The organism is Mycobacterium sp. 852014-50255_SCH5639931 (assembly GCF_001665605.1).
GTDB lineage: Bacteria > Actinomycetota > Actinomycetes > Mycobacteriales > Mycobacteriaceae > Mycobacterium > Mycobacterium paraffinicum.
This window is the reverse complement of record NZ_LZSV01000029.1, coordinates 1-57671: the sequence shown is the minus strand read 5'-3', so window position 1 is coordinate 57671 and position 57671 is coordinate 1. Positions and strand designations below refer to the sequence as shown.

44 protein-coding genes and 1 pseudogene (1 of these 45 running past the window's edge) are annotated in these 57671 nt (G+C 68.5%); 23 read left to right on the top strand and 22 right to left on the bottom strand.

Annotated features, from left to right (window positions below; all coding sequences use genetic code 11):
• The 11 genes from A5758_RS16770 to A5758_RS16720 form a co-directional block, all read left to right on the top strand.
• A protein-coding gene (locus tag A5758_RS16770; protein ID WP_067742129.1) for an FAD-binding oxidoreductase crosses the window boundary here: on the top strand, positions 1 to 1357 show its 3' portion. Its footprint begins 35 nt before the window's first position; 1357 of the gene's 1392 nt are visible here — the last part of the coding sequence; the start codon falls outside the window, past its left edge; the stop codon is at positions 1355 to 1357.
• A 10-nt stretch (positions 1358 to 1367) separates the two neighbouring features.
• A complete protein-coding gene (locus A5758_RS16765) occupies positions 1368 to 2132 on the top strand; it encodes a decaprenylphospho-beta-D-erythro-pentofuranosid-2-ulose 2-reductase (RefSeq protein WP_067742126.1) in 765 nt (254 codons plus the stop codon).
• Positions 2133 to 2134: 2 nt separating this feature from the next.
• Positions 2135 to 4015, top strand: coding sequence for a galactan 5-O-arabinofuranosyltransferase (locus A5758_RS16760; RefSeq protein WP_067742123.1), 1881 nt, complete (start codon positions 2135 to 2137; stop codon positions 4013 to 4015).
• On the top strand, positions 4012 to 7290 hold the full coding sequence (locus A5758_RS16755; protein WP_067742120.1) for an arabinosyltransferase domain-containing protein: 3279 nt from the start codon (positions 4012 to 4014) through the stop codon (positions 7288 to 7290). Before A5758_RS16760 ends, A5758_RS16755 begins: the two co-directional genes overlap by 4 nt.
• Positions 7291 to 7306: 16 nt before the next feature.
• Positions 7307 to 7930 carry a maleylpyruvate isomerase family mycothiol-dependent enzyme gene (locus A5758_RS16750; RefSeq protein WP_067742117.1) on the top strand — a complete coding sequence of 208 codons (624 nt, stop codon included), beginning with the start codon at positions 7307 to 7309 and terminating at the stop codon, positions 7928 to 7930.
• A gap of 67 nt (positions 7931 to 7997) precedes the next feature.
• Complete coding sequence (locus tag A5758_RS16745) at positions 7998 to 11324, top strand: arabinosyltransferase domain-containing protein (protein ID WP_067742114.1); 3327 nt, start codon at positions 7998 to 8000, stop codon at positions 11322 to 11324.
• Complete coding sequence (locus A5758_RS16740; protein WP_067742111.1) at positions 11321 to 14518, top strand: arabinosyltransferase domain-containing protein; 3198 nt, start codon at positions 11321 to 11323, stop codon at positions 14516 to 14518. The genes A5758_RS16745 and A5758_RS16740 overlap by 4 nt, the downstream gene beginning before the upstream one ends.
• A 156-nt stretch (positions 14519 to 14674) precedes the next feature.
• On the top strand, positions 14675 to 15181 hold the full coding sequence (locus tag A5758_RS16735) for a hypothetical protein (RefSeq protein WP_067202673.1): 507 nt from the start codon (positions 14675 to 14677) through the stop codon (positions 15179 to 15181).
• A 107-nt stretch (positions 15182 to 15288) separates the two neighbouring features.
• Positions 15289 to 15756, top strand: a complete 468-nt coding sequence (locus tag A5758_RS16730) for a hypothetical protein (RefSeq protein WP_067742107.1) — start codon at positions 15289 to 15291, stop codon at positions 15754 to 15756.
• Positions 15753 to 16199: an FHA domain-containing protein gene (locus A5758_RS16725; protein ID WP_067742104.1), complete on the top strand. Its 447-nt coding sequence runs from the start codon at positions 15753 to 15755 to the stop codon at positions 16197 to 16199. Before A5758_RS16730 ends, A5758_RS16725 begins: the two co-directional genes overlap by 4 nt.
• A gap of 10 nt (positions 16200 to 16209) precedes the next feature.
• Positions 16210 to 17982, top strand: a complete 1773-nt coding sequence (locus A5758_RS16720) for an acyl-CoA dehydrogenase family protein (protein WP_067742101.1) — start codon at positions 16210 to 16212, stop codon at positions 17980 to 17982.
• 38 nt (positions 17983 to 18020) lie between these two features.
• Here A5758_RS16720 and A5758_RS16715 read toward each other — a convergent pair whose 3' ends face one another.
• From A5758_RS16715 to glf, 11 genes are all read right to left on the bottom strand, one after another.
• Positions 18021 to 19592: an acyl-CoA carboxylase subunit beta gene (locus A5758_RS16715; RefSeq protein WP_067742091.1), complete on the bottom strand. Its 1572-nt coding sequence runs from the start codon at positions 19590 to 19592 to the stop codon at positions 18021 to 18023.
• Positions 19592 to 24934: a polyketide synthase Pks13 gene (pks13, locus tag A5758_RS16710; RefSeq protein ID WP_067742088.1), complete on the bottom strand. Its 5343-nt coding sequence runs from the start codon at positions 24932 to 24934 to the stop codon at positions 19592 to 19594. The genes A5758_RS16715 and pks13 overlap by 1 nt, the downstream gene beginning before the upstream one ends.
• A gap of 13 nt (positions 24935 to 24947) precedes the next feature.
• Positions 24948 to 26846: a long-chain-fatty-acid--AMP ligase FadD32 gene (gene fadD32 / locus A5758_RS16705; protein WP_067202694.1), complete on the bottom strand. Its 1899-nt coding sequence runs from the start codon at positions 26844 to 26846 to the stop codon at positions 24948 to 24950.
• A gap of 288 nt (positions 26847 to 27134) precedes the next feature.
• Positions 27135 to 28145: a cutinase family protein gene (locus tag A5758_RS16700; protein ID WP_067742084.1), complete on the bottom strand. Its 1011-nt coding sequence runs from the start codon at positions 28143 to 28145 to the stop codon at positions 27135 to 27137.
• A 176-nt stretch (positions 28146 to 28321) separates the two neighbouring features.
• Positions 28322 to 29224, bottom strand: a complete 903-nt coding sequence (locus A5758_RS16695) for an esterase family protein (protein ID WP_067742405.1) — start codon at positions 29222 to 29224, stop codon at positions 28322 to 28324.
• A gap of 157 nt (positions 29225 to 29381) precedes the next feature.
• The gene (locus A5758_RS16690) at positions 29382 to 30434 is read right to left on the bottom strand and encodes an esterase family protein (protein WP_067207837.1); all 1053 of its coding nucleotides are present in this window, start codon (positions 30432 to 30434) and stop codon (positions 29382 to 29384) included.
• Between the two features lie 327 nt (positions 30435 to 30761).
• Positions 30762 to 32732 (bottom strand): terminal beta-(1->2)-arabinofuranosyltransferase, encoded by a 1971-nt coding sequence (gene aftB, locus A5758_RS16685; RefSeq protein WP_304441257.1) that lies wholly within the window; start codon positions 32730 to 32732, stop codon positions 30762 to 30764.
• The gene (locus A5758_RS16680; RefSeq protein WP_066953453.1) at positions 32719 to 33636 is read right to left on the bottom strand and encodes a decaprenyl-phosphate phosphoribosyltransferase; all 918 of its coding nucleotides are present in this window, start codon (positions 33634 to 33636) and stop codon (positions 32719 to 32721) included. Before A5758_RS16680 ends, aftB begins: the two co-directional genes overlap by 14 nt.
• On the bottom strand, positions 33629 to 34168 hold the full coding sequence (locus tag A5758_RS16675; protein WP_067207843.1) for a phosphatase PAP2 family protein: 540 nt from the start codon (positions 34166 to 34168) through the stop codon (positions 33629 to 33631). Before A5758_RS16675 ends, A5758_RS16680 begins: the two co-directional genes overlap by 8 nt.
• Positions 34161 to 36056 carry a glycosyltransferase gene (locus tag A5758_RS16670; RefSeq protein WP_067742078.1) on the bottom strand — a complete coding sequence of 632 codons (1896 nt, stop codon included), beginning with the start codon at positions 36054 to 36056 and terminating at the stop codon, positions 34161 to 34163. The genes A5758_RS16675 and A5758_RS16670 overlap by 8 nt, the downstream gene beginning before the upstream one ends.
• Positions 36056 to 37300, bottom strand: a complete 1245-nt coding sequence (glf, locus tag A5758_RS16665; protein WP_067742075.1) for a UDP-galactopyranose mutase — start codon at positions 37298 to 37300, stop codon at positions 36056 to 36058. The genes A5758_RS16670 and glf overlap by 1 nt, the downstream gene beginning before the upstream one ends.
• A 266-nt stretch (positions 37301 to 37566) precedes the next feature.
• On the opposite strand from glf, the gene A5758_RS16660 reads away from it, so the two are divergent.
• Entirely contained in the window at positions 37567 to 38634 is a 1068-nt protein-coding gene (locus A5758_RS16660) for a PirG (RefSeq protein WP_197503964.1), read from the top strand.
• A gap of 119 nt (positions 38635 to 38753) precedes the next feature.
• Complete coding sequence (locus A5758_RS16655; RefSeq protein WP_369816454.1) at positions 38754 to 40391, top strand: N-acetylmuramoyl-L-alanine amidase; 1638 nt, start codon at positions 38754 to 38756, stop codon at positions 40389 to 40391.
• Positions 40392 to 40404: 13 nt separating this feature from the next.
• Here the strand turns inward: A5758_RS16655 and A5758_RS16650 are convergent, their stop codons facing one another.
• The 4 genes from A5758_RS16650 to A5758_RS16635 are packed head-to-tail and all read right to left on the bottom strand — an operon-like array spanning position 40405 to position 43584.
• Complete coding sequence (locus tag A5758_RS16650) at positions 40405 to 41220, bottom strand: Cof-type HAD-IIB family hydrolase (RefSeq protein WP_067742066.1); 816 nt, start codon at positions 41218 to 41220, stop codon at positions 40405 to 40407.
• Positions 41221 to 41254: 34 nt separating this feature from the next.
• The gene (locus tag A5758_RS16645; RefSeq protein ID WP_067742063.1) at positions 41255 to 42040 is read right to left on the bottom strand and encodes a 1-acyl-sn-glycerol-3-phosphate acyltransferase; all 786 of its coding nucleotides are present in this window, start codon (positions 42038 to 42040) and stop codon (positions 41255 to 41257) included.
• A 14-nt stretch (positions 42041 to 42054) separates the two neighbouring features.
• Positions 42055 to 42810 carry a 1-acyl-sn-glycerol-3-phosphate acyltransferase gene (locus A5758_RS16640; protein WP_067742061.1) on the bottom strand — a complete coding sequence of 252 codons (756 nt, stop codon included), beginning with the start codon at positions 42808 to 42810 and terminating at the stop codon, positions 42055 to 42057.
• A gap of 6 nt (positions 42811 to 42816) precedes the next feature.
• Positions 42817 to 43584, bottom strand: coding sequence for a 1-acyl-sn-glycerol-3-phosphate acyltransferase (locus tag A5758_RS16635; RefSeq protein WP_067213312.1), 768 nt, complete (start codon positions 43582 to 43584; stop codon positions 42817 to 42819).
• 145 nt (positions 43585 to 43729) lie between these two features.
• On the opposite strand from A5758_RS16635, the gene A5758_RS16630 reads away from it, so the two are divergent.
• The 3 genes from A5758_RS16630 (at position 43730) to A5758_RS16620 (ending at position 46737) form a co-directional block, all read left to right on the top strand.
• Positions 43730 to 45280, top strand: a complete 1551-nt coding sequence (locus A5758_RS16630; RefSeq protein ID WP_067742402.1) for an MBL fold metallo-hydrolase — start codon at positions 43730 to 43732, stop codon at positions 45278 to 45280.
• Entirely contained in the window at positions 45277 to 45621 is a 345-nt protein-coding gene (locus A5758_RS16625) for a hypothetical protein (protein ID WP_067742058.1), read from the top strand. The genes A5758_RS16630 and A5758_RS16625 overlap by 4 nt, the downstream gene beginning before the upstream one ends.
• Before the next feature lie 387 nt (positions 45622 to 46008).
• Positions 46009 to 46737 (top strand): GAP family protein, encoded by a 729-nt coding sequence (locus A5758_RS16620; protein WP_067742048.1) that lies wholly within the window; start codon positions 46009 to 46011, stop codon positions 46735 to 46737.
• A 58-nt stretch (positions 46738 to 46795) separates the two neighbouring features.
• On the opposite strand, the gene A5758_RS16615 is transcribed toward A5758_RS16620, so the two are convergent.
• Both A5758_RS16615 and A5758_RS16610 read right to left on the bottom strand, forming a co-directional pair.
• The gene (locus A5758_RS16615; protein WP_067742045.1) at positions 46796 to 48358 is read right to left on the bottom strand and encodes an NAD(P)/FAD-dependent oxidoreductase; all 1563 of its coding nucleotides are present in this window, start codon (positions 48356 to 48358) and stop codon (positions 46796 to 46798) included.
• Positions 48359 to 48421: 63 nt separating this feature from the next.
• Positions 48422 to 49042: a TetR/AcrR family transcriptional regulator gene (locus A5758_RS16610; RefSeq protein ID WP_067742042.1), complete on the bottom strand. Its 621-nt coding sequence runs from the start codon at positions 49040 to 49042 to the stop codon at positions 48422 to 48424.
• Between the two features lie 70 nt (positions 49043 to 49112).
• Here A5758_RS16610 and A5758_RS16605 point away from each other — a divergent pair, with 70 nt between their 5' ends.
• Positions 49113 to 49598, top strand: a complete 486-nt coding sequence (locus A5758_RS16605) for a DUF2834 domain-containing protein (protein ID WP_067742039.1) — start codon at positions 49113 to 49115, stop codon at positions 49596 to 49598.
• On the opposite strand, the gene A5758_RS16600 is transcribed toward A5758_RS16605, so the two are convergent.
• Complete coding sequence (locus tag A5758_RS16600; protein WP_067742028.1) at positions 49595 to 49864, bottom strand: helix-turn-helix domain-containing protein; 270 nt, start codon at positions 49862 to 49864, stop codon at positions 49595 to 49597. The two genes, A5758_RS16605 and A5758_RS16600, sit on opposite strands and share 4 nt — an antisense overlap.
• A gap of 91 nt (positions 49865 to 49955) precedes the next feature.
• On the opposite strand from A5758_RS16600, the gene A5758_RS16595 reads away from it, so the two are divergent.
• Positions 49956 to 50531 carry a carboxymuconolactone decarboxylase family protein gene (locus A5758_RS16595; protein WP_067213333.1) on the top strand — a complete coding sequence of 192 codons (576 nt, stop codon included), beginning with the start codon at positions 49956 to 49958 and terminating at the stop codon, positions 50529 to 50531.
• On the opposite strand, the gene A5758_RS16590 is transcribed toward A5758_RS16595, so the two are convergent.
• Positions 50518 to 51087: a class I SAM-dependent methyltransferase gene (locus A5758_RS16590; protein WP_067742025.1), complete on the bottom strand. Its 570-nt coding sequence runs from the start codon at positions 51085 to 51087 to the stop codon at positions 50518 to 50520. The two genes, A5758_RS16595 and A5758_RS16590, sit on opposite strands and share 14 nt — an antisense overlap.
• 55 nt (positions 51088 to 51142) lie before the next feature.
• Here A5758_RS16590 and A5758_RS16585 point away from each other — a divergent pair, with 55 nt between their 5' ends.
• Positions 51143 to 51889 carry a helix-turn-helix transcriptional regulator gene (locus A5758_RS16585; RefSeq protein WP_067742022.1) on the top strand — a complete coding sequence of 249 codons (747 nt, stop codon included), beginning with the start codon at positions 51143 to 51145 and terminating at the stop codon, positions 51887 to 51889.
• Here the strand turns inward: A5758_RS16585 and serS are convergent, their stop codons facing one another.
• Positions 51890 to 53149 (bottom strand): serine--tRNA ligase, encoded by a 1260-nt coding sequence (serS, locus tag A5758_RS16580; RefSeq protein ID WP_067742019.1) that lies wholly within the window; start codon positions 53147 to 53149, stop codon positions 51890 to 51892.
• A 112-nt stretch (positions 53150 to 53261) separates the two neighbouring features.
• Between serS and A5758_RS16575 the strand changes: the two genes are divergently transcribed.
• The 3 genes and pseudogenes from A5758_RS16575 (at position 53262) to A5758_RS16565 (ending at position 55255) form a co-directional block, all read left to right on the top strand.
• Positions 53262 to 54635 carry a septum formation family protein gene (locus A5758_RS16575; RefSeq protein ID WP_067742016.1) on the top strand — a complete coding sequence of 458 codons (1374 nt, stop codon included), beginning with the start codon at positions 53262 to 53264 and terminating at the stop codon, positions 54633 to 54635.
• A gap of 4 nt (positions 54636 to 54639) precedes the next feature.
• Positions 54640 to 55067, top strand: a pseudogene (locus A5758_RS16570) (metallopeptidase family protein).
• On the top strand, positions 55064 to 55255 hold the full coding sequence (locus A5758_RS16565) for a hypothetical protein (RefSeq protein WP_066953499.1): 192 nt from the start codon (positions 55064 to 55066) through the stop codon (positions 55253 to 55255). Before A5758_RS16570 ends, A5758_RS16565 begins: the two are co-directional and overlap by 4 nt.
• Before the next feature lie 7 nt (positions 55256 to 55262).
• On the opposite strand, the gene A5758_RS16560 is transcribed toward A5758_RS16565, so the two are convergent.
• Together A5758_RS16560 and pheA are read right to left on the bottom strand one after the other, a co-directional pair.
• Complete coding sequence (locus tag A5758_RS16560; protein ID WP_067742013.1) at positions 55263 to 55949, bottom strand: histidine phosphatase family protein; 687 nt, start codon at positions 55947 to 55949, stop codon at positions 55263 to 55265.
• Positions 55946 to 56896, bottom strand: coding sequence for a prephenate dehydratase (gene pheA / locus A5758_RS16555; RefSeq protein ID WP_067742010.1), 951 nt, complete (start codon positions 56894 to 56896; stop codon positions 55946 to 55948). The genes A5758_RS16560 and pheA overlap by 4 nt, the downstream gene beginning before the upstream one ends.
• Before the next feature lie 90 nt (positions 56897 to 56986).
• Here pheA and A5758_RS16550 point away from each other — a divergent pair.
• On the top strand, positions 56987 to 57671 hold a 685-nt coding region (locus A5758_RS16550), incomplete at its 3' end, for a DUF2470 domain-containing protein (RefSeq protein WP_067742007.1).

The following is a 57671-nucleotide window of genomic DNA, read 5'->3' as shown; positions in this document are numbered from 1 at the left end:
GCTGACCGGCTTCGGCCGCACCGCGCCGTCGGTGGCCGAGGTGCTTTCGACCCGCGACCCCGAGGTGATCGCCAAGGCCGTCGCCCGGGTAGCCGAATCGGGCGGCCCCAACGGCCGGGGCGTCATCGCGCGCGGGCTGGGCCGGTCCTACGGCGACAATGCCCAAAACGGCGGCGGCCTGGTGATCGACATGACGGGCCTCAACCGGATCCACTCGATCAGCGCCGACACCCGGCTGGTCGACGTCGACGCGGGCGTCAGCCTGGACCAGCTGATGAAGGCGGCGCTCCCGTTCGGGCTGTGGGTTCCGGTGCTGCCGGGCACCCGTCAGGTCACCGTCGGCGGCGCGATCGCCTGCGACATCCACGGCAAGAACCATCACAGCGCGGGCAGCTTCGGCAACCACGTGCGCTCGATGGACCTGCTCATGGCCGACGGCACCGTGCGCACCCTCACCCCCGACGGTGACGACGCCGAGCTGTTCTGGGTCACTGTGGGCGGCAACGGCCTGACCGGGATCGTCCTGCGCGCGACCATCGAGATGACGCCCACCGAGACGGCCTATTTCGTCGCCGACGGGGTGGCCACCAAGGACCTCGACGAAACGGTCGCCGTGCACCTCGACGGCAGCGAGGCCAATTACACCTACTCCAGCGCCTGGTTCGACCTGATCAGTCCGCCCCCCAAGCTCGGCCGGGCCGCCGTCAGCCGCGGCAGCCTGGCGAAGCTGGACCAACTGCCCGAGAAGCTTGCCAGGAACCCGCTGAAATTCGATGCGCCACAACTGTTGACGGTGCCGAACGTATTTCCCGTCAGCGCGATGAACAAGCTGTCCTTCATGGCGATCGGCGAGGTGTACTACCGGCTGGGCGGCAACTACACCGGCAAGATCATGAACCTGTCGCAGTTCTACCACATGCTCGACCTGGTCAGTGGTTGGAACAACGCCTACGGCCCAATGGGTTTCGCGCAACACCAGTTCCTCGTCCCACCGGACGCGATGGACGAGTTCAAGGCCATCATCCGCTGGATCCAGACCCGCGGCCACTACTCGGCACTGAACGTGTTCAAACTGTTCGGGCCGGGCAACCGCGCGCCGCTGAGTTTCCCGATGGCCGGCTGGAACGTCGCGATGGACTTCCCCAACAAGCCGGGTATCAACGAGTTCCTCAACGAACTCGATCGGCGCGTACTGGAATTCGGCGGCCGGGTTTACACCGCCAAGGATTCCCGCGCGAGCGCCGAGACCTTCCACGCCATGTACCCGCGCATCGACGAGTGGATCGCGGTGCGCCGCAAGGTGGATCCCGCCGGGGTGTTCGCCTCGGACATGGCCCGACGTTTGGAGTTGTTGTAATGGTGCGCCAATGGTTTTAGATGCCGTGGGAAATCCGCAGACCATCCTGCTGCTCGGCGGGACCTCCGAGATCGGGCTGGCCATCTGTGAGCGCTACCTGCAGAACGCGCATGCCCGCATCGTGCTGGCCGCCATGCCCGATGACCCGGGCCGCGACGCCGCCGTCGCCCAGATGAAGGCGGCGGGCGCGCGGTCGGTGGAGATGATCGACTTCGAAGCCACCGACCCCGACAGTCATCCGAAGACGATCGAGGCGGCCTTCGCCCACGGTGACGTCGACGTGGCGATCGTCGCCTTCGGCATCCTCGGTGACGCCGAAGAGCTGTGGCAGGACCAGCGCAAGGCCGTCTTGGCCGCCGAAATCAATTACACCGCCGCCGTTTCGGTGGGCGTACTGCTCGGCGAGAAGATGCGTGCCCAGGGCTTCGGCCAGATCATCGCGATGAGCTCGGCCGCCGGGGAAAGGGTGCGGCGATCCAACTTCGTCTACGGCTCCACCAAGGCGGGGTTGGACGGCTTCTATCTGGGGCTCGGAGAAGCGTTGCGCGAGTACGGCGTTCGCGTCCTGGTTATCCGCCCGGGTCAGGTTCGTACCCGGATGAGCGCGCACGTCAAGGAAGCGCCGCTGACCGTGGACAAGGAGTATGTCGCCAACCTCGCCGTGACCGCCGCCGCAAAAGGTAAGGAATTGGTTTGGGCGCCAGCAGCATTCCGCTACGTGATGATGGTGTTGCGACACATCCCGCGGAGCGTCTTCCGCAAGCTGCCAATCTGATCATGCGCAACGCGCTGGCCAGCCTGGGCCAGATGGCGGTCGCGGTGGCGGTGGCCGTCGCGATCGCGGTGGTCTCGCTGGCCGCCATCTCCCGCGTGCAGTGGCCGGCCTTCCCGTCGTCCAACCAGCTGCACGCGCTGACCACCGTGGGGCAGGTCGGCTGCCTGGCCGGTCTGGTCGCCGTGGGCTGGGCATGGGGGCGCTCCGGCAGGTTTCGGTGGCTCGCGCAGCTGGGCGGGCTGGTGTTCGTGTCCGCGTTCACCGTCGTGACGTTGGGCATGCCGCTGGGCGCGACCAAGCTGTACCTGTTCGGCATCTCCGTCGACCAGCAGTTCCGCACCGAATACCTGACCCGGCTCGCCGACAGCCCCGCCCTGCGCGACATGACCTACATCGGGCTGCCGCCGTTCTACCCCCCGGGCTGGTTCTGGATCGGCGGGCGCGCCGCGGCGCTGAGCGGCACACCGGCCTGGGAGGTCTACAAGCCGTGGGCCGTCACCTCGATCACGATCGCGGTGGCCGTCGCCCTGGTGCTGTGGTGGCGGATGGTCCGCTTCGAGTACGCGCTGATCGTCACCACCGCGACGGCGGCGGCGACGCTCGCCTACGGCTCGCCCGAGCCCTACGCGGCCATGATCACCGTGCTGCTGCCGCCGGTGCTGGTGCTGACCTGGTCGGGTCTGCGCGGCGGCGAGCGCAACGGCGGCTGGGCCGCCGTGGTTGGTGCGGGCCTATTCCTCGGCTGGACGGCCACCTGGTACTCGCTGCTGCTGGCCTTCAGCGCGTTCACGGTGTTGCTCATGGCGCTACTGCTGACCGGTGCGCGCTGGCGGCGCGGCGGCTTCGGGGCCGCGCTCGACCCGCTGCGCCGGCTGGCCCTCATCGCGGTCATCGCCGCGGCGATCGCGAGCACCACGTGGCTGCCGTTCCTGTTGCGGGCGCTCCGCAGCCCGGTCAGCAATTCCGGCAGCGCCTTTCACTACCTACCGGCCGACGGCGCCGTGCTGACCTTCCCCATGCTGCAGTTCTCCCTGCTCGGCGCGGTCTGCCTGCTGGGCGCGCTCTGGTTGGTGGTGCGGGCCGGTTCCTCGGTGCGGGCGGGGGCCCTCGCCATCGGGGTGCTGGCGGTCTATTTGTGGTCGCTGCTGTCGATGCTGACCACGCTGGCGCGCACCACGCTGCTGTCCTTCCGGCTGCAGCCGACGTTGACCGTGCTGTTGGTGGCCGCCGGGGCGTTCGGCTTCGTCGAGGCCGTCGGGGCGCTGTCCGCGCGCGGGCGGGCCGTCCTGCCCGTCGCCGGCGCCGTGGGCCTGGCCGCCGCGATCGCGTTCAGCCAGGACATCCCCGACGTGCTGCGCCCGGATCTCACCATCGCCTACACCGACACCGACGGCAACGGCCAGCGCGGCGACCGCCGGCCGCCGAGTTCGGAGAAGTTCTACCCCGACATCGACCACGCCATCGCGACCGTGACCGGCAGGCCCCGCGACCAGACCGTCGTGATGACCGCCGACTACAGCTTCCTGTCCTTCTATCCCTATTGGGGATTCCAGGGGTTGACGTCGCACTACGCCAACCCGCTCGCGCAGTTCGATCTGCGGGCAGCCCAGATCAACAAGTGGTCCAAGCTCAAGTCGGCCGACGACCTCATCCACGCGCTCGACACCTGCCCCTGGCCACCGCCCACGGTGTTTCTCATGCGCCGCGGCGCGAACGGCAACTACACGCTGCGGCTCGCCGAGGACGTGTATCCCAACCAGCCCAACGTCCGTCGCTACACCGTCGACCTGCGGGCGGCCCTCTTCGACAGCCCGCAGTTCGTCGTGCACAGCGTCGGCCCGTTCGTGGTGGCCATCCGCAAGCCCCCGACAAGCCGCTCATGAGCACCGACACCTCGCCGCCCAGCGTCGAAGAACTAGCATCTACCACCGTGACCGACACGGGAGCGAACCACCGGATCACTCGGTTGGTTGCCACCGTCGCCGGGCTGCTCGGGGCCCTGCTGGCCATCGCCACCCCGCTGCTGCCGGTCAACCAGACCACCGCACAGCTCAACTGGCCGCAGAACGGCAACTTCGAGAGTGTCGACGCGCCGCTGATCGGCTACGTCGCCACCGACCTCAACGTGACCGTGCCGTGCCAGGCCGCCGCCGGGCTGGCCGGCCCGGCGAATACGGCGAAGACGGTGCTGTTGTCGACGGTGCCCAAGCAGGCCCCCAAGGCCGTCGACCGCGGGCTGCTGATCCAACGCGCCAACGACTACCTGGTGGTGGTGGTGCGCAACGTCGCGGTGGTGACCGCCCCGATGAACCAGGTGCTCAGCCCCGCCTGCCAGCGGTTGACCTTCACCGCGCACGCCGACCGCGTCACCGCCGAGTTCGTCGGGCTCACCCAGGGACCCAACACCGAGCATCCCGGCTCGCCGCTGCGCGGGGAGAAGAGCGGCTATGACTTCCGGCCCCAAATCGTCGGCGTCTTCACCGATCTGGCGGGGCCGGCGCCGCCGGGCCTGAGCTTCTCGGCAACCGTAGACACCCGCTACAGCAGCAGCCCCACCCAGCTCAAGATGGCCGCGATGATCCTCGGGGTCGTCCTGACCGCCGCCGCCCTGGTCGCGCTGCACCGGCTCGACACCGCCTTCGAAACCGCTGGGGCCACCCGGCATCGCCGCTTCCTGCCGTCGCGGTGGTGGTCGGTCGGCGGCCTGGACGCCCTGGTGATCGCCGTGCTGGTGTGGTGGCAGTTCGTCGGGGCCAATACGTCCGACGACGGCTACATCCTGACCATGGCCCGGGTTTCCGAGCACGCCGGCTACATGGCCAACTACTACCGTTGGTTCGGCACGCCGGAGGCCCCCTTCGGCTGGTACTACGACCTGCTGGCGTTGTGGGCCCACGTCAGCACCGCCAGCATCTGGATGCGGTTGCCCACCTTGGCCATGGCGCTGACGTGCTGGTGGGTCATCAGCCGAGAAGTCATGCCGCGCCTGGGTCACGCCGTGAAGCTGAACCGCGGTGCGGCGTGGACGGCCGCCGGCATGTTCCTGGCGGTGTGGCTGCCGCTCAACAACGGCCTGCGGCCCGAGCCGATCATCGCGTTGGGCATCCTGCTGACCTGGTGCTCGGTGGAACGCGCGGTGGCCACCAGCCGCCTGCTGCCGGTGGCGGTCGCCTGCATCATCGGTGCGCTGACGCTGTTTTCCGGGCCGACGGGTATCGCCTCGATCGGTGCGCTGCTCGTCGCGATCGGGCCGCTGCGGACCATCCTGCATCGCCGGTCCAAGCGGTTCGGCGCGCTGCCGCTGGTGGCGCCCCTGTTCGCCGCGGTCACCGTCACCGCCATCCTGATCTTCCGCGACCAGACCCTGGCCGGCGAGGTTCAGGCCAGCATGCTCAAGCGCGCCGTCGGGCCCAGCCTGAGCTGGTTCGACGAACACATCCGCTACGAGCGGCTGTTCATGGCCAGTCCCGATGGGTCGGTCGCCCGCCGCTTCGCCGTGCTGGCGCTGGTTTTGGCGCTCGGGATCACGGTCGCCATGTCGTTGCGCAAGGGCCGGATTCCGGGCACCGCCGCAGGGCCGAGCCGCCGCATCCTCGGGATCACCATCATCTCGTTCATCGCGATGATGTTCACTCCCACCAAGTGGACGCACCACTTCGGGGTGTTCGCCGGGCTGGCCGGGCCGCTGGGCGCGCTGGCCGCGATCGCCGTGACCTCCGTGGCGATGCGATCCCGGCGCAACCGCACCATGTTCGCCGCCGTCGTGCTGTTCCTGGTGGCCTTGTCCTTCGCCAGCGTCAACGGCTGGTGGTACGTGTCCAACTTCGGTGTGCCATGGTCGAATTCGTTCCCGGCGTGGCACTATGCCTTCGCCACCGCGCTGCTCGGGCTGACCGTCGTGGTGCTGCTGCTGGCGGCCTGGTTCCACTTCGTCTCGCTGAACGACGGGCCGCCCAAGACCCGGTACGGGGCGCGCATGGCCGGAATCGTCCAGTCCCCGTTGGCAATTGCGACGTGGGTGCTGGTGATGTTCGAGGTTGCGTCGCTGACCCTGGCGATGACCGACCAATACCCCGCGTGGACGGTCGGCCGCTCCAACCTCGAGGCGCTGACCGGCAAATCCTGCGGACTGGCCGAGGACGTGCTGGTGGAACAGGATCCCAACGCCGGCACCCTGTCGCCGGTGAGCGCCACCGCGGGCGACGCCCTGGGCGCGGGACTCTCGGAAGCCTTCACGCCCAACGGGATTCCCGCGGACGTCCGCGCCGACCCAGTGATGGAGCGTCCGGGTGACCGCAGCTTCATCAACGACGACAAGCTGGTCACCGGCGCCGAGGCCGGCACCGAGGGCGGCACCACTCCGGCGCCGGGAATCAACGGTTCGGTTGCCCAGCTGCCCTACAACCTCGATCCGTCGCGCACCCCCGTCCTGGGCAGCTGGCGTCCCGGCATCCAGGTGCCCGCCCACCTCCGATCAGGCTGGTACCGACTGCCCAGCCGCGACCAGGCACGGCCGCTGTTGGTGGTCAGCGCGGCCGGGCGCTTCGACCCCCGCGAGGTCCAGGTCCAGTGGGCCACCGATGACGAAGCGGCGCACGGACACCCCGGTGGGTCGTTCCAGCTCGCCGATGTGGGGGCCTCCCCGGCCTGGCGCAACTTGCGGTTGCCGTTGTCGGCCATCCCCACCGGCGCCACCCAGATCCGGTTGGTCGCCGACGACGAAGACCTGGCGCCGCAGCACTGGATCGCGCTCACACCGCCGCGGATTCCCCAGCTGCGCACGCTGCAGGACGTGGTGGGGTCGCGGGACCCGGTGTTCCTGGACTGGCTGGTCGGGCTGGCGTTCCCCTGCCAGCGGCCGTTCGGCCATCAGAACGGCGTCGACGAGACCCCGAAATGGCGCATCCTGCCGGACCGTTTCGGCGCCGAGGCCAATTCGCCGGTGATGGACAACAACGGCGGCGGACCGCTCGGCGTCACCGAGCTGCTGGTAAAGGCGACCACCATGGCCACCTACCTGAAGGACGACTGGTCGCGCGACTGGGGCTCGCTGCAACGGCTGACGCCCTACTACCCCAACGCCCAGCCCGCCGAACTCCAGCTGGGGACGGCAACGCGCAGCGGCCTCTGGAATCCCGCGCCCCTGCGCAAGACCTAGACAGCGAGGGAGGGGAATGACGGCCACCCTGATGAGCATGGCCCACGACGAGCGGGCCGACCTGGCGGATTTCCTGTCCACCCTGACGCCGCAGCAATGGGACGCCCCCAGCCTGTGCTCGAAGTGGACCGTGAAAGACGTTGTCGCGCATGTGGTCAGCTACGAAGAGCTCGGCCCGCTGGGGCTGCTGAAGCGCTTCGCCAAGGGCTGGGTCGTCCGGGCCAACCAGGTGGGTGTCGACGAATTCGCCGACCTGAGCGCCCGACAACTGCTCGACTTTCTGCGCGCTCATCTCCAACCACGCGGGCTGACAGCAGGTTTCGGCGGAATGATCGCGCTCGTCGACGGCACCATCCATCACCAAGACATCCGCCGCGCGCTGGGCCGGCCGCGCAGCGTTCCTGCCGATCGGCTCGAGCGGGTCCTCGGCCTGGTGCCGGGCAACCCCAGGCTCGGCGCCGGCCGCCGGATCAGGGGCCTGCGCCTGCGCGCCACCGACGTCGACTGGGAACACGGCCACGGGCCGGAAGTCACCGGACCCGGTGAGGCGCTGCTGATGGCGATGTCCGGCCGCCCCGCGGCGCTCGCCGACCTCGCCGGCCCGGGCCTGGACACACTGGCCGCCCGGCTCCCCCGCTGAGGTCGCGCGGCCCCGCGCGGCCCCGCGTCCTCAGCGGACAAAGCAGCTTCGCTTACGATCGAGCCTCGTGCCCCACGACGATGATCAGCGTTCGCAGCGGATCCCTCGCTTGGTGGCAGTCGTCGCGGGCCTCGTGGGTCTGCTGTTGTGCGTGCTGGTCCCGTTGCTCCCGGTGAAACAGACCACCGCGACGGTGCTGTGGCCGCAGGGCACCGAGGACGGCCACGTCACCCAGATCACCGCGCCCCTGGTGTCCGGGGCGCCGCGCGCGCTGGACATCTCCATCCCGTGCGCGGCGATCGCCACCCTGCCCGCCGGCGGCGGCCTGGTGGTCTCCACCCTGCCCGCCGGCGGGATGGACGCCGGCAAGAACGGGCTGTTCGTGCGCGCGGACAAGGACCTGGTGGTCGTGGCCTTCCGCGACACCGTGGCCGCGGCGGCGCCGCGCCCGGCGGTCGCCGGCGGGGCCTGCAGCGTGCTGCACGCCTGGGCCGACGCGGGCGCCGCGGGCGCGGAGTTCGTCGGCATGCCCGGCGCCTCCGGGATACTGCCCTCGGAAAAGAAGCCTCAGGTCGGCGGGATCTTCACGGACCTGAAGGTGCTCGCCCAGCCCGGGCTGTCGGCCCGCGTCGACATCGACACCCGGTTCATCACGGCCCCGACCGCCCTCAAACAGCTCGCCATGGGCGTGGGCGCGCTGGCCGTCCTGACGGCCGTCATCGCGCTGGCCGCGCTCGACCGCCGCAGTCGGGGCGGCGGCACGCTGGTCAACTGGCGGTCCCCGATCGCCTGGCTCTCCCGGTACCGTCCCCGTGCGCGCTGGAATTCCTGGCGGCGCGTCGGCATCGCCACCTGGATCGCCGACGCCGGAGTGATCGCGACGCTGCTGCTCTGGCACGTCATCGGCGCCACCTCGTCCGACGACGGCTACAACCTGACCATCGCCCGCGTCGCCCCGAAGGCCGGCTACATCGCCGACTACTACCGCTACTTCGGCACGACTGACGCGCCGTTCGACTGGTACCTGGGCCTGCTGTCCAGGCTGGCGTCGGTGAGCACCGCCGGCGTGTGGATGCGGCTGCCCGCCACGCTGGCCGGCATAGCCTGCTGGCTGGTGATCAGCCACTTGATCCTGCGCAGGCTGGGTCCCGGCCGGGGCGGGCTGGCGGCCAACCGGGTGGCCGTCTTCACCGCGGGCGCGGTGTTCCTGGCCGCCTGGCTGCCGTTCAACAACGGTCTGCGGCCCGAGCCGCTGATCGCCCTCGGCGTGCTGATCACCTGGATCCTGGTCGAACGCGCGATTGCGCTGCAGCACCTGGCCCCGGCCGCCGTCGCCATCTTCGTCGCGCTGCTCACCGCGACGCTGGCGCCGCAGGGCCTGATCGCCGTCGCGGCGCTGCTGACCGGGGCGCGGGCCGTCGCCCAGACGATCCGGCGGCGCCGGGCGACCGACGGGCTGCTCGCTCCGCTGGCGGTGCTGGCGGCGGCGCTGTCGCTGATCACCGTCGTGGTGTTCCGCAGTCAGACGCTGGCGACCGTCGCCGAGTCGGCACGCATCAAATACAAGGTCGGGCCGACCATCGCCTGGTACCAGGACTGGCTTCGCTACTACTTCCTCACGGTGGAGTCCAACCCCGACGGCTCGATGGCGAGGCGATTCGCGGTCCTGGTGCTGTTGCTGTGCCTGTTCGGGATGCTGGTCATCCTGCTGCGCCGGGGCGGGGTGCCCGGGGTGGCCAGCGGCCCGGCCTGGCGGTTGATCGGCACCACGGCCGTCGGCCTGTTGCTGTTGACGTTCACCCCGACGAAGTGGGCGGTCCAGTTCGGCGCCTTCGCCGGACTGGCCGGGGCGCTGGGCGCGGTCACCGCGTTCGCCCTGGCGCGGATCGGCCTGCACAACCGCCGCAACCTGACGCTGTACGTCACGGCACTGCTGTTCGTGCTGGCGGTCGCGACCTCCGGCATCAACGGCTGGTTCTACGTCGGCAACTACGGGGTGCCGTGGTACGACATCCAGCCGGTCGTCGCCAGCCACCCCGTGACGTCGATGTTCTTGACGCTGTCCATCCTCACCGGCCTGCTGGCCGCCTGGCAGCACTTCCGCATGGACTACGCCGGGCACACCGAGGTCAAGGACAGCCGGCGCAACCGGGTGCTGGCGTCGACCCCGCTGCTGGTGGTCGCGACCATCATGGTGGTCGGCGAAGTCGCCTCGCTGACCAAGGGCGCGGTGTTTCGCTACCCCCTCTACACCACCGGCAAGGCCAACCTGGCCGCCATCAGTTCGGGGCTGTCGCCCGCCAGCTGCGCGATGGCCGACGACGTGCTGACCGAGCCCGACCCCAACGCCGGCATGCTGCAGCCGGCGCCCGGACAGACCTTCGGCCCGGACGGCCCGCTCGGCGGCGCCAACCCCGTCGGCTTCAAACCCGACGGCGTCGGCGATGACCTGAGGTCCTACCCGGTGGTCACCAAGCCGGGAGTGGTGAATTCCGACGCGTCACCGAACAAGCCGAACGCCGCCATGAGTGACTCCGCGGGCACCGCCGGCGGGAAGGGTCCCGCCGGTGTCAACGGCTCGCACGCGGCGCTGCCTTTCGGCCTCGACCCGGCCCGCACCCCGGTGATGGGCAGCTACGGCGAGAACTCGCTGGCCGCCACCGCGACCTCGGCCTGGTACCAGCTGCCTCCACGCACCCCGGACCGCCCGATCGTCGTGGTTTCGGCGTCGGGTGCCATCTGGTCGTACAAGGAGGACGGCACCTTCACCTACGGACAGTCGCTGAAGTTGCAGTGGGGCGTCGCCCGCCCCGACGGCAGCACCCAGCCGCTCGCGGAGGTGCAGCCGATCGACATCGGGCCCGAGCCGGCGTGGCGCAATCTGCGGTTCCCGCTGACCTGGGCGCCGCCCGAGGCGAACGTGGCGCGCATCGTCGCCTACGACCCGAACCTGAGTTCGGATCAGTGGTTCGCGTTCACGCCGCCGCGGGTCCCGGTGCTGCGGACCCTGCAGCAACTGATGGGATCGCGGACACCGGTGCTGATGGACATCGCGACCGCCGCGAATTTCCCGTGCCAGCGGCCGTTCTCCGAACACCTCGGCGTTGCCGAACTCCCGCAGTACCGCATCCTGCCCGACCACAAACAAACGGCGTCGTCGTCGAACGGGTGGCAGGCCGGTGAGGCCGGCGGACCGTTCCTGTTCCTGCAGACCATGCTGCGCACCTCGACGGTCGCGACGTATCTGCGGGGCGACTGGTACCGGGACTGGGGATCCGTGGAGCAGTACTTCCGGTTGGTGCCGGCTGATCAGGCGCCGGACGCCGTTATCGAACAGGGTGTGATGACAGTGCACGGCTGGAGCCGGCAGGGACCGATTCGGGCACTCCCATGACCGTCACGACCGTCAAGAATGTGCGGGTGACGCGCTGGGTGGCGACCATCGCCGGCCTGGTCGGCTTCGTGTTGTCGGTTGCCACCCCGCTGTTGCCCGTCGTGCAGACCACCGCGACCCTGAATTGGCCACAGAGCGGTCAACTGAATAGCGTTACCGCCCCGCTGATTTCGCTCACCCCGGTCGACGTGACGGCAACCGTGCCCTGTTCTGCGGTGCGTGCCCTGCCACCGGAGGGCGGGGTCGTGCTGAGTACGGCACCCAAAAAGGGCAAGGACGCCGCGCTGAACGCGTTGTTCGTTGTCGTCAACGGCAAGCGCGTGGACGTCACCGACCGCAATGTGGTGATCGCCAGCGCGCCCCGTGACCAGGTGGCATCCCCGCAATGTCAGCGCATCGAGATCACCTCGACAAAGGCGGGCGCCTACGCCACCTTCGTCGGACTGAACGATCCGGCGGGCAAACCCATCAGCGGCGGTTTCCCCGACCCGAACCTGCGGCCACAGATCGTGGGGGTGTTCACCGACCTGACCGGCCCCGCGCCGCCGGATCTGAACCTGTCGGCCACCATCGACACCCGGTTCTCCACCACCCCAACGACTTTGAAGCTGGTCGCGATGGTGGTGGCGATCGTGTCCACTATCGTTGCGCTGATCGCGCTATGGCGCCTCGACCAGCTGGACGGTCACCGGATGCGCCGGCTCATCCCCGCGAACTGGCGCACCTTCACCCTGGCCGACGTCACGGTGATCTCAGGTTTCGTGCTCTGGCACGTGATCGGGGCCAACTCGTCCGACGACGGCTACATCCTGGGGATGGCCCGGGTCGCGGACCGCGCCGGCTACATGTCGAACTACTTCCGCTGGTTCGGCAGTCCGGAGGACCCCTTCGGCTGGTACTACAACCTGCTGGCGCTGATGACCCACGTCAGCGACGCCAGCCTGTGGATGCGGTTGCCGGATCTGATCGCGGGAATCGTGTGCTGGCTGCTGCTTTCGCGTGAGGTGCTGCCCCGGTTGGGGCCCGCAGTCGCCCGCAGCAAGGCGGCGAACTGGGCGGCGGGCATGGTCCTGCTGACCGCATGGATGCCGTTCGACAACGGTTTGCGACCCGAGCCGATCATCGCCGTCGGGTCGCTGATCACCTATGTGCTGATCGAGCGCTCCATGCGCTACAGCCGGCTGACGCCCGCGGCGCTGGCGGTCGTCACCGCGGCCTTCACCCTCGGCGTCCAGCCCACCGGCCTGATCGCGGTGGCCGCGTTGATCGCCGGTGGACGCCCGATCCTGCGCATTCTGGTCCGCCGCCATCGCCTGGTCGGCACCTGGCCGCTGGTGGCACCCATGCTGGCCGCCGGCACGGTCATCCTGACCGTGGTGTTCGCCGACCAGACGCTGTCAACGGTGTTGGAAGCCACCAGGATTCGCACCGACATCGGCCCCAGCCAGGCCTGGTACACCGAGAACCTGCGCTACTACTACCTGATTCTGCCCACCGTCGACGGATCGCTCTCGCGCCGCTTCGGCTTCCTGATCACCGCGCTGTGCTTGTTCACGGCAGTGTTCATCATGTTGCGGCGCAAGCGAGTTCCCGGTGTGGCCCGCGGGCCGGCGTGGCGGCTGATGGGCGTCATCTTCGGCACCATGTTCTTCCTGATGTTCACGCCCACCAAGTGGGTGCACCACTTCGGGCTGTTCGCGGCGGTGGGCGCCGCGATGGCCGCGCTGACGACGGTGCTGGTGTCGCATGAGGTGCTGCGCTGGTCGCGCAACCGGATGGCGTTCCTGGCGGCGGTGCTTTTCATTTTGGCGCTGTGCTTCGCCACCACCAACGGCTGGTGGTACGTCTCCAGCTATGGCGTGCCGTTCAACAGCAGCATGCCGAAAATCGGCGGAATCACGATCAGCACAATCTTTTTCGCATTATTCGCGATCGCCGCGCTGTGGGCGATGTACCTGCACTTCGCATCCAGGAGCCGCGGCGAGGGACGGCTGGCGCGGCTGGTGACGGCGGCGCCCATCCCCGTCGCGGCGGGATTCATGGCGGTGGTGTTCATCGCGTCGATGACGGCCGGCATCGTGCGCCAGTACCCCACCTACTCCAACGCCTGGGACAACCTGCGGGAATTCAGCGGCGGTTGCGGGCTGGCCGACGACGTGCTCGTCGAGCCGGACAGCAACGCCGGCTTCATGGCTGCCCTGCCCGACAATTACGGCCCGCTGGGCCCGCTGGGTGGTGTCAACCCGACCGGGTTCACCCCCAACGGGGTACCGGATCGCACGCTCGCGGAGTCGGTCAAGGAGACGTCGGTGCCGCAGCCCGGAACCGACTACGACTGGGATGCGCCGACCAAGCTGAGCACGCCGGGCATCAACGGGTCGACGGTGCCGCTGCCGTACGGCCTCAACCCCGATCAGGTCCCGCTGGCGGGCAGCTACACCAGCGGCGCGCAACAGCAGAGCAAGCTGACCTCGGCGTGGTACCAGCTGCCGAAGCCCGACGCCGGACACCCGCTGGTGGTGGTGACCGCCGCCGGCACGATCGCCGGCAACAGCATCCTGCACCACCACACCAACGGGCAGACCGTGGAATTGGAATTCGGCAAGCCCGGTCCCGGCGGCGCCGTGCTTCCGGCCGGGCGCCTGGTGCCTTACGACCTGTACGGCGAGCAACCCAAGGTATGGCGGAACCTGCGCTTCGCGCGCTCCCAGATGCCCGCCGACGCCGTCGCGGTGCGGGTGGTCGCCGAGGACCTGTCCCTCACGCCGGACGACTGGATCGCCCTGACCCCGCCGCGCGTGCCGGAGCTGCGCTCGTTGCAGGAGTACATCGGCTCGACGCAGCCGGTGCTGATGGACTGGGCGGTCGGACTGGCCTTCCCTTGCCAGCAGCCGATGCTGCACGTCAACGGCGTCACCGAGATCCCCAAGTTCCGGATCACTCCGGACTACAACGCCAAGAAGCAGGACACCGACACCTGGCAGGACGGGGTCAACGGCGGTCTGCTGGGGATCACCGATCTGCTACTGCGTGCTCATGTGATGTCGACCTACCTGTCCCACGACTGGGGCCGCGACTGGGGATCGCTGCGCAAACTCGACACCATCGCCGATGCCCAACCCGCGCGGCTCGATCTCGGCACCGCGACCCGCAGCGGGTGGTGGTCCCCCGGGCCGATCCGCATTAAGCCTTAACCGCTTTATAAAGGCTTCGCCTTTAATTGGTCAGCCGCCAAATAGCTGCCCAAATTAACGGTCGAGTAATTGTCCGCAATGGGTTTAATTTCGCCGATTTCGGGTCAATACTTATTCCGCTGTGATCCACTTCACGCGGACAAAATAGGTGGCCCCATGCACGCGCTGACACGACTCGGAACATGTGCGGCGGTGATCACCGTGGTGATCACCCCGGCGGCGGCGTTCGAAATCACCAAGGCGGCCGCCGAGGGCGGCACCACGGTAGCCCTGGACAACTACTATCGGCGCTGCGATTTCAGCCGCGTCGGCGTCGCCCCCAAGGTGCCCCGCCCCGGGCTGGCCACCGGTTCGGCCCTGATCCATACCTCCGGGTCAAAAGCGGTCGCCGAGGTGCACCTGTACGACGAGCCCGAGCCGGGCACCCACTTCGACGTCGGACTCATCCAGATGCCGCGGCCGTCATCGAGTCCCTGCGGGCCGGGTGATCCGGGCACCGCCTTCTCCGGCATGGACATCGACCCGGCGGGCAATGGAACAGCGAGCGTGCAAGACACTATTCGGCCCGGCACCACGGGCGTGTGGGTGATTATCGAGCGAGCCAACCCGAACTCGCAGAATCCGGCGGAGTTTTACACGTCGGAGTTCGTGGCACCGGTATAAGCCTCCGTCCCTGCGAGGGAGTGCCATAAGTCCCTATCTCGACGCCGCGGTCAAGTGCTCCGATAAAGGGGATCGCCGAATGACCGGCGCCACATGAGAGGACGGCAATGAACGCTCCACAACAGCCGCAGACCACGACACGCTTCTTCGCCCGCGTGCTCGGTCCCTTCCTCGTCATTGTCGATGTGACGGCGGTGGCGCGCGCGTCCGACATGCAATCGCTGCTGTCGCAGTTCGAGGCGAACTCGATGTGGACCTTCGTCACCGGCGCCTTCATCTTGTTGCTCGGCCTGACCATTGTCGCCGCTCACCAGAGCTGGCGCGGCGCCGCGGCGGCCATCGTTTCCCTGCTCGGCTGGCTGATCGTGCTGCGCGGCCTGTTGCTGCTGGCCTTCCCCAAGTTCTTCGCCTCGCTGGCCAACGACATGATCGGCGCGCAAGCCTGGTGGATAGCGGCGTGCGTCGTCTTCGCCCTCGTCGGTGTGTACCTGACCTACGTCGGCTGGGCACCGGCACCGACGCGGCCGAAGTCGCAGGCCGCCGCGGCCAGCCCGGATCTGCCGCGAGCCGCGTGAGCGACACCGGGTCTACGCCGAACCGGCCGACGCAGCGCGAAGGCTCGGAGGAACTCACCGGCGACATCGGCACCGCGATACCGGCCGAGTTCGACGCGCCGGCAACCGCCGCCGCCGCGGCGCTCGAGGACACACCGACACTGAGCCCCGGCTCCGCGCTGCTCGTCGTCACGCGCGGGCCCAATGCCGGCTCGCGGTTCGCCTTGACCCAACCCGTCATGTCGGCGGGCCGACATCCGGAAAGCGACATCTACCTCGACGACATCACCGTCAGCCGTCGGCACGCCGAATTGCGTAGCGAGGGTGGCCAATTCCGCATCGTCGACGTGGGCAGCATGAACCGCACCTATCTCAACCGGGAGCCCGTCGACTCGGCGGTGCTGGCGAACGGTGACGAAATCCAGATCGGCAGGGTACGTCTGGTTTTCGTCACGGGCGCGTAGCGTCACTCCCATGAGCGACTACGCCGTAGAGGCGGTGGACAGGCTGCCCTTCTCCACCGAGGAGAAATCGCGGCGCTACCAAACCGAAAACTACCGCGGGGCCGTGGGTCTCAACTGGTATCGCACCGATCCCACCCTGCAGTTCACCATGGCCTACTACCTGCAGCCGGACGAACTGGCGGTCGTAGAGCCGCATCTGGTGCGCATGGGCGAGCTGATGGGCGGCCCGGTCGCGCGATGGGCGGAGGAGACCGACCACAACCCGCCCCGGCTGGAGCGGTACGACCGCTGGGGACACGACGTCAGCCAGGTCGTCATGCCGGCCTCCTTCACCCAGTCCAAGCGCGCGGTCCTGGATGCCCAGCAGGCCCTGCGCGACGACGCGCGCGCCGCCAAGGTGAGCTCGGGCCTGGGCCTGTTCGCGTCCAACTATCTGCTCAACCAGGCTGATATCGGGATGGGCTGCGCGCTGGGTACCGGCGGCGGCATGGTCCAGTCGCTGGTGTCCGCCTACGCGCCGGCCGACGTGCGTGAGCACGTGCTGGCCAAGTTCGCCTCGGGCGAGTGGGCGGGCGAGACGGCGCAACTGCTGACCGAGCGCACCGGCGGCTCTGACCTGGGCGCGCTCGAGACGACGGCGACCCGCGCTGGGGACGCGTGGATTCTCAACGGCTTCAAGTGGTTTGCGTCCAACTGCGGTGGCGAGGCGTTCGTCGTGATGGCCAAGCCGGAGGGCGCGCCCGACTCATCGCGGGGCATCGCCAACTTCCTGGTGCTGCGCACCCGCCGCGACGGGTCGCGCAACGGGGTGCGGGTGCGCCGCCTGAAGGACAAGCTCGGCACCCGATCGGTGGCCTCCGGCGAGGTGGAATTCGTTGACGCCGAGGCGTTTCTGCTGTCCGGGGAGCCCACCGGCGAGGCGGGACCGTCGGACGGCAAGGGGCTGGGCCGCATGATGGAGCTGACCAACGCCGCGCGCCTCGGCATCGCACTGTTCGGGCTCGGCAACGCGCGCCGCGCCCTGGTCGAGTCGCTGTGTTACGCCCGGCGGCGGCAGGCGTTCGGCGGCGGGCTCATCGACAAGCCGCTGATGCGGCGCAAGCTCGCCGAGCTGGTCGTCGACGTCGAAGCCGCGCAGGCGATGGTTTTCGACGGCACCGGCGCCACCAACCATCGCCAGCCCCGCAGCATGCGGCAGCGCATCGCCGTGCCGGTCACCAAGCTCAAGGTCTGCCGGCTCGGGATCACCGCCGCATCCGACGCGATCGAAATCCACGGCGGCAACGGCTATATCGAGACCTGGCCGGTGGCGCGGCTGCTGCGCGACGCGCAGGTGAACACCATCTGGGAGGGGCCCGACAACATCCTCTGCCTGGATGTGCGGCGCGGCATCGAGCAGACCCGGGCCCATGAGCCGTTGTTGGCGCGGCTGCGCGACGCGGTGTCGGTTTCCGATGACGACGACACCACCCGGCTGGTCGCGGGGCGCATCGAGGACCTGGACGCGGCGATCACGGCATGGTCCAAACTGGACCGCGACATTGCCGAGGCGCGGCTGTTCCCGCTAACCCAATTCATGGGCGACGTGTACGCCGCGGCGCTGCTCACCGAGCAGGCCGCCTGGGAGCGCGCCACCCGCGGCCGGGAGCGCAAGGCGCTGGTCGCCCAGCTCTACGCGCAGCGGTATCTCGCCGACCGCGGGGCGTTGCGCGGCATCGACGCCGACAGCGACGAGGCGTTGGAGCGGTTCGACGAACTGATCGACGGCGCGCTCACGGGCTAACAACCGCGCGAGCAGTCGCAAAATCGCTCGCGGTGAAACTAGACCGGGATCAGCCCGTGCTTACGCGCCGTGCGGAACCACAACTGCTTGTCCCGCAACAGCTTCAGCGACTTGCGCAGCAGCAGCCGCGTCTGGTGCGGGTCGATGACCGCGTCGATGAAGCCGCGTTCGGCGGCGGTCCACGGGATCGCCATGTTGAGGTTGTAGCCCTCGATGAAGTCCTTCTTGATCTGCTGCGCCTCGGGCGTCGTCGGGTCGGGGAACCGCTTCATCAGCAGCTGCGCGGCCCCCTCGGCGCCGATCACCGCGATGCGCGCGGTGGGCCAGGCGAAGTTGAAGTCGGACGTCAGCTGCCGGGATCCCATCACGGCGTAGGCGCCACCGTAGGACTTGCGCACGGTGATCGTCACCTTCGGCACGTCCGCCTCGACCACCGAGTAGAGGAACCGGCCGCCGCGCTTGATGATGCCCCTCTTCTCCTCCTCGGCGCCCGGCAGGAAGCCCGGGGTGTCCACCACGAACACCAGCGGGATGTTGAACGCGTCGCAGAACCGGATGAACCGCGCGGCCTTGTCGGAGGCCTCGTTGTCGATCGACCCGGCCAGGTACATGGGCTGGTTGGCGATGACGCCGACCGGGCGCCCGTCGACCCGGGCGTACCCGGTGATGATGGCCGGACCGTGCTGCGCGGCGACCTCGAGGAAGTCCCCGTCGTCGAAGATGCGCAGCAGGATCTCGTGCATGTCGTAGGCCGCATTGTCGGAGTCCGGCACGATCGCGTCGAGCTCCAGGTCGGTCGGCGTGACCTCCGGCTCCAGCCCGGGGTTGACGATCGGCGGATTGTCGAAGCAATTGGACGGCAGGAAGGACAGGAAGTCACGCACATACTGGAACGCTTCGGCCTCGGAATCCACCACCTGGTGGATGTTGCCGTAGCGGGCCTGCGCATCGGAGCCGCCCAGCTCGTCGAGGGTGACGTCCTCGCCGGTGACCTCCCTGATGACGTCGGGACCGGTGACGAAGAAGTAACCCTGGTCGCGCACCGAGACGAGCAGATCGTCTTGGATCGGCGAATACACCGCTCCCCCAGCGCATTTACCGAAGATGAGGGAGATCTGCGGCACCAGACCGGACAGCGCCTCGTGGCGGCGGCCCAGCTCGGCGTACCACGCCAGCGAGGTGACCGCGTCCTGAATCCGGGCGCCACCCGAGTCCTGGATGCCGACGATCGGGCATCCGACCATCGCGCACCACTCCATCAGCCGCGCGACCTTGCGGCCGAACATCTCGCCCACCGTGCCCTGAAACACCGTCTGGTCGTGGGAGAACACCCCGACCGGCCGGCCGTCGATCATGGCGTGCCCAGTGACGCAGCCGTCACCGTAGAGCGCGTTCGGGTCGTTCGGCGTCTTGGCCAGCGCCCCGACCTCGAGGAAGGTACCCGGATCGACCAGCGCGTGAATGCGGGCGCGGGCACTGGGAATGCCCTTCTTGTCGCGCTTGGCGACCGCCTTCTCACCGCCCGGCTCCTTGGCCAATTCCAGACGAACGTGCAGCTCGGCCAGTTTTTCGGCTGTCGTGTGAGCGCGAGAAGGCTCCGCACCGGTCACTACTTGCCCACCTCACTCGTCTGACTGGTTTCGGCCTCCACCTTATTCAGCACGTCGGAGAGGTGAGCACCGACCTTGCCGATGATCGGTTCGTCGATGGCCTGGATGTGCTCGCCGCCGATGGGTACCACCTCGAGGTCGGCCACGTACTCGCCCCAGCCGCCGTCGGGCTGGCGGACCGCATATCGCGGCTCGAACTCGATCACGTCGTCGTGGTAGCGATCGGCCATGTAGAGGGTCACGTGGCCGTCGTACGGCTCGATCTGTACGGTCTCGAGCGCCCGGTTGTCCAGGTAGGACGTCCGCTGGTGCTCGACGATGCCGCCCGGGATCTGCACGCCGCTCTGCTGGACGATGTCCAGCACGAACTTGACCTGGCCCTCGTCGTCGAGCTCTTCGAGCTGCTCGTAGGGGATCGCCGGAATCTCGACGTTGAAGGTGCGCTCGGCGAACTTCGCGTACCGGTCCCAGCGCTTGCGGGTCTCCTCCTGCGTCTGTGGAATCTCCTCGCCGGCGCGCACGGTGTCGATCATCCCGACGAAGCGCACGTCTTCGCCCGCGCGCTTCAAGCCGATCGCGCACGCGTACGCCAGCGCGCCGCCGAGCGACCAGCCGGCCAGGATGAACGGATTGCCCGCGTTCATCTCCAACAGCTTCGGCACGTACTGGGCGGCCCGCTCCTGGACGGTGCCCTCCACGCGCTCGAACCCGTACATCGGCGTGTCCGCGGGCAACCGGTTCAGCAGCGGCTCGTAGACCACCGTTGAACCGCCGGCGGGGTGGAACACGAACACCGCGGGTTTCGAGCTGCCCTCGGGGCGCGCCCGCAGGGTGCGGACGAAGCCGTCAATCTGGCCGGCCTCCAGGTACTGGCGGACCTTCTCGGCCAGCGCCTCGATGGTGTCCGACGTCAGGACGTCCTCGGCGCTGACGGCGCCGTCGGCGCGCTCGGAAAGCCGCTGCGCCATCTTGGCCGCGGTGTCCTCGTCGAGCTTGGGCAGCGGGTTGAAGATGCCGCCCGGCGACTTGCCCGTGACGATCGCCCAGGTGGCGAAGGTGACCCGCTCGGCCGCATCACGCGGCGGCACATCGGAATTCAGCGCCTTGGACACCGCCTCCTGGCTGAGCGCCCCCGCGAGATCGGGCTTCGCGCCGTTGGACGCCGCCCCCTTCGGGCCGGACGGATCCGTCGGCGGCGGCGGGATCGTCGCGTCCGACGCCGGCGGCGTCGGCTGCGTCTCCGGCTCCGCTTGCGGGTCCGGGGCGGGCGCGGCCACGGTGCTCGGCGTCGCGGCGCTGAGCAGCTGGGCCTGCTCTTTGGCGATCTCCTCAGGCGTAAGCGTCTTCTGGTGCTCGTGCAGCTCCTCGACCTCGTCGCGGTGCTCGACCGCGTACTTGATCAGCTCCTCGATGTTGTAGAGGTTGGCGTCGCGCACCGCGGCCAACTGGATCGGCGGCAGGTCGAAGTCGTACTCGACGCGGTTCTTGATCCGCACCGCCATCAGGGAGTCCAGGCCGAGCTCGATCAGCGGCACCTCCCACGGCAGGTCCTCGGGCTCGTAACCCATGGCCGAGCCGACGATCAGGCCCAGGCGCTCCGCGACGGTCTCGCCCGAGTCCGGCGACCACTTGCCCATGCTGGCCGAGAAGTACCGGTTGGTCAGGCTGTCCGTCAGGGTCTCGGCATCCGCCTCTTCGACGGGCGCCTCCGGCACGGCCGCTGCCCCGTTGGACCCGGCCGTGATCGCCGCTCCGGCGCCGACCGCGACCGGCAACGCGACGCCGGCTTCCCCGGCCCGGGTCACCAGGGCGTCGTAGACCAACGTGAAGGACTCCTCGATGCGGGCGTGCACCTGCACCGCGGCACCGCCGGGGTGCCGGGTCAGCGTCGTCACCAGGCGGGCGTCCTCGCCGGGGACCGCACGCTGTTCGGCGGCCGCGAGCTGCGCGTCCGGAAGCACCTCGGCCGCAGCGGTTTTCACCAGGGCGGCGAGATCCGTCACACCGCGGGGGTGGAACTCCCAGACGTGGCGGCCGTCGGGCAGCGCGACATGGTTACCCGGCATGAGCGCCGAGCTGCCGCCGTGCGCGAAGTGCACGTCCAGCCAGTGCTCCTTGCGCTTGAACCGGGTCGGCGGGATGTTCGCGTAGTCCGCCGGCCCGCCGGCGCGGGTGAACAGCGTCCAGATGTTGAGGTCGTGGCCGTAGACGTAGAGCTGCGCCATGGTCGAGATCATCGACTCGACCTCGTCCTGCTTGCGGGCCAGCGTCGGGATCAGCTGGGCGTCGTGCAGCCCCGCCGCAGCCGTCGTCAGGCCCACCTGCATCAGCGCCACCGGGTTGGGTGCCAGCTCCACGAAGGTGGTGTGGCCACTGTCGACGGCATTGCGGACGCCGTGCGTGAAGTAGACGCTGTGGCGCAGGCCCTTCTTCCAGTAGTCGACGTCGTGGATCGGCTCGCCGCCGGGCTTGATGTAGCTGCCCTCGTGCACCGTCGAGTAGATCCCGACCGTCGGGCTCGTCGGCTTGATGCCTTGCAGCTCCGCGGCGAGCTCGCCGAGCAGCGGGTCCATCTGCTGGGTGTGGCTGGCGCCCTTGGTCTGGAACTTGCGGGCGAACTTACCCTCGGATTCCGCGCGGGCGATGATCGCGTCCACCTGCTCGGGCGGACCGCCGATGACGGTCTGGGTGGGGGCGGCGTAGACGCACACCTCCAGGTCCGGGAAGTCGGAGAACACCGTCTTGATCTCGTCGGCGGAGTACTCCACCAGCGCCATCAGCCGAATGTATTCGCCGAACAGCATCGCCTCGCCCTCACCCATCAGGTGCGAGCGGGAGCAGATGGTCCGGGTGGCGTCGCGCAGCGACAAGCCGCCGGCGAAGTACGCCGAGGCGGCCTCGCCCAGGGACTGGCCAACCACCGCGGCGGGTTTGGCGCCGTGGTGCTTGAGCAGCTCGCCCAGCGCGATCTGGATCGCGAAGATGGTGACCTGGGTGGTCTCGATGCCGTAGTCCTGCGAGTCGTCGAGGATCAGCTCGAGCACCGAGTAGCCCAGCTCATCCTGGATCAGCGCGTCGACCTTCTCGATCCACTCGGCGAAGACCTCGTTGCGCAGGTACAGGCTCTTGCCCATCTTGCGGTGCTGCGCGCCAAAGCCCGCCAGCACCCACACCGGGCCGTTCGTCACCGGTCCGTCGACGCTGAACACGCCCGGCCGCTGCTTGCCCTCGGCCACCGCGCGCAGGCCCTTGATCGCCTCCTCGTGGTCGTGCGCCAGCACCACCGCGCGCGAACGGCCGTGGTTGCGCCGCGACAGCGCCCGCCCGATCGATTCCAGCGACGACGCCTGGCCCTCGGGGCTCTCCATCCAGTCCGCCAGCTCGGCGGCCGCGGCCTTCTTGCGCGAGGTCAAGAACGCGGACACGACGAGCGGGATCAGGGGATTGGTCGGCTCCGCGGCCTCCTGCGCCGCAAGCTCTTCCAGCGCGATCTCCTTGAGCCGCAACGCCTCGTCGGTGACGCCCGGCAGCTCGTACTCTTCCTCCTCGGCCGCCTCGACGTCCGGGATGATGTTGCCGAAGTCGTCGAACCGCAGCGCGTGGCCCTCCATGGTGGGGGCCTCAGCGGTCTCGGCGACAGCCTGCGGTTCGGGTTCGGGCTCACGCTCGATGACGTCACGCGGCAAGACCTCGCGCACCACCAGGTGCGCGTTGGCCCCGCCGAAGCCGAAGCTGGACACGCCAGCCAGCGCGTAGCCGCCGTAACGCGGCCAGTCGGTCGCCTGGTCGATCACCTTCAGGTGCATCGCGTCGAAATCGATGTAGGGGCTGGGCCCGGCGAAGTTGATCGACGGCGGCAGCTTGTCGTGCTGCAGGGCCAGCACCACTTTGGCCATGCTGGCCGCGCCGGCCGCCGACTCCAGGTGGCCCACATTGGTTTTCACCGCGCCCAGCAGCGCAGGGCGGTCGGCGGGACGGCCCCGGCCGACGACGCGGCCCAGCGCCTCGGCCTCGATCGGGTCGCCGAGCACGGTTCCGGTGCCGTGCGCCTCGATGTAGTCGACGTTGCGCGGGTCGATGCCGGCGTCCTTGTAGGCCCGGCGCAGCACGTCGGCCTGCGCGTCCTGATTGGGCGCGATCAGGCCGTTGGACCGGCCGTCGTGGTTGACCGCGCTGCCCGCGATCACGGCGAGGATCTGGTCACCGTCGCGGCGGGCGTCGTCCACCCGCTTGAGCACCAGCATCCCGCCACCCTCGGAGCGGGTGTAACCGTCGGCGTCCGAGGAGAACGACTTGATCCGGCCGTCGGGGGACAAGACCTGGCCGATCTCGTCGAAACCGAGCGTCACCACGGGCGTGATCAGCGCGTTGACGCCACCGGCGACCGCGACGTCGGCCTCGCCGTTGCGCAGGCCCTGCACTGCCTGGTGGATGGCCACCAGCGAGCTCGAGCACGCGGTGTCGACGGCGACCGACGGGCCGCGGAAGTCATAGAAATAGGAGACCCGGTTGGCGATGATCGACGTCGCGGTGCCGGTGATGGCGTAGGGGTGCGCGACGGTCGGGTCGGATACCGCCAGGAAGCTGTAGTCGTTGTTGGAGACGCCGACGTAAACGCCGACGGACCGTCCGCGCAGGCTCGATGCCGGGATGTGCGCCTGCTCGAGCGCCTCCCAGGTCAGCTCCAGCGCCATCCGCTGCTGCGGGTCGATGTTGTCGGCTTCGGTCTTGGCCACCGCGAAGAACTCGGAGTCGAAACCCTTGATGTCCTTCAGGTAGCCGCCGCGGGTGCGGGCCTTCGCCATCCGCTCGGCCAGCCGCGGCTCCTCCAGGAACTCCTCCCAGCGGCCCTCCGGCAGGTCGGTGATGGCGTCGCGGCCCTCCATCAGCGCTTGCCACGTCTCGTCGGGGGTGTTCATGTCGCCGGGCAACCGGGTCGACAGGCCCACGATCGCGATGTCGACACGTTCGGCCGGGCCGTTGCGCGTCCAGTCCGAAACGTCGTCGCCCGATGTGTCGATCTCGGGCTCGCCCTCGATGATCCGCGTGGCGAGCGACTCGATGGTCGGATGCTGGAACGCCACCGCGACCGACAGGGTGACACCGGTCATGTCCTCGATGTCGGCGGCCATCGCCACGGCGTCACGCGACGACAGGCCCAGCTCGACCATCGGCACCGACTCGTCGATGTCGTCCGGTGACTTCCCGACGGCCCTGCCCACCCAGTTGCGCAGCCATTCGCGCAACTCGGGGACCGTCATGTCGGTCTTCCGGGCGGGAACTACCCCCTCGGGGGACGGGTTGGTGTTCTCGGCGTTCTCGGAATGATCAGTATCAGCCATGGTTTTCGTGAATTCAGTCTGATGTGTTGGCGAAGGCGGTCGGCGAACCGACGCCGCTGCGCAGGCTGCCGTCGAGGTAGGCGGCACGGCACGCGCGGCGCCCGATCTTGCCGCTGGAGGTGCGCGGGATCGTCCCGGCCTGCACCAGCAGCAAGTCGCGGACGGTCACGCCGTGGCGTACGGCGATCGCGGCCCGGATGTCGTCGGCGATCGGCTGGTACTCCAGCTTGTGGCTGCCGGCGGCCCGCTCGGCGACGATCACCAGCTGCTCGGAGGAGTCCTCCGCGTCGTGCTTGAGGCCGGTGTGCGGGTTGTCGAACACCACCTGCGGCAGCTCGTTGGCCGGGACCGAGAACGCGGCCACGTAGCCGGTGCGCAGGGCCCGGCTGGCTTCCTGCGCCGAGTACTCGAGGTCCTGCGGGTAGTGGTTGCGGCCGTCGATGATGACCAGGTCCTTGATGCGGCCCGCAATATAGAGGTGCCCGTTGTGGTAGGTGCCGTAGTCGCCGGTGCGAACCCACAGCCCGTCGTCCTCGGCTCCCTCGGCGTGCGACTTGCTGATGCGCGATTTGAGGATGTTGCGGAAGGTCTCCTGGGTCTCCGCCTCCTTGCCCCAGTAGCCGAGACCCAGGTTCTTGCCGTGCAGCCAGATCTCGCCGATCTGCCCGTCCGGCAGCTCGCTGGCCGTGTCGGGGTCGACGATGACGGCCCACTCGTCGACGCCGATAACGCCCGCGGAAACCTGAGCGACGGCCTTCGGAGCGTCCGCAGCCACCTCGACGAAGCGTTGCTTGTTGAGCTCGTCGCGGTCCACGTAGATGACCGTCGGCGCCTCATCCATCGGCGTGGTGGAGACGAACAGCGTCGCCTCGGCCAGGCCGTAGGAAGGCTTGATCGCGGTCTCCCGCAGGCCGTACGGCGCGAACGCCTCGTAGAACTTGCGCATCGATGCCGGCGACACCGGTTCGCTGCCGTTGAGGATCCCCTTGACGTTGCTCAGGTCAAGTGGCGGCTCGCCTTCCTTGGGCACGCCGCGGATAGCGGCGTGCTCGAACGCGAAGTTGGGCGCGACGGTGAAAAGCTCGGAGCCCGGCTCGTCGTCGGGTTTACGCGCCATCTCGCGGATCCACCGGCCGGGGCGGCGCACGAACGCGGCCGGCGTCATGAAGGTGAAGTTGTGGCCCAGCACGGGTGACAGCAGCGCCGTGATCAGGCCCATGTCGTGGAAGAACGGCAGCCAGGACAGGCCGCGGTCACCCTCCTTGCCTTCCAGCCCGTTGAGCACCTGCAGCACGTTGGTGGGCAGATTCAGGTGGCTGATCTCCACGCCGGTCGGGGTGCGGGTCGAACCGGAGGTGTACTGCAGGTAGGCGATGGTGTTCTCGTCGGCGACCGGCTCCACCCAGGTGGAGGCCACCTCGGTCGGTACCGCGTCGACGGCGATCACCCGGGGCCGCTCCTTGGCCGACCGGGCTCGAATGAACTTGCGGACCCCTTCGGCGGCCTCGGTGGTGGTCAGGATCGTCGAGGGGGTGCAGTCGTCGAGCACCGCGTGCAGGCGGCCGACGTGGCCCGGCTCGCCCGGGTCGAACAGCGGCACCGCGATCCGGCCGGCGTAGAGCGCGCCGAAGAAGGCGATCAGGTAGTCCAGGCTCTGCGGGCACAGGATGGCGATGCGGTCACCGGGCTGGGTGACCTGCTGCAGCCTGGCCCCGACCGCGCGGTTGCGGGCGCTGAAGTCGCGCCAGATGATGTCGCGGTACACCCCGTCCCGTTCGGTGGAGTAGTCGATGAACCGGTAGGCCAGCTTGTCGCCACGAACCCTCGCCCATTTCTCAACGTGCTTGACCAGGTTGGTGTTGTCCGGGAACCTGATCTTTCCATTCACGATGAACGGGTTGTGGTACACCATTCCGGTCTCCTGTCACACCTGTTGAGGTCGGCGCTACGCCGACGTCTTGTCCTCTGGTCGGCGATGCCGACGGTTTCCTTCTGTACGCGGGCCAGCCCTCGCGCTGCGCCACGGGCGCCAGCCTCCTGCTCATCACAGGCCGGCATCTACCAGGACCGGGTCCGCGACAAAGTCTTCTAGCTCTTAAATTCCTCTTAATGTTAAGGGGCGGCCCGCAGCACACCAAATCACAAGGTACCGCTGATCTGCACCGGCAGCGGGCTCCTGGCTGCTGTGTCCCGCGGCCGGTCATCCATGTTTGGGGTGCGGCGCATTATTGATCAGTCCTTGAACCCAATTCAAGGTCCAATCCGTCGCCGCCTGCCCGTCAGCGTTCCAGAACTGCGCCGTCGCGTACAGGGCGTGGATGGGCTGCCCGCCATTCCCCGCCAGGGTGCTGAGCGTGTTGGGGAGGTTGGCCACGCTGAACGCCTCCTCCGGCGCGGCGCAGATGAGGTCGCCCGGCGCGCAGATCTCGTTGGTCTTGTCGTTGAGCGCGCCGAAACCACCGGGCCGGGCCCCGGTCATGGTCAACCCCAGCCCGGACAGCACCGGCACCTCGTGCAACGTGACCTCGGCGCCCTGACCCGGCGGGTTGGGCCCGACGTCGTTGCCCACCCCGGGCTGGCGGCGACCGTCGGCGATCAACGTCACACCGAGAACCAGGTCGTCGTCGACGGGACCGCGCCCGTTGCCGATGTCGCTGGCGATGTCACCGGCGATCACCGCGCCCTGGGAGAAACCCATCAGCACGTAACTGGTGAGCGGGCACTTGGCGTTCATGTCCGTCATCGCCTGGACCGTCGCGCGGGTGCCCTCGGCGCGGCTTTCGTTGTACGACATCTGCGTGTCACCGCCGAGCGGGTTGTGGAATTGCGCGGTGTAGGGGGTGGTGTACTCCTGCACCCGGGACGTGGGGAACTGCTGGCTGATCGTCGTAGTCACCTTGTGCAGCAGCGCGTTGGGGAATTGCATCGGGTTGATCGGATCGTCCTGCGGGGCGGACTCCCAGGTGCCGGGGACGTTGACCAACTGGACGTCAGGGCACGACGCGTCCTGCGAAGCGGGCCGGGGCTTGTGCGGGTGGGTGGTCGTCGACGGCGAAGGCAGGACGCCGGGCGGCACCGCGCTGGGCGGCGACTCGCGGTTGCGCAGCAACACCACCACGGCCACGATCACCAACAACACCACGACCGCCATCGCACACGCGGCGGCCCAGGCGAGCATTCGGTGGCGCTTACGCCGGGCGTTGGTAGCCATGTTCTCCTGCTAGCCGAGTGGGTGGATCGCGACGCGGTCCTCCCGACCCCTGCCGCACACCACTACACGGTACCGGCTCCCCCGACTGGATCCGCCGGGCAGCGACCCGCAGCGCCCGGCTTCGCCGCGCTTGCGATCGCCGCTGGATCCGCCGGGCAGCGACCCGCAGCGCCCCGCTACCGAATGGCGCCGACGATGTCGCCCGACATGGCCCCCAGTTGCCCCGACCACGAGCCCCAGCCGTTGTCGCCGCCGCCCGGGAAGTCGAAGTGACCATTGTGCCCGCCGTTGCTGCGGTACTGCTGATAGAACTCCCGCGAGCTGCCCATCGCCGCGCCCGCCTGGCCGATCATGGCCGCGTCGTCGCCGCCCATATTCGTCGGGCTGTAGACCCAGACGCGAGTGTTGTTCTGCGCCAGCAACGAGGCGTGCACGTAGGGGTCGTGCCACTTCCACCGGCCCAGCTGCGGGGCGCCCCACATCCCGTTGCCGTCCACGCCGCCGAATTGCTGCAGGCCGGCCAGGATCGCGCCGTTGTAGTTGGTGCTCGACGGGTACAGGAATCCGGACAGCGAACCGGCAAAGCCGAAGCGGTCGGGGTGGAAGGCGGCCAGCGCCATCGCGCCGTAGCCACCCTGTGAAGCGCCGACGGCGGCGTGGCCACCGGGCGCCAGGCCCTTGTTGGCGGACAGCCAGTTGGGCAGCTCGCTGGACAGGAAGGTGTCCCACTGCTTGCTGCCGTCCTGCTCCCAGTTGGTGTACATGCTCCAAGCACCGCCGGCGGGCGCCACCACGGAGATGCCCTTGCCGCCCAGCGTGTTCATCGCGTTGCCCGCGGTGACCCAGTTGCTGACGTCCGGGGCCGCATTGAAGGCGTCCAGCAGATAGACCGCGTGCGGTCCGCCGCCCAGGAAGGCGACCGGGATGTCGCGGCCCATCGCCGCCGACGGCACCATCAGGCTCTCGTAACCGGCCGCCCGCGCTCGGCCGGCGGGACCGCCCGTCACCGTCACACCGATCAAGCCGACGGCCAGCACGGCCGCGGAGAACACCCGAAAAAGCGCTGACGTACCCCACACGACCCTCATGTCCACCCTCCATCGTCTAGTCGCTGTCTGCACATTAGCCAGCGCCGTAGTTCCCCCGCCCGCGGGGTAGTGAATCAAATCACACACCAAAACGACCAGCGGCGGAAACCCCGAGGGGTTTCCGCCGCCAGTCGCGTCGTTTTTGGGCTTAGGTGCCCTGGCCGCCGTTCTGACCGTTCCCGGCAGCAGCCGCGGCCGTGGCCGGCCCGGCGCCCGGGGTGGCGCCCAGGGTCGCCTGCAGGTCAGGCTTCATCGCCTGCAGCTGCGCACCCCAGTACGGCCAGTCGTGCGTGCCGTTGGCGTCGAAGTTCCACACCGCGTTGTTACCGCCGGCGGCTTTGTACGCGTCCTGGAACTTCAGGTTGCTGGTCCGCACGAAGCCCTCCAGGAACTTCGCGGGCAGGTTGTCGCCACCGAGGTCGGACGGCTTGCCGTTGCCGCAGTACACCCAGATGCGGGTGTTATTGGCGACCAGCTTGCTGACCTGCAACGACGGGTCGTTGCGCGCCCACGCCGGGTCGCTCGACGGCCCCCACATGTCGTCCTTCTTGTAGCCACCGGCGTCACCCATGGCGAGGCCGATCAGCGACGGACCCATGCCCTGCGACGGGTCCAGCAGGGCCGACAGCGAGCCGGCGTAAACGAACTGGTTCGGGTGGTACGCGGCGAGGATCAGGGCCGACGAGCCGGCCATCGACAGACCCACGGCGGCGTTGTTGGTCGACTTGACCTGCTTTTGCGCCGCGAGGTACGCCGGCAGCTCGCTGGTCAGGAAGGTCTCCCACTTGTAGGTGGTGCAGCCGGCCTTACCGCAGGCGGGCTTGTACCAGTCGGAGTAGAAGCTGGACTGGCCGCCGACCGGCATGACCACGGCAATGCCCGACTGGTTGTACCACTCGAACGCCGGGGTGTTGATGTCCCAGCCGTTGAAGTCGTCCTGGGCGCGCATACCGTCGAGCAGGTAGAGCGCGGGCGCGTTGGCCCCACCGCTTTGGAACTGAACCTTGATATCGCGGCCCATCCCTGCGGAAGGAACCTGCAGGTACTCCACCGGCAGACCGGGGCGCGAGAACGCGCCGGCGGTCGCCGAGCCCCCCACGGCGCCAATCAGGCCCGAGAGCAGGGCCGCACCAGCGGCCGCCACCACGAGCCGGCGCGGCATACCTGCCACGGCGCCGCGAAACCTGTCGACAAGCGTCATCCTTGCTTCCTCATCCTTTCGGCGCGCCCATCACCCGGACGCGTCCATGATTTGGGTCGTACTGCATGCGATCAGGCGCAGCAGTGCTCGTGTAGTCAACCACACCTGTAGCCGTCGAGTCGCATCGAGACCGCCCCGCAAAGCGTCATGCGGCGGTCGCTACCCGATGTTTTCCAGGCGAAACGCCGGCGCCTTCGGCGGCGTTTTCGCATGTGCCTGGGCACTTGTGCGAGCTGGTGAAGGACCAAATGTGATGTTGCTGGCAATCTTTCACGGGCGTGGATCGTGATCGTTTTGAGATTGGCCGAAAATTCTTCTGCGCGCGGCTTACTCGCGATGCGGCGGTGGGACCTCTTCGGGCACTGGCAGTCCGCATCTGGCAAGCTCGTAGCGCGGAACGCGGTCGATCCGGTATTTGGTGAATTCATAGGAATGCACCAGGTTGGAGAGGAATCGATGCGGGGTCATCGGTGCGCGCACCGAACTCAGCACCGACTTGGTCTCGGGGCATTGCAGGGCCGTCACCGCCTCCGCGACCCATTGCATGTCCAAGTAACCCGGAATACCGGGATACACCTTCACCCACGGTCCGTCGGCGATCACCCAATCCGGGAAGAGGTTCTTGTCGTGGCCGATGCGGCCGTGCTTCAACCGGTCCGTGTGTTGCGCAAGCGGATTCGCCAATCCGATCTGGTCGATCACCCTGACGTCGAGGCCGACGTTCATGCCCACCATGCCGAGGTTGGTGAAAAACACTGTGTGCTGCGGCTTTTGGGGGGGCTTGTCGGGGCCCGGCTGCGCCTGCGGCACCAGGTCCCACTGGATGTAGTTGCCCGACGGCAGCAGTAACGCGCCGTCCGGGGTGTTGTCGAGCGCCGTCAAGATGGCCGCCATCCGCGGATAACCCAGGTAGTCGGCGGCGGTCAGGGGATGCGCGTGCCCGGTGGCCTGCGCGTAGAAGCGCCGCTCGTCGACGATGCCGGAGTAGGTGACGTGAGTGGCGTCGTCGCCCATCCCCGGTGAATTCGCCGCCCACAGTGACCAACCCGCCACACCCAGCCAGAGCGCGCCCGCCGCGCCGGCCACCCAATAGCCCGTCTCCCGCGAATAGTCCTGGCCGTCCGGTATGGCCACCGGGATCACGGCCACCGGGGCCAGCAGGCAGAACAGCGGCGCCAGCAGCACCCGCCCGTGCATGAAGTCGCCGCCCTGCCGGATCCAGTAGAGCGCCTGCAGCAGGCCGCTCACCAGAACGAAGGCCACGACGGCCGGGGGGCTTTGGACCGCCCGGGCCAGCCGACCGTAGTCGGGCGAGAGCGCGGGGCGCAGGAACGACGGCCGTCGGCGGGCGGCGAGTAGCAGCACCCCCAGCGGAACGAGGAGCACCACCGGCACCCAGACCGCGTAGGGCGCGTCGAAATTCGACAGGTAGATCATGCCCTGGGACCACTTGTCGCCGGCCGCATCCTTGGCCAGGGCGGTGCCGGGCACCAGCAGGCCGTAATAGCCCATCCGGAAGATCTCGTAGCCCACCGGCAGCAGGCCACCGGCCACCACGATCAGCACCCGGCGCCGCCACGTCCGCGCCGCAATCAACATCATGATCAGCGCCAGCCCGCCCATCAGCGCCAGGTCGGGCCGAACCAAGACGCTGAAACCGGCCACGAACGCCAGCGCACCGATGAAGAGGTTGCGATCCGGGCGGTTGCGCACCGGCTGGGCCCAGCAGACCATCATCCACCAGAGCAACCCGAGGTAGGCCAGCGTCAGCCCACTCTCCAGCCCCGAGGTGGCGAAGTCACGGGCGGGCGGCAGCGCGACGTAGACCAACGCCCCGGCGGGCAGCATGACGGCCCTGCGGCCCCGCAGGCTGGGCGCATACAACCGGGCGGCCCCCAGCATCAGCAGCGCCACACCCAGCACCGAAAGTGTCAGGGCCAGCGCCAGCGCCACGTATTCCATGCGCATCGGCCCACCCACCCAGCTGCCGGCGTACATCAGGTAGGTCCAGGCCGTGGAGGTGTTGGCCTCCACCCGCTCGCCCTGGTTGAAGACCGGGCCGTTGCCGGCCAGCAGGTTGCGGACCGTGCGCAGCACGATCAGCCCATCGTCGGCGATCCAGCGCCGCTGCCAGGCGCCCCAGGCGAACAGGACGGCGACCACCGCCACGCTGATCCACAGGCTGACCCGGACCATGGCGGTGTAGGGGAATACGGGCCAGCCCAACCGCCTGATGACCGGCCGGCCGCGCATCATGCGCGCCTTGAGGGCCTGCAGTTCGGAGCTAGCCGAAGGCAACGGCGGCTCCAACTGTCGCGATCCACGTCACCGCCAGCAGCTGCAGCACCCGGTCCCGCAGCGCGATGTCCTCGGGCTCGCCCGCCAGCCCGCCGTCCACGTCCACCGCGTACCGCAGGATGGCGATGGTGAACGGGACCATGGACACCACGAACCAGCCCGCCGCGCCGTGCTCCCGGTCGAACGCCCACAGCCCGTAGCAGACCACCAGCGCCGTGGCCGACAACGTCCAGACGAACCGCAGATAGGTGCTGGTGTAGTTCTCCAGCGCCTTGCGGATCTTGGCGCCGGTGCGCTCGGCCAGTTGCAGCTCGGCGTACCGCTTGCCGGCCACCATGAACAGCGACCCGAACGCCATCACCAGCAAGAACCACTGGGTCAGACGGATGTCGGTGGCCGCGCCCCCGGCGATGGCCCGCAGCAAATAGGCCGACGACACGATGCAGATGTCCATCACCGCTTGGTGTTTCAGGCCATAGCAGTAGCCCAGTTGCATGGCGAGGTAGACGGCCAGCACCAGCGCCAGATTGGGGGTGATCCACCAGCCGATAACCAGTGCGGCGATTCCCAGCACCACCGCCAGGGCGTAGGCCAGCCACTCCGGCACGACGCCCGCGGCGATGGGGCGAAACCTTTTGGTGGGGTGCTCGCGGTCGGCCTCGACGTCGCGCGCGTCGTTGATCAGGTAGATCGACGACGCGGCCAGGCAGAACGCCGCGAACGCGCCCAGGGCCGGGTAGGCCTTGTCCAGCACGTCGTGCAAGTGGTAGCGGACCGGACCGCCCAATGCGGCCAGCGGCGCGGCCAGCACCAGGACGTTCTTCACCCACTGGCGCGGGCGGATCGCCTTGACCACCCCGATCACCACGTTGCCCGGGGGCCCGGTCACCACGTCCTCACTCATTCGGCCAGACCTTCCGCGCCCGGCCCTCGAGCCGGACGGTGATTCGGGCGACGATGGCTCCGAGGGCGATGCCGCACGCCACGTCGCTGGGATAGTGCACGCCCAGCAGCATCCGCGACAACGCCATCGGGGGAACCAAGACGGCGGGCAGCGGCAGACCGGTGATCCGGCCCATCAGGATGGCCGCGGCCGTCGTCGAGGTGGCATGCGCTGACGGGAAACTCAGCTGGCTGGGCGTGCCGACGTTCACCACGACGGCCGGATCGTTGGGCCGCTTACGCCGCACCACCCGCTTGACCAACACGGCGGCGACGTGCGCGGCGAACGCGCCGGTTCCGGCCATCAGCCACTCCAAGCGCCGCTTCGGCATCAGCAGCGCGCCCACCGCCGCCACGGCCAGCCAGCCGATGCTGTGCTCGCCGAAATGCGACAGACCGCGCGCGGCCGTCAGCATGCCGGGCTGGTCGGCCAAGGCCGACTGCACAGCCACCAGCGCGGCCACCTCACCGGTAGGGGGTGGCGATTCAGGCATGCTTTCGCTCGGCGTGCGCGGGTAGCAGCGCCGTCTCCCACTTCTGCTTGCTGGACAGCACGGGCAACGCATCCCGGTACGTTTTGCGCATCTCGTCGAACCGGCTCGCCAGCCGGCGCTGCCGCCGCAGCGAGGCGAACAGCAGCTGGAACATCTTGCGGCGGTCGCGCTGCCGGTAGACCACGCCGCACCCGTCGGCCGTCGTCACGGTGACGCCGTCGACGGTGCACAACCGGAACCAGCGCGCGTCCTGGGTGGGCACGTTGAACTCCGGGCGCCGGTGGGCTTCGGGGTCGGCCTTGGTTGCGTTGTGCGCGATGCCGCGGGCCAGCCGATAACCGATCGACAGCGGGTTGACCGGCGGCTTCATCGCCCTGGTCTTGTTCGACGGCGGCAGCAGTTCGCTCGCCGCCGGCAGCACCACCGCGTCCGGGTATTCCTTGCGCAGCCGATGTACCTCGGGCAGAGCGGATTCCAGGATCGAGAAGATGTGCTCGGGCCCGGCCAGGAAGTCGTCGATGGCCCTGTTCTGGATCGCCACTGTCGAATACTCAAGGCAGGCAAGGTGTTTCAGCGTCGCCTTCAGGTGACTGCGAACCAGTCCGGTGACGTCACCGTCCCAGTGCATCGCGGCGACCACCAGTCGGTTGCGCAGATGGAAGTAGGCCTGCCAGTCGATGGCGTCGTCCTTGTCGCTCCAGGCCATGTGCCAGATCGCCGCGCCCGGCAGGGTTACGGTCGGATACCCGTGCTCGCCGGCACGCAGGCCGTATTCGGCGTCGTCCCACTTGATGAACAGCGGCAGCGGCTGGCCCAGCTCCTCGGCGACCTGCCGCGGGATCATGCACGTCCACCAACCGTTGAAGTCGACGTCGATACGCCGGTGTAGCAGCGCGCTCCGAGCGTTCTTGTCGTTCAACGGGAATTGGGCGAAGTCATGGTCGTACTCCGCGTGCGGTGCGGCGGTCCACATGAAGTTCGACTGGTTGACGACCTCGCCCATGATGTGCAGGTGCGACGGCTCCTGCAGGTTGAGCATCTGGCCGCCGATGAGCATCGGCGTCTTGGCGAAGCGGTGCAACGCCAGCACCCGCAGGATGGTGTCCGGCTCGATGCGAATGTCGTCGTCCATGAACAGAATCTGTTGGCAGTCGGTGTTTTTCAGCGCTTCGTACATCACCCGGCTGTAGCCGCCGGAACCACCGAGATTGGGCTGGTCGTGCATGGACAGCCGGTTGCCCAGGCCGGCGGCGGCGGCCGGGAAGTCCGGGTGATCGCGCACTTTGCGGACGCCCTGGTCGGGGACGATCACCGCCCCAATCACCTCGTCCACCAACGGATCCGCGGTCAGGTCGGCCAGCGCGTTGACGCAGTCGGCGGGCCGATTGAACGTGGGGATGCCGACGGCGATGTTGGCCGTACCCGGGGCGGGCTCGGTCGCATACCAGCCACCGCTCACCAGGTTGACCACGGTGTCGGTGGTGATGTCGAACCAGATCCAGCCGCCGTCCTCGAACGGCTTGAGCGGCACCTCGATCTCGACGATGGCCGGTTGGTCGTCGGTACCGACGAATTGGCGGCCGTCCACGGAGATCCGCACTCCGGTGGCCTTCGTCCGGTACACGTCGACGCGGCCGGTTCCGGTCAACTCGACCCGGAGCACCACCGCGGTACAGATCGACCAGCGGCGCCAGTAGCTCGCGGGGAACGCATTGAAGTAGGTGGCGAACGACACCTCGGACTCTTTGCCGATCTCCAGCGAAGTGCGGCTGGTCGCGTGCGCCCGCCGCGCATTGGTGGTCGATTCCTCCAGATACAGCTTGCGCACGTCCAGGGGTTCACCCGGACGCGGCAGGATAATTCTGGAAAGCAGGCTTACAGCAGTCATCAGGCGCCGCTCCTCCCCCTCGCTTCGGTCTGCGTCGTCGCCGGCGCGCTTGCCCCCGCGCCTTCTTCCACCAGAGGTTTGCCGTCGCGCAGGTGCGGCGCGACGGTGTTGTCGTACATGTTCAGTGCACTGGCAATCGCCATGTGCATGTCCAGATATTGATAGGTGCCCAACCGGCCACCGAAAAGCACCTTGGCGGAGGCGGTTTCGGCCTTCGCCCGCGCTCGGTACGCCGCCAGCAGGGTGCGGTCGGCCTCGGTGTTGATCGGATAGTAGGGCTCGTCGTCGTCTTCGGCGAACCGCGAGAACTCCCGCATGATCACCGTCTTGTCGGCGGGGTAGTCACGCTCGGTGTGAAAGTGCCGGAATTCGTGGATGCGGGTGAAGGGCACGTCGGGATCGTTGTAGTTCATCACCGGCGTTCCCTGGAAATCCCCGATCGGCAACACTTCCACCTCGAAGTCCAGTGTGCGCCAACCGAGCCGGCCCTCGGCGTAGTCGAAGTAGCGGTCCAGCGGGCCGGTGTACACGACGGGCGCGTCCGGGCTTTCCGCGCGCAGCTGATCGCGAACCTCGAACCAGTCCGTGTCCAGCCGCACCTCGATGCGGTCGTCGGCGGCCATGTTCTGCAGCCACGCCGTGTAACCGTCGACCGGTAGGCCCTCATAGGCGTCGCTGAAGTACCGGTTGTCGAAGGTGTAGCGCACCGGCAGCCGGGTGATGTTGGCGGCCGGCAGTTCCTTGGGATCGGTCTGCCACTGCTTGGCGGTGTAGCCCTTGACGAACGCCTCGTACAGCGGCCGGCCGATCAGCGAGATCGCCTTCTCCTCGAGGTTTTGCGCGTCCTCGGTTTTGATCTCGGCGGCCTGCTCGGCGATCAGCCTGCGCGCTTCGTCCGGGGTGAAGTATCTGCCGAAGAACTGCGACACCAGGCCCAGCCCCATCGGGAACTGGTACGCCTGCCCGTTGTGCATCGCGAACACCCGGTGCCGGTAGTCGGTGAAGTCGGTGAACTGCCGCACGTAGTCCCAGACCCTCTTATTAGAGGTGTGGAACAGGTGGGCGCCATACTTGTGGACCTCGATGCCCGTCTGCGGCTCGGCCTCGGAATAGGCGTTGCCACCGATGTGCGGGCGGCGTTCCACGACGAGCACGCGCTTCCCGAGTTGGGTGGCTACGCGCTCGGCAATGGTCAGGCCGAAGAATCCAGAGCCGACGACGAGGAGATCGAAACGAGCGGTCATCGGTTGCTTAGGGTATCCGACCGCGTGGGCCTAACCCATCTGGCGAGGCCAGGAGTCCGCCTTCGGCCCAATGACGGCACCCGCGGGACCCCTCAGCGGGGCGATCACAGTCGGGGTCGCAATTACCTCACGATTCAATATCACCACTCTAGTCACAACAATCTCACTCGTACCATCGACTCTGTGTGGTTCTCGCCAGCTTGGTCGGCAGGCCGCACCGAAACAACACAGTTGAAGATTGAGTTGTCCAGATTGAGGAGACTTCCGTGCCGAACCGACGCCGACGCAAGCTTTCGACAGCCATGAGCGCGGTCGCCGCCGTGGCAGTGGCGAGTCCTTGCGCGTACTTCCTTGTCTACGAATCGACGGCCGGCAGCAAGCAGCCCGAGCACCACGACTTCAAGCAGGCTGCCGTGATGACCGACCTGCCCGGCGAGCTGATGGGAGCGCTGTCGCAGGGGCTGTCGCAATTCGGGATCAACCTGCCCCCGGTGCCCGCGCTGAACGGGGGCACCGCCGCCAGCACTCCCGGCCTGACCAGTCCCGGCCTGGGCACTCCAGGGCTCGGGACGCCAGGACTCACCAGTCCGGGCTTGACCAGCCCCGGTTTGACGAGCCCGGGTCTGACCAGCCCCGGCTTGACGAGCCCAGGTCTGGCAAGCCCAGGTCTGACGAGCCCAGGTCTGGCGAGCCCGGGCCTGACGCCCACGACGCCGGGACTCACCGCGCCCGGCGCGCTGCCGACCACCCCGGGCGCCGGAGTGGCGACCCCGGGCGCGGGGCTCAACCCGGCGCTTTCCAACCCCGGGCTGACCAGCCCGGCCGGGGTGCCCGGTCTGGGCGCCCCGACGGCCGCGGGTGAAGTGCCGATCACCGCTCCGGCCAGTTTGGATCCGGGCGCCGACGGCACCTACCCGATCCTCGGCGATCCGTCGTCCTTCGGCAGCGGTTCACCGCTCGGTGGCGGTGGCACCGGCCTCGGCGGGGGCAGCGGCAGCAGTGGCGGCGGCGGCCTGGTCAACGACGTGATGCAGGCGGCCAACCAGCTCGGCGCCGGTCAGGCCATCGACCTGCTCAAGGGCTTGGTGATGCCGGCGATCACGCAGGGCATGCAGCACGGCGCCGCGGGTGCACTCCCCGGTGCCGCCGGTGCCCTGCCGGGCGCCGCGGGTGCACTCCCGGGTGCCGCCGGTGCCCTGCCGGCCGCCGCGGGCGCTCTGCCCGGTGCCGCGGGTGCACTCCCGGGTGCCGCCGGTGCCCTGCCGGCCGCCGCGGGCGCTGCCGGTGCGTTGCCGGCCGCTGCGGCTGCGGCGCCGGTACTGCCCCCCGTCTAGACCTCACGGGAACCCTTCAACCAGACGGCACCGCAGATTCTTCTGCGGTGCCGTCGATTTTCGTGCCGCCCTGGTTCGTGTCGTCTCATCATTAACATTAGAAACACAAGTAACATCGTCTGGTGTCTCCCACTCGCGGGCCGACGACGTTGCTCACCGCCATCGCGGCGACCGTCGTCATCGTGTCCTGGTTGGCGGACACGACGCGCGACCGCGGCACGGCCGGCCCGCCGCCGGCCCACGGCACCCAACTGGCCGAACAGCCCTTGGTCGGGCTAGGCGGCGGCGTCACGGTTCGCGAGATCGGGCAGAGCACCCCGTTTTCCCTCGTGGCGCTCACCGGCGATCTGGCCGGCACGTCGACCCGGGTGCGAGCGAAGCGTCCCGACGGTTCGTGGGGGCCCTGGTACCAGACCGAGTACGAAACCGCGGCGCCCGACGGCGCGACGCCGGCCGGGTCGCTCGAGGGGCCGCGCGGGACCGACCCGGTGTTCGTCGGCACCACCACGACCGTCCAGATCGCGGTCACCCGTCCCATCGATGCGCCGGTGACCCAACCGCCGCCCGCGCCGCCCAACGAGACCGGCCTCGGCTACAAGCCGGCGTCCCGGGAACAACCGTTCGGGCAGAACATCTCGGCCGTCCTCATCTCCCCGCCGCAGGCGCCGGTGGAGACGCAGTGGACGCCGCCGTCGGGGGTCTTGATGCCCGGCCAGGCCCCGGCCATCATCAGCCGGGCGCAGTGGGGCGCCGACGAGTCGCTGCGTTGCGGTAGTCCGCAGTACGACAACGGGATTCGCGCCGGGGTGGTGCACCACACCGCGGGCAGCAACGACTACTCCCCGCTGGAATCGGCCGGGATCGTCAAGGCCATCTACACCTATCACAGCAAGACCCTGGGGTGGTGCGACATCGCCTACAACGCCCTGGTGGACAAGTACGGCCAGGTGTTCGAGGGCAGCGCCGGGGGGCTCACCAAAGCGGTCGAGGCCTTTCACACCGGCGGGTTCAACCGCAACACCTGGGGTGTGGCGATGATCGGCAACTTCGACGATGTACCGCCGACACCGATCCAGCTGCGCACCCTCGGCCGGCTGCTGGGCTGGCGGCTGGGCTTAGACGGCGTCGACCCCAAGGGCACGGTGGCGTTGGAGTCGGCGGGTAGCCACTACACCACCTACCCGGCCGGTTCCGTCGCGACGCTGCCCACGATCTTCACCCACCGCGACGTCGGCAACACCGACTGCCCGGGCAACGCCGCCTACGCGCTCATGGACGAAATACGCGATATCGCTTCGCATTTCAACGATCCGCCGGAGGAATTGATCAAGGCCCTGCAGGGCGGCGCGATTTACGACCACTGGCAGGCGATGGGCGGCATGAACAGCGTGCTGGGCGCGCCGACCTCCCCGGAGGACAGCGCGGAGGGTGACGCCCGGTATGTCACGTTCGCCAGGGGCGCAATGTATTGGTCGCCCGAAACCGGCGCCCAGCCGATCACCGGCGCGATCTACGACGCCTGGGCGTCGCTGAGCTACGAACGCGGTCCGCTCGGCTTGCCCACGAGCGCCGAAATCCAAGAGCCGCTACGGATTACGCAGAACTTTCAGCACGGAACGCTGAACTACGATCGGCTGACCAGCAACGTCACCGAGGTCGCGGAAGGAATCACGACGCCGCTGTCGATGGAATCCCCGAGCGGGCCGACCGTGGCGCCCGAACACTTCTCGCTGCCGGCGCACCCATCCGCCACTTAGCCGAAAAGCCTGCTCAGAGCCACCAGCGTTCTAGCACGCGTCCCACCCCGTCGTCATTGTTGCCGGTGGTGACCTCGTCGGCCGCGCCCAGCACGTCGGGATGGGCGTTGCCCATCGCCACGCCATGACCGGCCCACCGCAGCATCGGTAGGTCGTTGGGCATGTCGCCGAACGCCACCACCTCTTCGCTGGCGATCTGCAGGGGCCTGGCGATCTCGTCCACACCGGTGGCCTTGCTGGTGCCCAGCGGCACGATTTCCACCAGGCCGTTGTTGGTGGAGTAGGTGATATCGCCCTCGATGCCCACATGCTTGACCAGTTCGGCGGCCATATCGGCGCTGCGGGCGCCGTTTCGGCGGATGAGCAGCTTGATCGCCGGCGCGCTCAGCAGGTCCTCGATCGAGACCTCGGTGTTGTCCGGGTTCAGCCAGGCATGCTCGTAGCCGGGCGAGCTGATGAACTGCGGGGTCGCCGTGTCGTGGGCGCGTTCGCCGATTCGCTCGACGGCCAGGCCGGCGCCCGGGATGACGCGCGTCGCGAGCTCCGCCAGCTCGGCCAGGGTGTCCACGGGCAGCGTGCGCGCCGACAGCACCCGGTCGGCCGCGGGGTCGTAGATGACGGCACCGTTGGCGCACACCGCGATCGGTGCGAAGCCGAGCGCGTCGACGACGGGGCGGATCCAGCGTGGCGGCCGGCCGGTCGCCACGACGAAAGTCACGCCGGCGGCGACGGCGGCACGCACGGCGTCGCGGGTGCGCGGAGTGATGGTTTCGTTGTCGTCGAACAGGGTGCCGTCGACGTCGCAGGCGATGAGCGCCGGCAAAGTCATCTGACGGTTCCGCGTTCGCAGGTCGCCGGTCGGATCAATGCACTCCGCTCTGGTCCTGCCCCGGTCGGGTCACGCCGTCGGTGCCGTATTTCTGCACCCGCGCCTGCAACTCCGACAGGCGGATCGCCCGGGAATCATCCTGGGTGGGTGCGGCGCCGCCGAGCCGCCGCGGCACCCAGAACTCGCCCTCGGGGTGTGGGTACTCCTCCTGCACCCGGTACAACAGCACGTTCATCGCCTCGCGCAGCGCCGCGTTGAGCTGCTCGGGTGTGCCGTGCGGCGGCAGCGGGGGCCCGGCCGCGACGGTGATCGGAACCTTGTTGCGCCACACCTTTTTCGGATGATCCTTGGGCCAGATCCGATGGGCACCCCAGACGATGACCGGAACGATCGGGACCTGGGAGTCCAACGCCATCCGGGCCGCACCTCTCTTGAATTCCCGAAGCTCGAAACTACGGCTGATCGTGGCTTCGGGGTGCATCCCGATGAGCTCGCCCTGCCGCAGGCGCCGGGTGGCCAGCTCGAGCGCGTCGTGCCCGTTAGTGCGGTCCACCGGGATCAGCCTGGCGTGGTTGATGACGTAGTTGACCGCCTTCACGTCGGCCATTTCCGCCTTGATCATGAAGTAGGCGCGCCGGCGCCGTTCACGCACGGCAAGCAGCGTCGGCAGCCAGTCCAGGTAGCTGGTGTGGTTCTGCGCCAGCAGGGCACCGCCCCGGTCGGGAATGTTGTCCAGGCCGCGATAGGTGAACGTCGTCCCCTGCATCGCGACCATCGGCGGGACGATCCACTCGCACAGCCGGTAAAACCCCTCGGGCATGTCGCCTCCTTCGCCTACCGCGACGGCCGTCCACTGCGGCCGGCAGCCCGCGCCGCGGCTTCGTCTGCCTCCATCCGGGCAGCCTCCGCCATGGTCGGTGCACCTCCGCCCAGCCGGCGCGGTGTCCAGTACGCCCCGGGTTCGTGCGGATAATGCTGCTGCACATGGTGTAGCAGGTTGGTCATCGATTCGCGCAGGGCGGTGTCGGTCCGCCCGATGTCCTGGGCCGCCCGCACCGGCGCACCCACCTGCACGTGAATCGGCACTTTGGCCCGGCCCAGTGTATGCGGGTGGTCTTTGGTCCAGATCCGGTGCGCACCCCAGACGATCACCGGAACGATCGGGACGTCCGCGTCGATCGCCATGCGGGCGGCACCCGTCTTGAACTCCTTGAGCTCGAAGCTGCGGCTGATCGTGGCCTCCGGGTACACCCCGACCAGCTCGCCCTCGCGGAGCCGCTGCACGGCCACCGCGTACGCGCCGGCCCCCGCACCGCGGTCCACCGGAATCGTTCTGGTGTGCTTGATCAGGAAATTGACGATCTTCACCTGCTGCATCTCGGCCTTGATCATGAATCTGAGCCGGCGGCGCCGCCGGTACACGGCCAGCGCGGCGGGCAGAAAGTCGACATAGCTGGTGTGGTTGATCGCGATCACGGCGCCACCGGAGTCGGGGATGTTCTCCTCGCCGCCGTAGGAGATCCGGGTGTCGGTGGCCTGAACCGCCAGCCGGGCCAGGATCTCGAGCGTGCGAAAGACCGGCTCCACCATTGATCGCTACTCCGGCGCTCCCGCGGATCCGGCCCGGCGCGCGGCGCGAGCGGCCGCCTCCTCGGCGTCCATCCGGGCGGCTTCGGCGAGCGACGGGGCACTGCCGCCCAACCGGCGCGGCACCCAGAACTCACCCGCCGGGTGCGGCCCATACATTTCCTGGGCCCGCTCCAGCAGGTGTTGCATCCGTGAGTGCAGCAGCCCCTTCAACTCCTCGACGCCCAGTGTCGGTTCGATCGGTTCGCCGACGACGACCATGATGGGCACCTTGGGGCGGAACAGCTTCTTGGGGTGCCCCTTGGTCCAGACGCGCTGCGCGCCCCAGACGATCACCGGAACGATGGGCACCCCGGCTTCGACGGCCATCCGCGCCGCACCCGACTTGAATTCCTTGATCTCGAAGCTGCGGCTGATCGTGGCTTCCGGGTAGACGCCGACCAGCTCGCCGTCCTTGAGGTTTCTGACCGCTTCCTCGTAGGAGGCGCCCCCGTTCTGCCGGTTCACGGAGATGTGCCGCAGGCTGCGCATGATCGGCCCGGTGATCTTGTGGTCGAACACCTCCTGCTTGGCCATGAAGCGGACCTTGCGGCCCAGACCCTGCTGGTAGGCGGGCAGACCCGCGAACGTGAAGTCGAGGTAGCCGGTGTGATTGATGGCGATGACCGCACCCCCGCTTTTGGGCAGGTTTTCGGCGCCCATGACCGTGATCTTGAGACCCTGTATGCGCCATATCAAGCGGGCAAGTTGAATGACAGTCCCGTATACCGGTTCCACAGCTGATCAGCCTAGTGCTCCCGGCTGTGAGTCAGCCGAAGTGCCGAAAAAGAAGATGCCGCCCCACGCTAAGCTCGGAGGCTGAAAAAGCCGTTACCCGGCCGCGGGCCCCGCAGGTCCTTTGAGCGGCCCCAGGAAGGTGTTTGTGCAGGTCACAAGCGTAAGTCACGCCGGATTTCTGATTGAAACGACCGCGGGCAGCATTCTTTGCGACCCCTGGGTCAATCCCGCATACTTCGCGTCCTGGTTTCCGTTCCCCGACAACAGCGGCCTGGACTGGGACCGGCTGGGGAACTGCGACTACCTCTACGTGTCGCACCTGCACAAGGATCACTTCGACGCCAAGAATCTGGCCGAGCACGTCAACAAAGACGCGGTGGTGCTGCTGCCCGACTTCCCGGTGCCGGACCTGCGAAACGCGTTGCAGGAGCTGGGTTTCTACCGGTTCTTCGAGACCAGCAACTCGGTCAAGCACCGGGTCAGCGGCCCGAGGGGCGACCTCGAGGTCATGATCATCGCCCTGCGGGCGCCGGCCGACGGCCCGCTCGGCGACTCGGCGCTGGTGGTTTCCGATGGCGAGACGACGGCGTTCAACATGAACGACGCCCGGCCGGTCGATCTCGACGTACTGAGCTCGGCTTTCGGACACATCGACGTGCATATGCTGCAGTACTCCGGCGCGATCTGGTACCCGATGGTGTACGACATGCCGGCCCGCGCCAAGGAGTCGTTCGGTGTCCAGAAGCGGCAGCGGCAGATGGACCGCGCCCGCCAGTACATCGCCCAGGTGGGCGCGACATGGGTCATCCCGTCGGCCGGGCCGCCGTGCTTTCTGGACCCGGATTTGCGTCATCTCAACGACGACCACGGCGATGCGGCCAACATCTTTCCGGACCAGATGGTGTTCCTCGACCAGATGCGCACCCACGGCAGCGACGGCGGCCTGCTGATGATCCCCGGCTCGGCCGCGGACTTCACCGGCACCACCCTGAATGCGCTGCGCCATCCGCTGCCCGACAATCAGGTGGAGGCGATCTTCACCACCGGGAAGCGGGCCTACATCGCCGACTACGCCGAGCGGATGGCGCCGGTCGTGGCCGCCGAGCGCGCAAGCTGGGCGCCCGCCACCGGGGAACCACTCTTGGAGCCGCTGCGTGCGCTGTTCGAACCGATCATGTCCCAGAGCGACGAGATCTGCGACGGCATCGGCTATCCCGTCGAACTGGTGATCGGCCCGGAGACCGTCGTGCTCGACTTCCCGAAACGCGCCGTGCGCGAACGGATTCCCGATGAGAAGGTGCGCTACGGTTTCGCCATCGCGCCGGAGTTGGTCCGCACCGTACTGCGGGATCGGGAACCGGACTGGGTGAACACCATCTTTCTGTCCACCCGATTCAGGGCGTGGCGCGTCGGCGGCTACAACGAATACCTGTACACCTTCTTCAAGTGCCTCACCGACGAACGGATCGCGTACGCCGACGGCTGGTTCGCCGAGACGCACGACGATACGTCATCGGTCACGCTGGACGGCTGGGAAATTCAGCGCCGCTGCCCCCACCTGAAGGCCGACCTGTCGAAATTCGGCGTGGTGGAGGGCGATACGTTGACCTGCAACCTGCATGGCTGGCAGTGGCGATTGGACGACGGGCGGTGCCTGACCGCGCGGGGTCACCAACTGCGAAGTTCGCGAGCATGAACGAAAGCCCGGGCCGGTCTTACGACGACGGGTTGGTTCAGCTGGACCGCGCGGCGATCACGCTGCGCCGCTACCACTTTCCTTCCGGAACGTCGAAAGTGATTGCACTGCAGTCGATTCGAGGATACAAGGCCGAAGGACTGGGCCTGCTCACGCATCGGTTCCGGATCTGGGGCAGCTCGGACTTGCGTCGCTGGCTGCCGCTGGACGTGAGCCGGCCGTTCAAGTCGACCTTGGTCACGCTGGACGTGCCCGGCATCCGGCCCAGCCCCGCCTTCACGCCGGCGCGACCGGAAGAGTTCACCGCGCTCCTGGATGAGCTGCTAGGTCAGCGCGGTTAGCGTCGCGCGCGAGCGCGCAAAAGTCCGGCTGCGCCTGCCGTCCGCGCTGTCGCCACGGAGCCGAGCCCGCCAGTGCGCCCGCAGCTGCCCCGCGACCGGGCGTGGTCGCTCCCTTCCACGAAATCTATTGGTGGACAACAACAATGGCCAGCGTCGAACCGACAGATCCAGCCGCCGCCCAGGATTTCTCCAGCCGCAAGTGGTGCTACGGGAATCCTTAACATAACCACTTCACGTAGCGACCGCGCTGCGAAACTCCGTGGGGCGTTACGCATGAATTACGGCCGCCTGAACGGCAGGAGCCCAACTCCGGGCCTGCTCAGACCGCCGACTTGGCTGGGCGGGTTCCAGTCCGGAGCGCGGCGCGGTCCGGTACGGTTGCCCAGCATGTGGATCACCGTGCTGGTACTGGCCGGCGCGGTGATCTTCGAACCGATACGCGTCGGGCTGGTGATACTGCTGCTCAGCCGGCGGCGCCCGCTCTTGCAACTGCTCACGTTTCTGTGCGGTGGTTTCGCCATGGGGGTCGGCGCGGGTCTGATCGTGCTCTTCGTCCTCAGGGCCGCGCCGGTGGTCGGCCACTTCAGCGTGGCGGAGGTCCAGATCGCATCCGGGCTCGTCGCTTTGCTCGTAGCCGTCGCGCTGGCAACCAATGTCGTGCGGCGCAGGATTGCCCGCACCGCGCCGGTGGACGCGACAATCGGCGGCGGTGGCGGCGTTGTCATGCTTGAAGGGACCGCGCCGAACGGCCGGCAGCAGCTGGCCGAACGAGCACGCGCCTTCTTACGGGGCGACTCGCTAAGTGTCGCAGCGGTTAGCGGGATGGGGGCTTCGTTGCCGTCCGCGAACTACATGGGCTCGATGGCCGCCATCCTCGCCTCGCACGCCGCACCGGTCGCGCAAATGCAGGCGTTGGTCGCCTTCAACCTGGTGGCGTTCACCGTGGCCGAGATCCCGCTGATCGGGTACCTGGCGGCGCCGCAGCGCACGCGCGCCTTCATGGCCGCGCTGCAAAACTGGCTGCGATCCCGCGGCCACCGCGACATCGCCGTATTGGTGGCGGCCGGGGGTTGCTTCATGCTCGTCCTCGGGCTGATCAACCTCGGTGCGAGGTAGGTAACCCAGCCCGCGCCGCGGCGGGCCGCTGGGTTCGACGTGCCGGCCGCTCGAATCGCTAGGTGGCGCGCTCGGCGAGCGCCTGCCGGGCCGCGTTGTACCCGGGGATGAACGTGATGCCGGGTCCGCCGTGGCAGCCCGCGCTGCCCAGGTACAGCCCCTCGACCGGGATCGGCTGACCCCGAAACCCTTTCGGGCCGGGCCGGTTCGGCCCGATCTGGTTCGGGTTGAGCAGTCCGTGGCAGTAGTCGCCGCCGGGGGCGCCGAACATCACGCCCATGTGCTTGGGCGTGAAGGTGGTGTGCCGGATGATGCTGCGTTCGAAGTTGGGCGCCAACCGGGTGATCTTGTCGATCACCCGCTGACCCATCTCGACCTTCGCCGCGCCATAGTCGACGCCACCCTCGATCGGGAACCACAACGCGAACGCCGACGCGGCGTGTTTGCCCGCGGGTGCCAGGTCCGGGTCGTTCTGCGTGGGTATCTGCAACACCACCGTCGGGTCGGCCGGGACGATGCCGCGCCGGCAATCCTCCCACTGCTGCTGCACTTCCTCCGGCGTGCAGAACAGGCCTATCGACGCCTGCATGGCAGGGGCGTTGAGCGCCTCGTAGGGCGCGGCGAATTCCGGCGCCTCGTCGAGCGCGAAGTGCATCTGCAGGTAACTACCGCGGTGATCGGTGCGGGCATATCGCTCCCGGATATCGCCCGGCAGCAGGGCCGGGTCGATCAGGTCGTTGAGGGTGGTGTCCGGCGCGATGCCGGAGACGACGATCGGGGCCGTCAACGTCTCGCCGCCCTCGGTGCGCACCCCACTCACCCGCCCGTCCTCGACGAGGATCTCGGTCACCTTGGTCCGCAGCCGGACCTCGCCGCCGTGGCTCTGAAGCAGTTCGCTCAGGTGGGCGGTGAGCGCCCCGATGCCGCCGCGCAGCTTCTTCATCTGCATGGTGTCGCCGTCGGGGACACCCAACCCGAACGCCAGCGCGGCCGCGCTGCCCGGCGTGGCGGGCCCGCGATAGAGGGTGTTGACGGCCAGCACGGTCATCGAGCCGCGCAGCGCACCGTGCTTCTCGCGGTCCGGAAGGTAGCGGTCCAGCACGTCGGTGACCGAACCGAACAGCATGTCGTCGATCGCCGACCGTTCGAATTCGTTTGTCGCGCAGGCGTACATCTCGTCGTAGGTCTTGGGCTCCGTTCCGGCTTCGAAGCGGCCCAGCGCCCGGGTGGGTGCCTGGCTCCAGGCCATCAGCCCCGCCATCCCGTTGACGGCGTCCGCCCCGTGCACCTCGTTGAGGTGGGTGAACAACTTGATGGGGTCGCTGTACTGGATCAGCGGATCGTCACCGACGCCGCGCACCGCGACCGACATCACGTCCAGGTCGATCGTCGGCAGGGTGTCCAGGCCGAGCTCGTCGACCACCACCTTCGAGGTGGGAAATTGCACCGAGCCCGCGATCTCGAACCGGTAACCGTCGAAAAGCTCCACCGTGGAAGCCATTCCGCCGGCGTACAGCTTGGAATCCAGGCACACCGTCCGCAGTCCGGCCTTCTGCAGCAGCACCGCCGCGGCCAGACCGTTGTGCCCGGCACCGATAACTATCGCGTCATATTCAGTCATGTCCTGCCCTCCAGCAATGGAGGCTGGCACGGTCGCAAAGTTTTGTCAATTATGACGAAACTTTTATCCCCCCTCGGTGACCCAGGCGTCGGCGATGCCCGCCCTCAGCGATTCCAGGGCCGCGTGGCACATCCGCGCCAGCTCGCCCAGCGACCGGTCTTCGCCCAGCATCCAGAACTCCATCGCGCCGAAAACTCCCGCCGCGATGCAACGCGCGATCACCGCCGCGCGCAACCGCCCATCCAGTGTCCCGCTCGCCGTGCAGCTACGCCGGTGCAGCTGCGCCTGGATGACGCCGGCGAAGTCGGCCTCGACTTCCTGCATATGCCGAACGATGCGGCCGGGATCGAGTTCCCCACCCCGCAGCGCGGCTATTTTGGTCACGGCCTCAACGTCATACGGGAACGAGAAGATGGCCGATTGCACCGAGTCGATGATCGGCTCATCGGCGGGCCGGGCATCCAGTGCGGCACAAAACCAGTTCAGTCCGGTGTAGTCGGCAAACAACAGATCGTGCTTGGACTTGAAATGGCGATAGAAGGTCCGCAGCGAGACCCCGGCGTCCGCCGCGATCTGCTCGGCCGAGGTCTCCTCGACACCCTGCGCCAGGAATCGCACCAGGGCGGCCTGGATCAACGCCTCCCGGGTGCGCTCGCTGCGCACCGTCTGCGCCGGCCTGACCATGCAAGTACGGTACCTCAGCCATCTTTTGTCAGTATTGACAAAACTTCGGCTCTGGGGTGAGACTGCCGCCATGGTCTCGCTTCTTGTGCATGCAGTTCTCGGGCTCAGTGTCATCGGCTGGATCGTCGCCTCGAACTCGAAGGTCTTCGCCCGGCCGACTGGTGGGCCGTTGTTCTCCCCGCTCGAATGCGTGTATTACGTCGTCGGCATCGCTTCGGTCGCCCTGGGCTGGTATTTCAATGTCACCTTCGTCCAGCAGTACTCGCACGGCTCCACCAACCCGCTGTGGGGCGAGCACGGGAGCTGGGCCGAATACATCAAGCTGATGTTCACCAATCCGGCCGCAGACTCCGCCAGTCAGGACTACACGATCGCGAATGTGATTCTGTTGCCGCTGTTTACGATCGTGGACGGCTACCGCCGTGGGCTGCGGCACCCGTGGCTGTACTTCGTGTCCAGCCTGTTCACCAGCTTCGCGTTCGCGTTCGCGTTCTACTTCGCCACCATGGAGCGGCAGCGTCGGCATGAACGAGTTCGCGAGACGGTGGACGCCTAGTTTCCGTCCGCCCAGCGCCGGGCCCACTGGTCGAGGGGATCGAGCGCCTCGCCCAGCGACCGGCCGGTCTCGCTGAGCTCGTAAGACTGGTCGTCGCGCTGGACGACCAGGCCGGCGCCCGACAGTTCGCCGAGACGGTCATACAAGACGCTGGGAGACATCCCGTCGCAGCGCTCCCGCAACGACCTCGCCCCCAGCGGACCGTCGCGAAGCTCCCACAGGATCCGCAGCGACCAGCGCCGCCCGAGGAGATCGAGGGCCGCCATGAGCGGCCGCCCGGTCGTCGACCCCCGCACGGGGCGCCCCGGTCGAGCAACCGATTGACGTTTCGGATTCCGTAACGTAGCTTTCTTGTCCATGGTTACGGAAATAGTAACGCCTCGCATCGACGCCCTCGACCCGCCGTACGAGGCCGCGGTGGCGGCCCTACTGCAGAAGATGATGCCGCCGGACGTGCCGCCCATCGCCCTGTTTCGCGTCGTGGTGCGCAACATGCCGATGGCCGAGGCCATGACGCTCTGGGGCGGTTACGAGCTGAGCCGCGCGTTGTCGCTGTCCCTTCGCGACCGCGAGATCGTGATCGACCGCACCTGCGCTCGCTGCGGCTGCGAGTACGAATGGGGCGTGCACGTCGCGTTTTTCGCGGACAAGGCCTGTCTCGATCGCGCGCAGGTCCACTCCTTGACCCACGGCGGCGCCGACGATCCGTGCTGGACGGCCGAGCGAGATCGCCTACTCGTCCGCGCCGTGGATTCGCTCTACGACCGTCGAGACATCGACGATGCCCTCTGGACGGCGCTGCGCGCCGAATTCGACGAAAGCCAGATCCTCGACCTCACGATGCTGTGCGGCTGGTATCACGCGATCAGCTTCACCGCGCGTGCCGCCCGGGTCCCGCTCGAGGCGGGCAGCCCCACCTTCAGGTCGGTTTGACGGCGCGCCACCGTTGCCGCCCACCTAAGGGGTGGATCTGGACATCGGCGAATCCCGCGTTGCGCAACCGCGCGCCCAGATCATCGGGCGCGATCGGGTTGTAGGTGTCGGCGATGTGCAGCAGCCGGAAGGACAGCGACGGGACACCGTCGCTGCCGGCGAACACCCCGCCCGGCCGCAGCACCCGGAACGCCTCGGCGAAGAGCCGGTCCTGCGATTCGGCGCTGGGCACGTGGTGCAGCATGGTGAAGCACACCACCGAGGTGAAGTCATCGGCGGGCAGCCCGGTGTCGGCGCCGTCGCCGTGGATGATGCGGGCCCGTTCGCCGTAGCGGCGCTCAAGGCGGTCGGCCATCGCGGCGTCGACCTCGACGGCGGTGAGCGAATCGGCCCTGTCCAGCAGGGCGCGCGTCGTCGCCCCGTAGCCCGGGCCGATTTCCAAAGTCCGCGAACCCAATTCCACGCCGTCCAACGCCCAGGGCAACAGCTGCCCCGCCACCGCTTTCTCCCAGGCCGCCGAGCTACACCGGCGCCGGTGCAGAAGATTCATTCCCATAACCGCGACGTTAGGCGCACCGGAGGAAGGCGCACTTCCGATAATCTGCCGTGTTATGTCAGAAATCAGCCACCACGGTCCGGCGACATCATCGCTGGCGCTGCCGCCGGGGGCCCGGATCGATCGGCATCGGCATCCCTTGCACCAGGTGGTCTACCCGTCCTCAGGCGCGGTCTCGGTCACCACCCCGGCCGGCACCTGGATCACGCCGGCGAACCGGGCGATCTGGATCCCGGCGGGCTGCTGGCACGAACATAAGTTCCACGGCCCCACGCAGTTTCACGGCGTCGCACTGGATCCCCGTCGCTATCGCCGCGGGCCGGCGGCGCCCGCCGTGCTGGCGGTCAACCCGTTGATGCGGGAACTCATCATCGCGTGTTCGCAGACCGATCGGACCGACAGCGACGAGCACCACCGGATGCTGGCCGTACTGCACGATCAGTTGCGGGCGACCAGCGCCGGCGAGCCGCTGTGGATTCCCACGCCCGTCGACGGCAGGCTGCGCGACGCGTGCGCGTTGATCGCCGACAACCTGGCCGCGTCGTTGACGCTGCCGCAGATCGGCCAGCGGATCGGCGTCAGCCAACGCACCCTGAGCCGACTGTTCAGCGACGAGCTGGCGATGACCTTTCCGCAATGGCGCACCCAGCTCCGCCTGCAGCGCGCCCTGGTGCTGCTCGCCGAGCGGCACGACGTCACGTCGGTGGCAGCCGAATGCGGTTGGGCCACAACAAGTGCCTTCATCGACACCTACCGGCGAGCCTTCGGTCACACCCCGGGCCGGCTGACGAAGGCGCGCTAGCTAGCTGATCGGCTCGAGCAGCTCCGTGCCGACGAACGGCACGAGCGCGTCGGGCACCCGCACGCTGCCGTCGGGCTGTTGGTGGTTCTCCAGGATCGCCACCAGCCACCGGGTGGTGCCCAGCGTGCCGTTCAGGGTGGCCGCGGTCTGTGGCTTGCCGTTGGCGTCGCGGTAGCGCGTCGCCAGCCGGCGCGCCTGGAAGGTGGTGCAGTTCGACGTCGACGTCAGCTCGCGGTAGGTGCCCTGCGTGGGAACCCATGCCTCACAGTCGAATTTGCGGGCAGCCGACGACCCGAGATCCCCTGCCGCTACGTCGATGATCCGATACGGCACCCCGATCTGGGCCAGCATCTCGCGCTGCCAGCCCAGCAGCCGTTCGTGTTCGGCCTCGGCTTCGGCGGGCGTGCAGTAGACGAACCCTTCGACCTTGTCGAACTGATGCACCCGGATGATGCCGCGGGTGTCCTTGCCGTAGCTGCCGGCCTCCCGCCGGAAGCACGACGACCAGCCCGCGTAGCGCAGCGGGCCGCCGGACAGGTCCAGGATCTCGTCGGCGTGGTAGCCGGCCAGCGGCACCTCGGAGGTGCCGACCAGGTAGAGGTCGTCGGCCTCGACGCGGTAGATCTCGTCGGCGTGGGCGCCCAGGAACCCGGTGCCGGCCATCACCTCGGGGCGCACGAGCACCGGCGGGATCATCGGGATGAAGCCGTTGTCCACGGCCAGCCGCAGCGCAAGCTGCAACAGCCCGAGCTGCAACAGGGCGCCCCGACCGGTCAGGAAGTAGAAGCGCGACCCGGACACCTTTGCGCCGCGCTGCATGTCGATCAGCCCCAGCGACTCGCCGAGCTCCAGGTGGTCCTTCGGGTCTTGCAGCTGAGCGGGCTCGCCCACCACCTCCAGGACGCGGTATTCGTCCTCCCCGCCGGCGGGCACCCCGTCGATGACGAGGTTGGAGATCGCCATGTGTGCGGCGGTGAACGCCGCCTCGGCCTCGGCCTGCTCGGTCTCGGCGGCCTTCACCTGCTCGGCCAACTCCTTGGCGCGCGCCAGCTTGGCGGGGCGCTCCTCGGGGGACGCTGCGCCGACGCTCTTGCTGGCCGACTTCTGTTCGGCGCGCAGCGCATCGGCCGACGAGATCGCCGCCCGGCGGGCGGCATCGGCCACCAGCAAGGCGTCGACCAGCGCCGGGTCCTCGCCCCGGCTGGTCTGTGACCGGCGCACGGCGTCGGGGTTTTCGCGGAGCAGCTTGAGGTCGATCACGGCCCTGAGACTACTTTCACCGGCTCTGCACAGTGCGCAGTGCACCCGCCCCGTCAGGTCCCAGGACTCACATCCATAACGTTTGTCACACTCCACAGGTGCTGCTGTCAGAATGGAGCCGATGTCGCCAGCGCCCGAGACGGACCTTCCGGAAGCCCCGGAGTCCGATGCCCATTCCGCCGAGCCGGAACAGCCGCAACCCGGCTTCCGGTGGCCACGCAGTCTGCAGGCGCAGGCGACTCGGCGCGCCCTGTTGCTGACCGCGCTGGGCGGCCTGTTGATCGCCGGGCTGGTCACCGCGCTGCCGGTGGGGGGCACCGGCGCGGGGCGGCTGTCCGGCTATCTCGACGGCAACCCGGTACCCACCACCGGAAGCAAGAGCGACGCCGCCTTCAACAAGGCCTCCAGCGGTGACTGCCTGATCTGGCCGGACGCCACTCCGGAGTCGGCGAAGATCATTAACTGCGCCGACGACCACAAGTTCGAAGTCGCCGAATCGATCGACATGCGGACGTTCCCGGGCGCCGAGTACGGCCCCAACGCCGCTCCCCCCTCGCCCGCCCGCATTCAGCAGATCACCCAGGAGCAGTGCGAGTCCGCCGTGCGCAACTACCTGGGCCCCAAGTTCGATCCCAACAGCAAGTTCACCGTCAGCCTGCTGTGGCCCGGTGACCGGGCCTGGCGCCAGGCCGGCGAGCGCCGCATGTTGTGCGGGCTCCAGCTGCCCGGCCCCAACAACCAGCAACAGGCCTTCAAGGGCAAGGTCGCCGAGGTTGACCAGTCCAAGGTCTGGCCGGCCGGCACCTGCCTGGGCATCGACTCGACCACCAACCAGCCGGTCGATGCACCGGTCGAGTGTGCGGCGCCGCACGCGATGGAAGTGACCGGCACGGTCAACCTGGCCGAGAAGTTCCCCGGCGCGCTGCCGGCGGAGCCCGACCAGGACGGGTACATCAAGGATCTGTGCACGAAGATGACGGACGCCTACCTGGCGCCGGTCAAGTTGCGCACCACCACCCTGACGCTGATCTACCCAACCGTGCCGCTGGCCAGCTGGACGGCCGGCAGCCGCGAGGTCGCCTGCAGCATCGGCGCAACCTTGGGCAACGGCGGCTGGGCCACACTGGTCAACAGCGCAAAGGGCCAGCTGCTCATCAACGGGCAGCCGCCGGTGCCGCCGCCCGACATTCCCGAAGAGCGGCTCACCATGCCGCCGATACCGCTCCAGGTGCCGGCTCAGGCCCCGCAGAGCCAGGCCGGCGCGCCCCCGGAGATCCCGCCGAACAATCAGCACCTCCCGGGTCAGCAGCCAGCGGTAGCGCCTCAGGCGCCCGCCTCGGACAACCCGGCTCCCCAGGCGCCGCAGGCCCCGCCCCCGGCGGACGCCGGGGCGCCACCGCAGGCTCCGCCACCCGCGGACGGTGGGGCGCCACCGCCGGCCAACCCGGCGCCGGAGGCGCCGCCCGCGCCGCCGCCCGGGGGCTAGCCGCGTGCCCGCGCGGATGGATCCCCAGCGGTTCGACGAACTGGTGTCCGACGCGCTCGACCTGATCCCGCCCCAGCTGGCGGCCGCGATGGACAACGTCGTCGTGCTGGTCGGCGACCGCCATCCCGAGGACGGCGAACTGCTCGGGCTATACGAAGGGGTCGCCCTCACAGAGCGGGACTCCGACTACGCCGGCTCGCTCCCCGACGCCATCACCATCTACCGCGAGGCGCTGCTGGACGTCTGCGATTCCGAGGATGACGTCGTCGAGGAGGTGGCGATCACGGTGATCCACGAGGTCGCCCACCACTTCGGCATCGACGACGACCGGCTGGAAGAACTGGGTTGGGCCTGACGGCCTGTCAGCCGCGCCGGATTCATGGGCGCGGCATCCCGGATTTGTCCGCGGCCGGTGCTATGAACGGGTTATGAGTGCTGACTGCCGCGACTGCCGGGCAGGCTTAGATCACTGTCACGGCACCATCATTCGCCATTCCCTGCGCCGCTCGGAGTGCACGGAGCCGGATTGCTTCAGCCCCGAGCTGTTGCCGCACGCCTTCGTGATCGACTGCGACGCCGTCGGCTGCGAGTGCTTCGAAGCGGTCGCGCTGGCCGTTTGACCGAGTGTCAGCCCATCGGGTCGGTGCTCGAGTGCACCGCGTCCGCGACGGGACTGGCCTCGGACTCGGGGTAGAACGGGGGCGTCAGGGCCCCCCATCGCAAGCAGCTCCACCGCCCGTCGGTGATCGGGGCCAACACCACCGATTCGGCGTTGTCCAGGTGGTTATCCAGCGCGAAGCCGGCGTCCACACCCGCCAGCACGGCGGCGGCCAGTCGAATCGCCGCACCATGGCTGACGACGACGATGTCGCCCGCCCAGTCGTGGTCGTCGAGGTAGCGCAGGCGCAGGTCGGTGAGCACCGGCACGTAGCGGTCCAACACGTCGTGGCCGGTTTCTCCGCCGGGCAGCGGAAGGTCGAGATCCCCATGATGCCATCGCTGGTAGATCGCGTTGAATTCCGCGACCGCGTCGTCGTCGTTGCGGTTTTCCAGGCCACCGACCTGGACCTCGTGAATTCCGCTCACTTCGACGGCGGCCATCTCGAGCTCGCCGCCGATGACACCGGCCGTCTGCGATGCCCGGATCGCCACCGAGTGCGCCAGCAGCCCGGGCCGTCCCGTACCGCGCGCGAAGGCGCGGGCCTGGTCGCGGCCCAGCGGCGTCAGCTCCGCCCCCGGCGGCCGGGTGTCCAGCCTGCGTTCGACATTGCCGTACGACTGGCCGTGTCGCAAAAGCACCAGCCGGCCGGTCACAGCTCGATTCCCCCGGCCGCCGTTCCCAATTTTCCTTCGCGTAGCCGCGCCAGCCAGCGGGCCGCCTCGTCGGCCGGCGGCGGCAGCACCCCGGCGGGCGAGCCCGTCGGCCAAGATCCCAGGTATCGCACATCGGCACAACGACGGTGCAGTGCTTTAAGTGCCTCGGCGACGGCGTCGTCGTCGATGTGGCCCACGCAGTCGGCGAAGAAGACGTAGGTGCCCAGCGCGGTCCGGGTCGGCCTGGACTCGATCCGCGTCAGGTCGATGCCGCGGATCCCGAATTCGGTGAGCGCGCCCAACAACGCACCCGGCGCGTTGTCGATCCGTAGCACCACCGCCGTCCGGTCCGCCCCGCTGCGGGGCGGCGGCGCGCCCGGCAGGCCCACCAGGAGAAAGCGCGTGCAGGCGTTGGGCTCGTCGACCACCCCGTCGGCCAGCGCGGCCAGTCCCCAGCGGGTGGCGGCCAGGGGCGAGGTCACCGCGGCGTCGGCCTGTCCCTCGGCCACCTGCCGCGCCGCGTCGGCGTTGGAATACGCCGGCCGGGGCTCGGCCTCGGGCAGGTTGGCGGCGACCCACCGCCGCACCTGCGCCGCCGCCACGGGAAAGGCCGCCAGGGTGCGCACGGCGTCGGCCGTGCAGCCGGGTTTGACGACGATCGTGAACGCGACATCCAGGGTTGTCTCGGCGAAGACTTGCAGGGGCGACCCGATGGCCAAGCTGTCCAGCGTGGGCGTCACCGACCCGTCGATCGAATTCTCGATCGGGACGCAGGCGTATTCGGCGCCGCCGTCGCGCACCGCGTCCAGCGCCGCGGCGGTGCTGTCGACGGGCAGTCGCCCGACCTCGTCGGGCCCCTGGCCGGGAACCAGACCGGCGGCCGTGATCTGCAACAGCGCCGCCTCGGTGAACGTCCCTTCCGGACCGAGATAAGCGATGCGGACCACGCCCCAACCCTAGCGGCGACCGGCGGCAAACCGCTCTTGCGGCGCCCCGCCATCTAAGTTAACTTAGGCTTACCTAATCTAAGGAGAACGGTGTTACCCCTGACCTGCCCCGCCCCGACGACGGCCGAACGTATCCGCAGCGCGTGTGTCCGAGCCGGTGGCGCGCTCCTGGCGCTGGAGTCCGCGCCCGCGCGCCAGGACCCCGTCGTGACGCCCGTGCATCACCTACTGCCCGACGGGTCTTTCGCGCTGGCGATCCCCAGTGAGCGCGAAGGCCGACCGGACGGCGCCGTCGCCGGGTCGCAGGCGCTCCTGGAATTGACCGACTACGCACCCCTTCCGCTGCGGGAGCCGGTGCGCTCGCTGGTGTGGGTGCGCGGGCAGCTGCACGAATTCCACCCTGCCGAGGTCGCCGAGACGGTCGACCTGATCGCCGCCGAGTGGCCGCACCCCGCGTTGCTTCAGGTCGACACCCCGCGATGCGCGCCGTCCGACGGGCAGGAACCTCGCTACACCCTGGTCCGGCTGGAGGTCGCGTCCGTCGTCGTCACCGACGCCACCGGCGCCGAGCCCGTCAGCGTGGCGGATCTCCTGGCGGCCCGGCCCGACCCGTTCTGCGAGATCGAGTCGAACCTGCTGTGGCATCTGGACACCGCCCACAGCGACGTCGTTGCGCGGCTGGTGTCCCGGTTGCCTGCGCCGTTGCGCCGCGGGCAGGTGCGCCCGCTGGGGCTAGACCGCTACGGCGTGCGGTTCCGCGTCGAAGCCAAGGACC

Excerpts from the sequence above, each read along its gene's own strand:
- glf (WP_067742075.1), bottom strand. The coding sequence starts at position 37,300 with ATGACCGCTCGTTTCGATCTCCTCGTCGTCGGCTCTGGATTCTTCGGC.
- A5758_RS16585 (WP_067742022.1), top strand. The coding sequence starts at position 51,143 with ATGTCAGAAATCAGCCACCACGGTCCGGCGACATCATCGCTGGCGCTG.
- A5758_RS16740 (WP_067742111.1), top strand. The coding sequence starts at position 11,321 with ATGACCGTCACGACCGTCAAGAATGTGCGGGTGACGCGCTGGGTGGCG.
- A5758_RS16590 (WP_067742025.1), bottom strand. The coding sequence starts at position 51,087 with ATGGGAATGAATCTTCTGCACCGGCGCCGGTGTAGCTCGGCGGCCTGG.
- A5758_RS16565 (WP_066953499.1), top strand. The coding sequence starts at position 55,064 with ATGAGTGCTGACTGCCGCGACTGCCGGGCAGGCTTAGATCACTGTCAC.
- A5758_RS16640 (WP_067742061.1), bottom strand. The coding sequence starts at position 42,810 with ATGGTGGAGCCGGTCTTTCGCACGCTCGAGATCCTGGCCCGGCTGGCG.
- A5758_RS16615 (WP_067742045.1), bottom strand. The coding sequence starts at position 48,358 with ATGACTGAATATGACGCGATAGTTATCGGTGCCGGGCACAACGGTCTG.
- A5758_RS16575 (WP_067742016.1), top strand. The coding sequence starts at position 53,262 with ATGGAGCCGATGTCGCCAGCGCCCGAGACGGACCTTCCGGAAGCCCCG.
- A5758_RS16720 (WP_067742101.1), top strand. The coding sequence starts at position 16,210 with ATGAGCGACTACGCCGTAGAGGCGGTGGACAGGCTGCCCTTCTCCACC.
- A5758_RS16620 (WP_067742048.1), top strand. The coding sequence starts at position 46,009 with ATGTGGATCACCGTGCTGGTACTGGCCGGCGCGGTGATCTTCGAACCG.
- A5758_RS16765 (WP_067742126.1), top strand. The coding sequence starts at position 1,368 with ATGGTTTTAGATGCCGTGGGAAATCCGCAGACCATCCTGCTGCTCGGC.
- A5758_RS16760 (WP_067742123.1), top strand. The coding sequence starts at position 2,135 with ATGCGCAACGCGCTGGCCAGCCTGGGCCAGATGGCGGTCGCGGTGGCG.
- A5758_RS16650 (WP_067742066.1), bottom strand. The coding sequence starts at position 41,220 with ATGACTTTGCCGGCGCTCATCGCCTGCGACGTCGACGGCACCCTGTTC.
- fadD32 (WP_067202694.1), bottom strand. The coding sequence starts at position 26,846 with ATGGTGTACCACAACCCGTTCATCGTGAATGGAAAGATCAGGTTCCCG.
- pks13 (WP_067742088.1), bottom strand. The coding sequence starts at position 24,934 with ATGGCTGATACTGATCATTCCGAGAACGCCGAGAACACCAACCCGTCC.
- A5758_RS16735 (WP_067202673.1), top strand. The coding sequence starts at position 14,675 with ATGCACGCGCTGACACGACTCGGAACATGTGCGGCGGTGATCACCGTG.
- A5758_RS16625 (WP_067742058.1), top strand. The coding sequence starts at position 45,277 with ATGAACGAAAGCCCGGGCCGGTCTTACGACGACGGGTTGGTTCAGCTG.
- A5758_RS16680 (WP_066953453.1), bottom strand. The coding sequence starts at position 33,636 with ATGAGTGAGGACGTGGTGACCGGGCCCCCGGGCAACGTGGTGATCGGG.
- A5758_RS16600 (WP_067742028.1), bottom strand. The coding sequence starts at position 49,864 with ATGGCGGCCCTCGATCTCCTCGGGCGGCGCTGGTCGCTGCGGATCCTG.
- A5758_RS16595 (WP_067213333.1), top strand. The coding sequence starts at position 49,956 with ATGGTTACGGAAATAGTAACGCCTCGCATCGACGCCCTCGACCCGCCG.
- A5758_RS16755 (WP_067742120.1), top strand. The coding sequence starts at position 4,012 with ATGAGCACCGACACCTCGCCGCCCAGCGTCGAAGAACTAGCATCTACC.
- A5758_RS16675 (WP_067207843.1), bottom strand. The coding sequence starts at position 34,168 with ATGCCTGAATCGCCACCCCCTACCGGTGAGGTGGCCGCGCTGGTGGCT.
- A5758_RS16700 (WP_067742084.1), bottom strand. The coding sequence starts at position 28,145 with ATGGCTACCAACGCCCGGCGTAAGCGCCACCGAATGCTCGCCTGGGCC.
- A5758_RS16750 (WP_067742117.1), top strand. The coding sequence starts at position 7,307 with ATGACGGCCACCCTGATGAGCATGGCCCACGACGAGCGGGCCGACCTG.
- A5758_RS16690 (WP_067207837.1), bottom strand. The coding sequence starts at position 30,434 with ATGACGCTTGTCGACAGGTTTCGCGGCGCCGTGGCAGGTATGCCGCGC.
- A5758_RS16605 (WP_067742039.1), top strand. The coding sequence starts at position 49,113 with ATGGTCTCGCTTCTTGTGCATGCAGTTCTCGGGCTCAGTGTCATCGGC.
- A5758_RS16610 (WP_067742042.1), bottom strand. The coding sequence starts at position 49,042 with ATGGTCAGGCCGGCGCAGACGGTGCGCAGCGAGCGCACCCGGGAGGCG.
- A5758_RS16645 (WP_067742063.1), bottom strand. The coding sequence starts at position 42,040 with ATGCCCGAGGGGTTTTACCGGCTGTGCGAGTGGATCGTCCCGCCGATG.
- A5758_RS16670 (WP_067742078.1), bottom strand. The coding sequence starts at position 36,056 with ATGACTGCTGTAAGCCTGCTTTCCAGAATTATCCTGCCGCGTCCGGGT.
- A5758_RS16730 (WP_067742107.1), top strand. The coding sequence starts at position 15,289 with ATGAACGCTCCACAACAGCCGCAGACCACGACACGCTTCTTCGCCCGC.